Source organism: Streptomyces sp. NPDC059009 (genome assembly GCF_042740175.1).
Classification (GTDB): domain Bacteria; phylum Actinomycetota; class Actinomycetes; order Streptomycetales; family Streptomycetaceae; genus Streptomyces.
The window spans coordinates 194,898-236,083 of record NZ_JBHYJB010000009.1 but is presented as its reverse complement, the minus strand read 5'-3'; the positions used below and the strand labels follow the sequence as shown (position 1 = coordinate 236,083).

Here is a 41,186-nt window from a genome sequence, read left to right as displayed (position 1 = left end):
GGCGTTGATTTTTGGCACGCTGTTGAGTTCTCAAGGAACGGACGCTTCCTTTGTACTCACCCTCTCGGGCTTTCCTCCGGGCGCTTCCCTTCGGTATTTCTCTTGTTCTTGCGTTTCCGACTCTATCAGATCTTTCCGGGCTTCCGGTCCGTTCCGATTTCCTCGGTGCCTTTCAGGTTTTCGATCCGGCCTTTCGGCTTTCTCGTTTCCCTTTCCGGCGGATCCGACTTTATCAGAGATTCTGAGTCGGAATTCCCGCCCCGTCCGGGGTGCTCCAGGCACGTGAAGGTGCCGGGTTCCCGTTCAGGCGGAGCCGTAAACGTACTGGAGCGGGGCGCCCCGATGCAAATCGAGGAGCCCCGCTCCGGTTCCGCGTCTCCGCGTGGGTCGACCGGCAGGTCGAACCCGCAGGTCAGACCTCCACGACGACCGGGAGGATCATCGGGCGGCGGCGGTAGTTGTCCGAGACCCACTTGCCCAGCGTGCGGCGGATGAGCTGCTGCAGCTGGTGGGGTTCGACGACCGCGTCCTGGGCCGACTTCTCCAGGACGTCCTGGATCTTCGGAATGACCGCGCTGAACGCCGAGTCGTCGATGCCCGAGCCTCGGGCCTGGACGTGCGGGCCACCGGTGATCTTGCCCGTGGAGGAGTCCACGACCACGAAGACCGAGATGATGCCCTCGTCCCCGAGGATCTTGCGGTCCTTGAGCGCGGGCTCGCCGACGTCGCCGACGGAGAGCCCGTCCACGTACACGTAACCGGCCTGCACCTTGCCGACGATCTTGGCCTTGCCCTCGACGAGGTCGACGACGACGCCGTCCTCGGCGATCACGATGTGGTCGTGCGGGACGCCGGTGAGGGCGCCGAGCTCGGCGTTGGCGCGCAGGTGGCGCCATTCGCCGTGGACCGGCATCAGGTTCTTGGGCTTGCAGATGTTGTAGAAGTACAGGAGCTCGCCCGCGGACGCGTGGCCCGAGACGTGCACCTTGGCGTTGCCCTTGTGGACGACGTTGGCGCCCCAGCGGGTCAGTCCGTTGATGACCCGGTAGACCGCGTTCTCGTTGCCCGGGATGAGCGACGACGCCAGGATCACCGTGTCGCCCTGGACGATGCGGATCTGGTGGTCGCGGTTGGCCATCCGGGAGAGGGCCGCCATGGGCTCGCCCTGGGAGCCGGTGCAGACCAGGACGATCTCGCTGTCCGGGAGGTCGTCGAGCGTCTTCACGTCGACGATCAGGCCCGCGGGCACCTTCAGATAGCCGAGGTCCCGTGCGATGCCCATGTTGCGGACCATGGAGCGGCCGACGAAGGCGACCCTGCGGCCGTACTCGTGGGCGGCGTCCAGGATCTGCTGGATGCGGTGCACATGGCTGGCGAAGCTCGCGACGATGATGCGCTTCTGGGCGCCGGCGAAGACGCCCCGGATCACGTTCGAGATGTCGCGCTCGGGCGGGACGAAGCCCGGGACCTCGGCGTTCGTCGAGTCCGAGAGGAGGAGGTCGATGCCCTCCTCGCTCAGACGCGCGAAGGCGTGCAGGTCCGTGAGGCGGCCGTCCATCGGCAGCTGGTCCATCTTGAAGTCACCGGTGGCGACGGCCATGCCCGCGGGGGTGCGGATGGCGACGGCCAGGGCGTCCGGGATGGAGTGGTTGACCGCGACGAACTCGCAGTCGAAGGGGCCCAGCTGCTCGCGGTCGCCCTCGGCGACCTCCAGCGTGTACGGGCGGATCCGGTGCTCCTGGAGCTTCGCCTCGATCAGCGCGAGGGTCAGCTTGGAGCCGATGAGCGGGATGTCCGGCTTCTCGCGCAGGAGGTAGGGGACACCGCCGATGTGGTCCTCGTGCCCATGCGTCAGGACGATGCCCTCGACGTCGTCGAGGCGGTCCCTGATGGACGAGAAGTCCGGCAGGATCAGGTCGATTCCGGGCTGCTCCTCCTCGGGGAAGAGCACTCCGCAGTCGACGATCAGCAGACGGCCGTCGTACTCGAAGACGGTCATGTTGCGGCCGATCTCGCCGAGGCCACCCAGCGGGGTGACGCGCAGGCCGCCCTTGGGGAGCTTCGGCGGAGCGCCGAGTTCAGGATGCGGATGACTCAAAAGACTCTCCTCACCACGCGCGCCACGTACCTCCAAGGCACGTGGCGCGTATGACGTTCGTGCAGTAGCAGTTGTCTGGTGTGCAGGAACGCCCCGGTATGGGGTGTCCTGCGATGTGCTGTGTATTCAGTTGTGAAGTCTGTGATTACAGCTGTACCCCGCCCGCGGCGAGATCGATCTTGAGCTGGGCCGTCTCCTCGACGGACAGCTCGACGAGGGGCAGGCGCAGCGGTCCGGCCGAGCGGCCCTGGAGGGCGAGCGCGGCCTTGGTGGTGATCACACCCTGCGTACGGAACATGCCTGTGAAGACCGGGAGCAGCCGCTGGTGGATCTCGGTCGCCTTCTGCACGTCACCGGTGAGGTACGCCTCCAGGAGGGAGCGCAGCTCGGGCGTGACGACATGGCTGACGACGGAGACGAAGCCGACCGCGCCCACGGAGAGCAGCGGCAGGTTGAGCATGTCGTCGCCGGAGTACCAGGCGAGGCCGGAGCGGGAGATGGCCCAGCTGGCGCGGCCGAGGTCGCCCTTGGCGTCCTTGTTGGCGACGATGCGCGGGTGCTCGGCGAGGCGGACGATCGTCTCGGTGTTGATCGGGACGCCGCTGCGGCCGGGGATGTCGTAGAGCATGACCGGGAGTTCGGTCGCGTCGGCGATGGCCGAGAAGTGACGGTACAGGCCCTCCTGCGGGGGCTTGTTGTAGTACGGCGTCACCGTGAGGAGGCCGTGCGCGCCGGCCTGTTCGGCGGCGCGGGCCAGCTCGATGCTGTGGCGGGTGTCGTTCGTGCCGACGCCGGCGACGATGTGGGCGCGGTCGCCGACCGCTTCCAGTACAGCCCGTACGAGCTCCGTTTTCTCCGCGTCGCTGGTGGTCGGGGACTCGCCCGTGGTGCCGTTGAGGATCAGGCCGTCGTTGCCTGCGTCCACCAGGTGGGCGGCGAGCCGCTGCGCGCCGTCGAGGTCAAGTGCGCCGTCCGCCGCGAAGGGCGTGACCATGGCGGTGAGGACCCTCCCGAAGGGGGTCTGCGGAGTGGAGGTCGGAGCCATGGGTAACACGCTACTCGCTGCTCATCGCGTGGTCCCCCCTCGGGTGAGGTGAGGAGACGGGACAAAAGTGGAGCCCGGCACTGCCTGCTCGGGGGTTCAAGCAGTGCCGGGTCCGTTTGATCAGGCTAGATGAACTTCTCGAAATGCCGCAATACGGACACTTCGCTCGACGCATCCGTACATCAGTGCCTCACCGGGCCGCCCGTCGGATCTTGTTGCCGGATCTTGTCGAACGTCGCGTGCGTGAGCGGCGCGGGCTCGGCCCACCCCCGCTCCGCCTCCGTGCGGGCGGCGCCCACATCGGGACTCGGCACCGGCAAACGGTCGTTCAGTGATCCGCTACGACATTCTTCGACGAATTTGGCAAAACTGGGCACCCTTTCGGTCATTCGTGCGTCTGTGTAGTTAGACACGATCCGCCCGAGTCCCGTGAGGAGACACGCACCCCATGTTCCGTCGGCGCGAGCCCGTCCCGTTCGCCTTCATCGCCGAAGCCGACAAGTACCGCAGCAATGTCACTCCCCCGCCCCGCGAACGTGCCACGGCAGGCCAGATCGCGGGCCGCACCTTGATCGGCCTCACCGTCGTGGCCGGTCTCGTGGGCTCCCTGCTCTTCGGGATGCCCGCCATGTCCGCCGACCAGTCGCCGGGCCACACCCAGCAGTCCGAAGCTTCCGACGGACGCTGACGCCCTGACCCCCTTGGGCCCCCTTGGGTGGTAGGCCGGGGCAGGGATCGATAGCCTCACCGGGCATAGCCCATGCGTGGATTGAGTGAGGATCAGTCGTGCCCCTGCCCTTCCTGACGGCGGACCGCGCTTTTGACGAGACGGCAGCCGATGCCGCGCTGCCGTTCGACGACCGCGACCACTGGCGGCGGCCCTACCGCCCAGGCCCCTGGCGGGTGGGCGCCGCCGCGCTGCTTCTGCTGCTCGCCTCGTTCGTCCTGCTCGCCGCCGTGATCATCGCCTTCGCCGGTGCGCCGCCGGCCGCCCTGATCTGCGTCGGGGCGGCCGCGGCCGTCATCGCGAGCGCGCTGCGCATGCTGCGGATGGGCACGTGGGTGAGCGCCCACGGGCTGCGCCGCGTCGGCTTCTTGAGCACGCAGACGGTGCCCTGGGGGCAGGTCGTCGCGGTGCGCACGACGCAACAGCCGGTGCGCTGGCTCGGCCTTCCGCGCACCGTGCAGGGGCAGGCCCTGGTCCTCGTACGACGGGACCGGGCCGGCGATGAGCTGCCGCCGCTGCTCACCGACCGCAACGCCGACTTCCTGGCCCGCTATGAAGCCTTCGACCGGGCGGCCGACTCCATCGAGGTGTGGGCCGACGAGTACCGGCGTACCGCCTGAGCCTCAGGCGTTGACCGGCTTGCCATCGTGCAGGGCGATCGCCCGCTGCATGGCCTTTCGCGCGCGCGGGGTGTCCCGGGCGTCGTGGTAGGCGACGGCGAGGCGGAACCAGGAGCGCCAGTCGTCCGGGGCGTCCTCCGTCTCGGCCTTGCGCTTGGCGAAGACCTCGTCGGCGGAGTCGCGGTCGATGCGGCCGCCGGGGGTGCGCTTCAACTCGTCGACGGGCAGGCCGCCTTCGGCGTCGAGCTCGGCGGCGAGGCGGTTGGCGCTCTTGACGAACTGGGTGTTCTTCCAGAGGAACCAGACGCCGATGACCGGCAGGATCAGCACCGCGACGCCGAAGGTGACGGTGAGCGCGGTGCCGTGCTGTATCAGGAGCACGCCGCGGCTGCCGACCAGGACGAAGTAGACGACCAGGACGGCAGCCGTGACGGCGTAAGTGATCTTCGCGCGCATGCGGGCCGGCCTCAGCCCAGATCCAGGAAGTGTTCCAGGCCGAACGTGAGGCCAGGGGTGGAGACCACACGGCGGGCGCCGAGCAGGATGCCCGGCATGAAGCTGCTGTGGTGCAGCGAGTCGTGCCGGACGGTGAGGGTCTCGCCCTCGCCGCCGAGCAGGACCTCCTGGTGGGCCAGGAGACCGCGCAGGCGCACGGAGTGGACGGGGACGCCGTCGACGTCCGCGCCGCGGGCGCCGTCCAGGGCGGTCGCCGTGGCGTCGGGCTGCGGGGCGCTGCCCGCCTGCGCGCGGGCCGCGGCGATCAGCTGGGCGGTGCGGGTGGCCGTGCCGCTGGGGGCGTCGGCCTTGTTCGGGTGGTGCAGCTCGACGACCTCGACGGACTCGAAGTAGGGCGCCGCGATCTGCGCGAACTTCATGGTCAGGACGGCGCCGATGGAGAAGTTGGGCGCGATGAGCACACCCGTCTCCGGGGACGCCGCCAGCCAGGTGTGCAGCTGCGCGAGGCGGTCCTCGGTCCAGCCGGTGGTGCCGACGACGGCGTGGATGCCGTGGCCCACGCAGTAGTCGAGGTTGGCCATCACCGAGTCCGGAGTGGTCAGTTCGACCGCGACCTGGGCGCCGGTGTCCGCGAGGGTCTCCAGCTTGTCGCCCCGGCCGAGCGCGGCCACCAGCTCCATGTCGTCGGCGGCCTCGACGGCCCGCACCGCCTCGGAGCCGATTCGGCCCTTGGCGCCGATGACCGCCACGCGCAGCTTGCTCATCTACTTGGTTCCTTAAGGGAGTACGGGAGTTACGAGACCGCGTCCTGGAGGCGGGCGGCCTGCTTGTCCTTGATCGGGCCGATCGCCGAGAGCGACGGGCGCTGTCCCAGGATGTCGCGCGCGACCTCGCGCACCTCGTCCGGGGTGACCGCCGCGATCTTCGCCAGCATGTCGTCGACCGACATGTGCTCGCCCCAGCAGAGCTCGCTCTTGCCGATGCGGTTCATCAGGGCGCCGGTGTCCTCCAGGCCGAGGACCGTGGAGCCCGCGAGCTGGCCGATGGCGCGGCCGATCTCGTCGTCCGACAGGCCGTGCTCGGCGACGTGGTCGAGCTCGTCCCGGCAGATCTTCAGGACGTCGTCCACCTGGCTCGGGCGGCAGCCCGCGTACACCCCGAAGAGGCCGCAGTCGGCGAAGCCGGAGGTGTACGAGTACACGCTGTACGCGAGGCCCCGCTTCTCCCGGACCTCCTGGAAGAGCCGGGACGACATGCCGCCGCCCAGGGCGGTGTTGAGGACGCCGAGGGCCCAGCGGCGGTCGTCCGTGCGGGCCAGGCCGGGCATGCCGAGTATCACGTGGGCCTGCTCGGTCTTGCGGTTGACGACCTCGACGCGGCCCGCGGTGCGGATGGCCCGGGAGCCCTGGCGCGGGATGATCGGGGTCGCCGCGCCGCCCCGGAACGCGCCCGCCTTGTCGAAGGCGGCGCGGACCTGGCGTACGACCTTGCTGTGGTCCACGTTGCCCGCGGCCGCGACGACCAGGTGGGTCGGGTCGTAGTGCTTCTTGTAGAAGCGGCGGATCCGGCCGGCGTCCAGGGCGTTGATCGTGTCGACGGTGCCGAGGACCGGGCGGCCGAGCGGGGTGTCGCCGAGCATCGTGTGCGCGAACAGGTCGTGCACGCAGTCGCCCGGGTCGTCCTCCGTCATCGCGATCTCTTCGAGGATGACGCCGCGCTCGGCGTCCACGTCCTCCTGCTCGATGAGCGAGCCGGTCAGCATGTCGCAGACGACGTCGATCGCGAGGGGGAGGTCGGTGTCGAGCACGCGCGCGTAGTAGCACGTGTACTCCTTCGCCGTGAAGGCGTTCATCTCGCCGCCGACCGCGTCGATGGCGGAGGAGATGTCGAGGGCGGTGCGCTTGCGGGTGCCCTTGAAGAGGAGGTGCTCCAGGTAGTGCGTCGCACCGTTCAGGGACGGCGTCTCGTCGCGGGAGCCCACGTGGGCCCAGATGCCGAAGGTCGCCGAGCGGACGGAGGGCAGGGTCTCGGTGACGATGCGCAGACCCCCGGGGAGGGTGGTCCTGCGGACCGTACCGATGCCGTCCTGGCCCTTGATGAGGGTTTGGGTACGGGCGACGGCCCGCGCCTCCGAGGAGGTGCGGGCCGTCGTCGTGGTGCTACGCGACGTCACTTGTCGGTGTCGTCCTTCTTGTCGTCGCCCTCTTCACCCTCGATGACGGGGATGAGGGAGAGCTTGCCGCGGGAGTCGATCTCGGCGATCTCGACCTGGACCTTCTGGCCCACACCGAGGACGTCCTCCACGTTCTCCACGCGCTTGCCGCCGGCGAGCTTGCGGATCTGCGAGATGTGCAGCAGGCCGTCCTTGCCGGGCAGGAGCGAGACGAAGGCACCGAAGGTGGTCGTCTTGACGACCGTGCCCAGGTAGCGCTCGCCGACCTCCGGCATGGTCGGGTTGGCGATGCCGTTGATCGTGGCGCGGGCGGCCTCGGCGGCCGGGCCGTCGGCGGCACCGATGTAGATGGTGCCGTCGTCCTCGATCGTGATGTCGGCGCCGGTGTCCTCCTGGATCTGGTTGATCATCTTGCCCTTGGGGCCGATGACCTCACCGATCTTGTCCACCGGGATCTTGACGGTGATGATCCTCGGGGCGTTCGGGGACATCTCGTCCGGAACGTCGATCGCCTCGTTCATCACGTCGAGGATGTGCAGACGCGCGTCGCGGGCCTGCTTCAGCGCGGCGGCCAGGACCGAGGCGGGGATGCCGTCGAGCTTGGTGTCGAGCTGGAGCGCGGTCACGAACTGCTTCGTACCGGCGACCTTGAAGTCCATGTCACCGAAGGCGTCCTCCGCACCGAGGATGTCGGTGAGGGTGACGTAGTGCGTCTCGCCGTCGATCTCCTGGGAGATCAGACCCATGGCGATACCGGCGACGGCGGCCTTCAGGGGCACACCGGCGTTCAGCAGCGACATGGTGGAGGCGCAGACGGAGCCCATGGACGTCGAGCCGTTCGAGCCGAGGGCCTCGGACACCTGACGGATCGCGTACGGGAACTCCTCACGCGTCGGAAGGACCGGCACGAGCGCGCGCTCGGCGAGGGCGCCGTGGCCGATCTCGCGGCGCTTCGGGGAGCCGACGCGGCCGGTCTCGCCGGTGGAGTACGGCGGGAAGTTGTAGTTGTGCATGTAGCGCTTGCGCGTCACCGGGGAGAGGGTGTCGAGCTGCTGCTCCATGCGCAGCATGTTCAGCGTGGTGACGCCCAGGATCTGGGTCTCGCCACGCTCGAACAGGGCGGAGCCGTGCACGCGCGGGATGGCCTCGACCTCGGCGGCGAGCGTACGGATGTCCGTGACGCCGCGGCCGTCGATGCGCTTCTTCTCCTTGATGACGCGCTCACGGACCAGGGTCTTGGTCAGCGAGCGGTACGCGGCGGAGATCTCCTTCTCGCGGCCCTCGAACTCCGGGAGGAGCTTCTCGCCGGCCAGCGCCTTGACGCGGTCCAGTTCGGTCTCGCGCTCCTGCTTGCCGGCGATGGTGAGCGCCTGGGCGAGCTCGGTCTTGACGGCGGCGGTCAGGGCCGCGAGCACGTCGTCCTCGTAGTCGAGGAAGATCGGGAACTCGCCGGTGGGCTTGGCGGCCTTGGCGGCGAGGTCCGACTGCGCCTTGCACAGGACCTTGATGAAGGGCTTCGCGGCCTCGAGACCGGCGGCCACGACCTCCTCGGTCGGCGCCTCGGCGCCGCCCTTGACGAGCTCGATGGTCTTCTCGGTGGCCTCGGCCTCGACCATCATGATCGCGACATCGCCGTCCTCCAGGACGCGACCGGCGACGACCATGTCGAAGACGGCGTCCTCGAGCTCGGTGTGCGTCGGGAAGGCGACCCACTGGCCCTTGATCAGCGCGACACGGGTGCCGCCGATCGGGCCGGAGAACGGGAGGCCGGCCAGCTGCGTGGAGCAGGAGGCGGCGTTGATCGCGACCACGTCGTACAGGTGGTCGGGGTTGAGAGCCATGATCGTCTCGACGACCTGGATCTCGTTGCGCAGGCCCTTCTTGAAGGAAGGACGCAGCGGGCGGTCGATCAGGCGGCAGGTCAGGATCGCGTCCTCGGAGGGGCGACCCTCACGGCGGAAGAACGAACCGGGGATCTTGCCGGCGGCGTACTGCCGCTCCTCGACGTCCACCGTGAGGGGGAAGAAATCGAGCTGGTCCTTGGGCTTCTTGGACGCGGTGGTGGCCGAGAGGACCATCGTGTCGTCGTCCAGGTAGGCCACGGCGGAGCCGGCGGCCTGACGGGCCAGGCGGCCCGTCTCGAAGCGGATGGTGCGGGTGCCGAAGGTGCCGTTGTCGATGACGGCCTCGGCGTAGTGGGTCTCGTTCTCCACTAGCGTTCTCTCCTCGTCTTCGTCCCGGCGCCCGTGTGGCGCGGGACGGTGGTGGAGGAGCACTGCCTGCTGGTGCGGACCGGTCTTCGATCGAAGCACCCGGGTGCCGGGGCCGCGCTGCGGCTGCCGACTGGCCCGGGGGCCACTACCGAGGACCGGTGGCGTCGAGGCTTGCTCCTCCGCGTTCGGTATGACGTTGTCACGTCGGGGGTGTGGGGGCGATACGGATGTGTCGACGGACGTCGAACCGAGATCGACCCGACATCGACGACATCGACACGTTCCGTACACCCTCACGTGCGTAGCGTCTCCAGACTACAAAGGCCCGGTGACACTGCGCACGTACAGCAAAGGGAGCGGCCCCCTTCGAGTGCTTCGAGTGGGAACCGCTCCCTTCACCGGCGTCTTACTTGGCGCCCGCCGCACCGCGGCGGATGCCCAGGCGGTCGACCAGCGCACGGAAGCGCTGGATGTCCTTCTTCGCCAGGTACTGCAGCAGGCGACGGCGCTGACCGACCAGGATCAGCAGACCACGACGGGAGTGGTGGTCGTGCTTGTGGGTCTTGAGGTGCTCGGTCAGGTCCGAGATGCGGCGGGAAAGCAGCGCGACCTGGACCTCGGGGGAGCCGGTGTCGCCCTCCTTGGTGCCGAACTCGGTCATGATCTGCTTCTTCGTAGCGGCGTCGAGCGACACGCGTACTCCTCGTAGTCTTTGTTCGTAGGCCCTGGGGCTTCTACGTCGCCATCGAGTGCCCCTGGTCTCTGTCTCAGGGGAGCTTCCGTAACTCGGGAGGCGGGGTCCGCTGGGCGCTTCCCTCAGGTCCCTTGCGGGGTGCCGGGGGTGCGTAGACATGCGGCCGTTGTTCAGGGTACCAGCCTGGAAATTTGCGCTGTACCACGTGGTGCGCCCACCACCCTGAAGAGGGTGACCAGATCGTTTCCGGGAGGCCACGCTCCGTCCCGAAGTACTGTGAGCGGACGGTTCGGTTCGTACGTCGGGAAGGGGCGGCCCGCCATGGCCGAGGGACAGGACAAGAGCGTGGGCGAGCGGGACGAGGGCGTCCAGGCGCGCAAGGAGCGGGAGAAGAACGAGCTGTACGCCCTCGACATCTCCGGCGCCGAGTGGCAGAGCGCTCCGGGGACCGAGGAGCACGAAGAGCGGGTCGAGATCGCGTACCTGCCCGCGGGGGCTGTCGCGATGAGGTCGTCCCTCGACCCCGAGACCGTACTGCGGTACACCGAGGCGGAGTGGCGGGCTTTCGTGCTCGGAGCCCGCGACGGTGAGTTCGATCTGGAGCCGACGGTACGCAACGGCGGAGTCGCGGCCGAGTAGCGGCATCGACTCAGGGACGAGTGGGGCGACTGCTGGGGTGCAGCAGCCGCCCCACCGGCATTCTTTCCCTTGGACGGACCGGACGTTTCCGTCGCACCGAAGAAGATCCGCCCGTCCTGGACGACTATGTCGGCCAATCGAGGAGTTGTCAGCGTCCACCCTTCAGGGGGAAGGCCGAAGTAGAGGTATGGGGTCTCCTTGCGGGTCCGCGGGTTCAGGCTCACGACCCCGCTCGGCGTGATGTGGTCGCTGCTCTCACGGAACGCGAGGAGTTGATCTCCGCTCATCCGCAGGGGGTACAGCAGCGAGTTCGGACCCGACTCGAACTTCTTGACGGTCCTGCCCGTCGCCAGGTCGAAGGACACCAGCCAGTTGGAGTTGTTGGTCAGGTCGCCATCGGGATCCTCTCGGCTCATGAGGAAGACCTGGTCATGGCTGACCACGACGGCGGGACAATCATCATGTTCGGCGTCGTCCGACGCTGCGTCGCATTCAGCGACGTACTGGCCACCCTCAAGTCGGATGGTGGCGCGTCGGTCGCCCTTCTCGTCGAAGGAGATCAGGTCGGTCATGCCGATGTCACCGGCCGCGACACCGATGACGGTGGGCTCGGCCGACAGCAGCTTGGCGTCCTTCACGCCGCGAGCCACCTTGTACGTCCATTTCACATGTCCGGTTCGCGGGTCCACCTTCTGCACGCGGTAGACCAACTGATCGAGCCCGGAATCCATACAGTCGGCGCGGAGCAGCAGGCCGCGTCCGCCCACTACCCCCCTGTTCTGGCATTCGGAGGTGCGGACCTTCTTCCAGAGTCGTCTACCGCCGACCATGTCGTATGCCGCCGCATCCCCCGCCGCCGACAGCACCGTGACGGTGCCGCGCGAGATGGCCAGCGGAGGGTAGTCCTCAGGGAAGTCCGTCTTCGACGTCGGGACCGGCTTCTGCCACAACTTCTCACCAGTGTCGAGGTTGATGAGCGCCACCCTGTTGCAGGGTATGTCGGTCTTGTCGGCTCCCTTCTTCGGTTCGGACTCCCGGAAGAGGACCGCCGTACGGCCGTCCACGGTCATCTGGGGCGTCGTTCCGCAGATGGGACCGTCCAGCCTGATCTTCCAACGCTCCTGACCGAGTTTCACGTCCCTGTTCGCCGGAAAGCCCACGAGGGTTCGGTCAATGCCCTTGGCCAGAGTCCTGTCCGTTGCCCACATCCCTGGCAGTTCGTGCTGCTCGCCGGGGGTGAAGTCGTCAGCGGAGAACAGGAAGGTCATCTTTCCCGCGGGGTCGGTGGGACGCCTCTCCACTGTTTCCCTGATGTCGTCCGGGGCTTGCCGAACGGTCGGCGTCCCCCGGGCTGATGAGGACGAGTCGCCGTCGCCCGGCCAGAGAAGCCAGCCTCCGACGCCCAGCGCCCCGATCAGCACAGCCGCCACCGCGCCGATCAGCTTGTTGCGACGCCTGTTACGTGTACTCTCCGCCGCCAGTGTGGACTGGGTGAACGGTGACGGAGGCGGGCCGAAACTATGACTGCCGCCGTCCCCACAGTGGTGCGGCCCTCGCCGCCCGCCTGATCGCACACGAACCCGACCACTATGCATGGGGCGTGATCGCACGTGTACGGCGGGTAGGGCGCTTTGGCTTCAAGTGCCTAGCTCAGCAAAGGAATTCGGCGGACTTCGGATGAATCGCGCGCCGGCCTCCGTCACACCTCACCGCGAGCAGCGGGCTCGGCCCTCTCGCCGACAGGGCCAGTCTTTGGTGCGTCGACAGCGGCCGACGCAGGTGAAGACGCGTGCCCCTGATGCCAGGATCGGATGCGTGAGTCACGCGACTCTGACTCGCTTCCATTTCACGCCAGTTGACACCGCTTGGGCGTTTTGTTCCTTGTGGCTTCGTACGGGTTGATCACTGGCGCATCGCTCGTGTGACGGAGGAGTCGGTGCGCGGGGCAGGCTGCCCTGCCGTGCTGGCGCTTTTGGTGATTAGGCTGGGACGGGGCGCGACGTCAGAAACCCGTGCGCGGGTTGTGTGCGTCCTTCATGGGGAGAGCCGGGCGGATCGGACCGGGAACCGTTGCTCCGACCACGGCACGAGGGTGCTCGACCACACCAGGAGGCATTGTGAACAGCGATCGGGACGAGATCCGCGGGGGCTGGGACTCACCCGTCGATGATCAGTCCGACGCGGAGTCCGCCGCCGAGACGACGGGCGAGTTCACCATCGACTACGCCCCGCCCGCCTGGTACACGCAGAACGCTTCGGGCAGTGCGGGTGAGACGCCTTCGGCCGCGCCCTCGGGGGCGTCGTCGACGTCCGACCCTTCCGACTCGTCGGAGTCCTCGCCGTCCTTCTCTTCGCCTTCTCCGTCCTCACCTTCTTCGTCACCTTCGGCGCCTTCGTCACCTTCGGCGCCTTCGTCGTCCGGTGGTGGGCCTGCCGCTGTGCCGCAGCCTCCGCTGGGACTCGGGGGGCGGCCCGACTGGACCTCGCCCGCCACGGCTGCCGCCGCTGCTGCGGCTGCCGCTGCCTCCGCGCCGCCGGTGCCGTCCGCGCCGCCTGCCGCTCCGCCCGTTCCGCCTGCGCCGTCCACGTCGTCCGCGCCGTCGGCTCCGTCCGCCTCGGGGGGTGCCGCCGACTGGAGTGGTGCCGTTGCGGGGGCTGCTGCTTCGGTGGCGGTCAGTGGGGTTGGCGTGTCGGGTGGGGAGTCTTCGGATGAGGGCTCTGCCGATGAGAGCTCTGCCGATGAGGCTGCTGTGGATGAGGCTGCTGTGGATGAGGCTGCTGTGGATGAGGGCTCTTCGTCTGCCGGCGATGACGAGGTGGTCGAGCCCGTGGCCGAGAGCCTGGGCGGTGGTGATCTGGAGAGCGGCTCCACCATGCGGTTCTCCCCTCGTGCGTTGAGGCGGGAGTTCGAGGAGCGGGCCGCCAAGGAGTCTGCCGCTGAGGAGCAGGGGACCGAGGACGCCGTCGCTGAGAGCTCTTCCTCCGACGACTCCGGTGCTGAGGACGACTCTGTCGGCTCTGTTGGCGAGGGCTCTTCCGTTGACGCTGGCGGCGACGCCTCTGCCTCTACCTCTACCTCTGTCCCTGATGACGAGCGTGTCGACAGCTCCGAGGACGACGAGCCCATCGCCGAGGTCGACGAGGATGACGACGTCGATCACGACGATCAGGACGAAGTGAGCGAAGCGCTCAGCGCGAGCGACGACGCGAACGAGGACGAAGACGAAGACGACCAGGGCCGCCAAGGCACTGACGACGAGCCGTTCGACGCCCTCCCCGCCCCCGTAGCCGACCTCGAGACCGAGGACGACGACGCCGAGGACGAGGACGAGGACGAGGACGAGGACGAGGACGACGCCAAGGGCGATGCCGAGCCGAAGTTCCGCCTCGACACCGAGCGCGACGCCCAGCCCGACTCCGACTCCGACTCCGACTCCGACTCCCAGCTCAACGAGCTCGACGAGCTCGACGAGCTCGACGAGCTCGACGAGCCCAACGAGCCCAACGAGCTCGACGAGCCCGACTCCACCCCCATCAACGACGCCATCCCCCAGGACGCCGTCCCCACCCACGACAGCACCCCCGAAGACGACGTCCAGGACGCCGTCCCGCCCGCCTGGACCCCGCCGCCCGCCCCGCAGGGTGGGCTCCCGCCCCTGCCCCCGGCCTTCCAGCCCGCAGCACCGTCCTCGGCGCCGCAGTGGCCCGCCCCCGTCCCGGCCGAGGCCCCTACCCCGGCCCCCGCCGCCGACCCGGCACCCACCGCCGCAGCACCCGAGCCCCGGCCCGAGCCCGAGCCCACCTCCGAGGCCGAGCCGGAGGCCGAGCGGCCCGCCCCCTTCTCGCAGCCCAACGCCTTGCCGCAACCCAACGCCTCGCCGCAGCCCAACGCCTTCCCGCAGCCCCAGGCACAGGCCCCGGCCCCCGCCCCGGTCCAGCCCCAGGCTCCGGTCCAGCCCCAGGCACCTCAGCCCGCGCCGCCCGCCTGGCCCGCCCCGACGGCCCAGGCCCCGGCACCGCTCCCGGCCCCGGCCCCCGCTCCGGCACCCAACGCGCAGACCCCGCAGGGCAGTTACGGGTTCCCCCAGCCGACGGCCAACGCCCCCCAGGCACAGCCCCCGGCACAGTCCCAGGCGCAGCCCCCGGCACAGCCCCAGGCCCCGGCACCCAACTCACAAGCCCCGCAAGGCGGCTACGGGTTCCCCCAACAGCAGGCCCCCGCCCCCGCCTACGGCTTCCCGCAGCCTCAGGCACCGGCCCAGGCCCAGGCTCCGGCACCCACCACCCCCGCCACCCCCAACCTCCCCGTCCCGCACCAGCAGGCCCAGCCCCCCGCCCCGGCCCAGCAACAGCCGCAGCCGCAGCACCCCCAGCCCGGGCAGCCCGGGCAGCTCGCCCAGCCCTTCCCTCAGCAGCCCCAGCCCCAGCCCCAGGCGCAGACCCCCGCCCAGCAGCAGCCTTACCAGGGACAGCCGCAAGGACAGCCCCAGCAGCAAGGGCAGCCGCAAGGACAGTTGCCGCAGGGACAGTTGCCGCAAGGACAGCCCCAGCAACAAGCGCAGCCGCAGCAGCAACCCCCCGTCGACCCCCGCACCGGCGCCGCCTGGCCGCAGCCCGTGCAGCACGATCAGCGGGAGCGCACCAACCCGGGTGCGCCCCTCGGGTACACCGCCGCCGTCGAGCTCTCCTCCGACCGCCTCCTGCGCAACAACAAGCAGAAGGCGAAGAGCAGTCGCCCGACGTCCGGCGGCTCCCGGTTCAAGTTGGGGGGCAAGAAGGAAGAAGCCGAGCGGCAGCGCAAGCTCGACCTCATCCGCACGCCTGTCCTCTCCTGCTACCGCATCGCCGTGATCAGCCTCAAGGGCGGCGTGGGCAAGACGACCACGACCACCGCGCTCGGCTCGACGCTGGCCTCCGAGCGGCAGGACAAGATCCTCGCGATCGACGCCAACCCGGACGCCGGCACGCTCGGCCGACGCGTGCGGCGCGAGACCGGGGCCACCATCCGCGACCTCGTCCAGGCGATCCCGTACCTCAACTCGTACATGGACATCCGGCGGTTCACCTCGCAGGCGTCCTCCGGGCTCGAGATCATCGCCAACGACGTGGACCCGGCCGTGTCCACCACCTTCAACGACGAGGACTACCGGCGCGCGATCGACGTGCTCGGCAGGCAGTACCCGATCATCCTGACCGACTCGGGTACGGGTCTGCTCTACAGCGCCATGCGTGGAGTGCTGGACCTCGCCGACCAGTTGATCATCATCTCCACGCCGTCCGTGGACGGTGCGAGCAGCGCCTCGACCACGCTCGACTGGCTCTCCGCGCACGGGTACGCGGACCTCGTCTCGCGCTCCATCACCGTCATCTCCGGTGTCCGCGAGACCGGCAAGATGATCAAGGTCGACGACATCGTCAGCCACTTCGAGACGCGCTGCCGCGGCGTCGTCGTCATCCCGTTCGACGAGCACCTCGCGGCGGGCGCCGAGGTCGACCTCGACATGATGCGGCCCAAGGTCCGCGAGGCGTACTTCAACCTCTCCGCGATGGTCGCCGAGGACTTCGTACGGGCGCAGCAGCAGCAAGGACTCTGGACCTCCGACGGGAACCCGCCGCCGCAGCTGGCCCCGCCGCTCCCCGGCCAGGCCCAGGGCCAGCCCCAACCCCAGGGTCAGCCCCAGCCGCCGCAGTACGGAGGCCAGCCCGGCCAGCCCGGCCAGCCCGCCGCACCCGGCCAGCCCTACCCGCAGCCCCAGGGCCAGCCTCAGCCGGGACAGCAGCCGTACCCCCAGCCCGGGGCACCCCAGGGCTGGCAGCAGCCCGCTCCCCCGCAGCCCGGGGCCCAGGGCTGGCAGCACTCCGCGCCCTCCCAGGCGCACTCGGGCCAACCCGGCCCAACTCCCCTGCCGGGACAGCCCGTTCAGCCGGGGCAGCAGGGGCAGCCAGGTCAGCCGATCGCCCCAGGGCAGCCCTTCACACCGGGGCCGGGTCAGCCCGTACCGCCGGGCGGCCTCCAGCCCCCCGTACCCCCGCAGAGGCAGGACCAGGGTCAGGGGCAGGACCACGGCCAGGCTCAGCAGCCACCCCAGCAATAAAGCAGCGCCAACTCCCCGAAGGGCCCGCACCGTTCACCGGTGCGGGCCCTTCGGCCTTCCGCCGGACCCGGCTGAGCCCGCCCGGGCCCACCTGCGCCGATCTCCCGCCCGCTCCCCGCCCCGCGCGCCGCCACGCTACGACCAGCCACCTTTCACAGGTATCTACCAATGCCCGTGAAATCCCGGTCAACTCGTTATTTCCGCAGGCCACATGGGGTTCACGTGCCGTTGACGCGCGCAGACCGCCGCTGGTAGACACACACATCAACCAGCTGGCGTTCCTTGATCAATTGAGCCATGACGCGAGGTCACCGATCCATGGACACACAAGATCAGCACGGCAGAACCCCACCGGCTCCACCGGCCTCACCGGCCTCTCCGGTCCCACCCGTCGGCGGACCCGCTCCTCAGTCGGCGCGTCACCGCAGCCGCCTCCTCATGGCGGGCGGCGCGGCCTTCGCCCTCACCGCCGTCCTCGTGGCCCCGCTCGGCACGGGCTCCGCCGCGGCCAAGGGCAAGGATGACGACGGCGGCAAGAAGACGCTCACCGTCGCCGTCGCGCAGAGCGTCGACTCGCTGAGCCCGTTCATCGCCCAGCGTCTCCTGCCCACCAGCATCCACCGGCTCACGTACGAGTACCTGACGAACTACGACCCCAAGGACAACCACGCAATCCCCGGGTTCGCGACCAAGTGGGAGCCGTCCGCGGACAAGTTGACCTGGACGTACACGATCCGGGACGACTCCAAATGGTCGGACGGGAAGAAGGCGACCGCGGCGGACGCCGCCTGGACCTTCAACAAGATGATGTCGAAGGAGGGGCAGGCCGGGCCGAACGCCAGCTTCGTCACCAACTTCAAGAAGGTGACCGCGCCCAGCCCCACCAAGCTGGTCATCGAGCTGAAGAAGCCGCAGGCCACCATGGCGGCCCTGGACGTGCCGATCGTCCCCGAGCACATCTGGAAGAACGTCGACGACATCCGGAAGTTCAACAACGACAAGGACTTCCCGATCGTCGGCAACGGGCCGTTCGTCCTCACCGACTACAAGGCCGACCAGTACGTGAAGTTGAAGGCCAACAAGAGCTTCTGGCGCAAGCCGCCGAAGTTCGACGAGCTGGTCTTCAAGACGTACAAGGACCAGGACGCCGCCGTCGCCGCCCTCACCAAGGGCGAGGTCTCGTTCGTGGCCGGGCAGCCCTCGCTCACCCCGGCGCAGGCGTCGTACCTGAAGGGTCAGCCGAACATCAAGGTGAACGACGCCCCCGGGCGCCGCTTCTTCGCGCTCGCCACCAACCCGGGCGCGCAGACCAAGGACGGCAAGAAGTTCGGCGACGGCAACAAGGCGCTGCTCGACAAGAAGGTGCGCCAGGCGCTGTTCGTGTCCATCGACCGCAAGGCGCTGGTGGACAAGGTCTTCCAGGGCCACGCCGTGGAGGGCGCGGGCTACATCCCGCCGCGCTTCTCCACGTACGAGTGGAAGCCCTCCCCCGAGCAGGAGTTGAAGTACGACCCGAAGCGGGCCGCCGAGCTGCTCGACGAGGCCGGGTACAAGGAGAAGGGCGGCAAGCGCGTCGGCAAGGACGGCAAGCCGCTGAACCTCCGCATCCTGTGCCACGCCACCGACCCGAACGACAAGGCGGTCGGGAAGTACCTGAAGGAGTGGTGGGGGGACCTGGGCATCGGGCTCAAGGTCGACTGCCTCGACAACGTGTCCGTGCCCTGGTACGCGGGCGAGTACGACCTCGCCTTCGACGGCTGGTCGGTCAACCCCGACCCGGACTTCGTCCTCGGCATCCACACCTGCGCGGCGCTGCCCGAGAAGGCCAAGGAGCTGGCCGCCACCGACAACTTCATCTGCGACAAGAAGTACGACGAGCTCTACGCCAAGCAGCTCGCCGAGTACGACCCGGCCAAGCGGGCCGAGACCGTCAAGCAGATGGAGTCGCGGCTCTACGACTCCGGATACATGAACATCCTCGCGTATCCGAACGCCGTCGAGGCGTATCGCACCGACCAGATCAAGTCCATCCAGACGATGCCGAGCGCCGCGGGCAACATCTACGGGCAGGACGGCTACTGGAGCTGGTGGTCGGCGGTCCCGGCGGATGGGAAGAGTTCCTCCGACGACGGCGGCAGCTCCGCCGGTGTCGTCATCGGCATCGCCGCGGCCGCGGTGGTGCTGGCGGGCGTCGGAGTGTTCTTCGCCCTGCGCCGCCGTTCGACCGCAGAGGACCGCGAGTAGCGCATGACCGCTGACAGCAATCCGGCACTGTTCCGGACAGAGGCCGCCGACGGCGCCTCGCCCGAGGGCCCGGTCGTCAAGACCGGGCTCCCGGGCGAGGTCCACCGGGAACACGGCCCGCGGGCACGGAACACCCGCGCCTATCTCCAGTACGTAGCGGGCAAGATCGGCGGAGCGGTCGTCTCGCTCTTCGCCGTGCTCGTCACCAGCTTCTTCCTCTTCCGGCTCATCCCCGGCGACCCGGTCAAGCAGATGACCGGCGGCCGCCCCGTCTCGGCCGAGCAACTCGCCGCGATGCGGGAGGAGTTCGGCCTCGACGACCCGGTGTGGAAGCAGTTCGTCGATTACGTGGGCAACGTCCTGACCGGGGACTTCGGGACCTCGTACCAGTTCCACGCCCCCGTCATGGACAAGATCACCGACGCCCTGCCCGCGACGCTGCTGCTCACCGGCACGGCGTACATCCTCTACACGATCATCGGCATCTGGCTCGGCACCCGCACGGCCTGGCGCAACGGCGGGCTCGGGGACCGCCTGCACACGGGGCTCGCGCTGACGCTCTACTCGGTGCCGTCGTTCTGGCTCGGGCTGCTGCTCATCATCGGGTTCTCGGTGGGCGTGGGGCCGATTCCGGGGATGTTCCCGACGGGCGGGATGGAGTCCGGCGACAAGGAGGGCTTCGGGTACGTCATCGACGTGGCGCACCACATGATCCTGCCCGTGATCACGCTGGTCGCGGTCGGGTACGCGCAGACGCTGCTCGTGATGCGCTCCTCGCTGCTCGACGAGATGGGCAGCGACTATCTGACGACCGCACGCGCCAAGGGACTCCGGGACGACCTCGTCCGGCGGCGGCACGCCGTGCCGAACGCGATGCTGCCGACGGTCACGCTGATGTTCGTGAACCTCGGGACGGTGGTCGCGGGCGCGATCCTCGTCGAGACCGTGTTCTCCTGGCCGGGTCTCGGCGGCCTCTTCTACCAGGCGCTGAGCGTGCCCGATCTGCCGCTCGTCCAGGGTCTGTTCTTCGTCTTCGCCGCCGCGGTGATCGTGATGAACACCGTGGCCGACGTGATCTATCCGCTGCTCGATCCCAGGGTGGGCCGATGACGACCGAATCCGCACCACCCGAGAAGTCCGCACCACCCGCCACGTCCGGCGCGCCCGCGCAGAGTTCACGGTCGCTGGCCTGGACCCGCCGCAGGCACTCGGCGGCCCGCTTCTGGCGGGAGTACCGCTCGCACCGGGCGGGCGTCGTCGGGCTGGTCGCGCTCGTCCTGATCGGGCTCGCGGCGGTCTTCGCGCCGCAGCTCGCCGGTTCGGACGCGCAGAGCGTGACGAACGCGCCGGGCAAGGCGCTGGAGTCCCCGAGCGGTGAATTCCCGCTCGGCACCGACCAGTTCGGCCGCGACCTGCTGTCGCTCCTGGTGTGGGGCGCCCGGATCTCGCTGACGGTGGGGCTCCTTGCGGCCTTCCTGTCGGTGGCGATCGGGACGGTCGTGGGGATCACGGCCGGGCACTACCGGGGCTGGTACGCCACGGTCATGATGCGCGTCACCGACTGGTTCCTGGTGATGCCCACGCTGGTGCTCGCCGTCGCGCTGGCGGCCGTGATGTCCCGTTCGATCTGGACGATCATCCTGGCGATCGGCGTGACGACGTGGCCGACGACGGCACGCCTGGTGCGCGCCCAGACCCTCGCGGTGGAGTCCCGCCCCTACATCGAGCGGGCCCGAGCGCTGGGCGGCGGGCACACGCACATCATGACCCGCCACGTCCTCCCGAACGTCATGCCGCTGGTGCTGGCTCAGACCACGCTGGTCATCTCCGGCGCCATCCTCACCGAGGCGACGCTCGCCTTCCTCGGCCTCGGCGACCCGACGACCGTCTCCTGGGGCGGGCTGCTCCAGGACGCGCGCGAGGCGGGCGCGGTGAGCGCGGGCGACTGGTGGTACCTGGCCCCGCCCGGACTCGCCATCGCCGTCGTCGCACTGGCCTTCACGCTCTGCGGCCGCGCCGTCGAGTCCGTCCTCAACCCCAGGCTGGGGGTGTCCCGTTGAGCGCGACACATACCGGGAACCTGCTCGACGTCAGAGATCTCGAGGTGACGTACGCGTCCGGGGCCGCCGCCGTGCGCGGCGTGACCCTCTCCGTGGGCGCGGGCCAGAAACTGGGCGTCGCGGGCGAGTCGGGCTGCGGCAAGTCGACGCTCGCGCTCGCGCTGCTCCGCCTGCTGCCCGCGGGCACGAAGGTGTCCGGCGAGATCCTCCTGAACGGCGAGAACGTCCTGACCATGAAGTGGGGCCAGGTCCGCGCGGTGCGCTGGGCCGGCGCCTCCATCGTCTTCCAGGGCGCGATGCACTCGCTCAACGCGGTCCACCGCGTCGGCGACCAGATCGCCGAGCCGATCCTCCTCCACAAGAAGGCGACCCCGGCGGGCGCCCAGAAGAAGGTCGGCGAGCTCCTCGAACACGTGGGGCTCCCCGCTGCCCGCGCCCAGTCCTATCCGCACGAGCTCTCCGGCGGCCAGCGCCAGCGCGTCATGATCGCCATGGCGCTCGCCTGCGACCCGGCCCTGATCATCGCGGACGAGCCGACGACCGCGCTCGACGTGATGATCCAGGCGCAGATCCTCCGACTCATCGAACGGCTCGTCTCCGAACAGGACTTGGGCCTGGTCATGATCAGCCACGACCTCGCCGTCCTCGCCGACACCTGCGACCGGCTCGCGGTGATGTACGCGGGCCGCGTCGTCGAGGAGGGCCCGGCGACCGAGGTCTACGAGAACGCCCGGCACCCCTACGGCAAGGCCCTGTCGGCGGCGTTCCCGCGCATCGGCGACGCGGCGTCCCGCTTCGCGCCCCGCGGCCTGCCCGGCGACCCACCGGACCCGTCGGATCTTCCTTCGGGCTGCACCTTCCACCCCCGCTGCCCCGTCGCCCTCGACTCCTGCACCACCGACGACCAGGACCTGCGGGACGCGGGCCCGGGCCGCAGCGCGGCGTGCGTGCACGCGGGCACGGACCACCCTCTCGACGCCGCAGGCGCCGCCGGGGCCGCCGGGGCCGCCACGGACTCTGAGGCAAGGAGCACCACCGCATGACCGCGACGCCCCCGCAGCCCTCCGCACCGACGGCGGACCACTCGTCGTCGCAGCCGCCCCTGCTCACGGCGGACCAGCTGCACATCACCTTCCCCGGCCGCCGCGGCGCCCCCGAGGCGCGTGCCGTGGACGGCGTCGACCTCGACATCGGGGCGGGCGAGATCGTCGCCCTGGTGGGCGAGTCGGGCTGCGGCAAGACGACGCTGGCCCGCTCCCTGTTGGGCCTGGTCTCCCCCACCGCGGGCAAGGTCACCTTCGCGGGCGCCCCGCTCACGTACACCTCGCGCTCCCTCAAGGCGTACCGCAAGCGCGCCCAGCTCGTCCTCCAGGACCCCAGCGGCTCGCTCAACCCCCGGCACACGGTGTACGACGCCGTCGCCGAGGGCCTGCGCATCCACGGCTACGGCGGCGACGAGCAGGAGGCGGTCGCCCAGGCCCTCTCCCGGGCCGGACTGCGCCCCCCGGAGCGCTTCTTCCTCCGCTACCCGCACGAGCTCTCGGGCGGCCAGCGCCAGCGCGTGGTGATCGCGGGCGCCCTGGTCCTGGAGCCCGAACTCATCGTCGCGGACGAGCCGGTGGCCTCCCTGGACGCCTCCGTACGCGGTGAGATCCTCGCCCTTCTGCTCCGCCTGCGCACCGAACTGGGCCTGTCCGCCCTGGTGGTGACCCACGACCTGGGCCTGGCGTGGAACATCGCGGACCGGGTCGCGGTGATGTACCTGGGCCGGATCGTGGAGACGGGCACGGTCGAGCAGGTCCTCACCTCGCCCCAACACCCGTACACCCAGGCCCTGTTGTCAGTCCTGCCGGAGGCCCCGGGCGACCCGGTGGTCCTCATGGGCGAGCCCCCGGACCCCGCGCGGATCCCCGGGGGCTGCCGCTTCCACGCGCGCTGCCAGGTGCTGGCTTCGGGGGAGGCGGAGCGGGCGGGGGTGGCGGACAGGTGCCGCACGGAGGACCTGCCGGTCCTGTCGGGGGGCGGCGAGACGCAGGTGGCGTGTCACTGGGCGAGCGAGGCAGGGAAAAGCCCGTCCGGCGATTGAGGACGAGGCCGTCCAGGCCGAAGCGGGGGTCCGGGGGCGGCAGCCCCCGCGACGGCGCCCCACCCCTAGCTCGCCGCAGCGATCAACTCCCGCGCCCTCTTCACGTCATCCGCCATCGCGACCAGCAGCGCGTCGATCGAGTCGAACTTCGCCTGCCCCCGCACGAACGCGAGGAAGTCGACGGCGACATGCAGCCCGTACAGCTCGAGGCCGACGCGGTCGATGGCGTATGCCTCCACCGTGCGCTCGGTCCCGTCGAACTGCGGGTTCGTGCCGACGGAGATCGCCGCGGGCATGGCCTCGCCGTCGACGTGCAGCCACCCGGCGTAGACGCCGTCCGCGGGGATCGCGGTGTGCGGCAGGGTCTCCACGTTGGCCGTGGGGTAGCCCAGCTCGCGGCCGCGCTGCGCGCCCCGGACGACGACGCCCTCGACGCGGTGCGGGCGGCCCAGGATCTCCGCGGCGCCCGCCACGTCGCCCTCGGCGACCAGCCGGCGGGTGAGCGTCGACGAGAACGGCTCGCCGCCCCCGGCCGCCCCGCTCACGAACAGGTCGACGACCTCGACGTCGAAGTCGTACGTGGCGCCCTGCTCGGCCAGGAAGTCGACGGTGCCCGCCGCCTTGTAGCCGAAGCGGAAGTTGGGGCCCTCGACGACGGCCTTCGCGTGCAGCTTGTCGACGAGGACCTTGGCGACGAAGTCGGCGGGCGTGAGGCGCGAGAACTCGGTGGTGAAGGGGAGGATGAGCACAGCGTCGACGCCGAGGTCGGCCATCAGCTCGGCGCGCCGGTGGTGCGGGGCGAGCAGCGGCGGGTGGCTGCCGGGGCGGACCACCTCGCTGGGGTGCGGGTCGAAGGTGACGACGACGCAGGGGAGGCCGAGCTCGCGCGCCCGCTCCACGGCACGGCCGACGATGAGCTGGTGCCCGCGGTGCACTCCGTCGTAGGAACCGATGGTGACGACGCTGCGCCCCCAGTCCTGGGGGATGTCCTCCAAGCCACGCCAGCGCTGCACTGTCTTTGCTCCTCGCCGAACCCGTGTACGTCTGTACGTCCCATTGCCGAATGCGCACTGCTAAGACTGCCATGCCACCGCCTCCCCGCTCGCATCGGATGGGGTGGCAGGAGTCACGTGCGCACGGGCTTGCGGGCCCGCCGGAATCCGGGTGGAGCTTACGCCGGGACCCGCTCCCCGGCGAGGCCCTCGATCGTACGGCGGGCGCTGGGCCCGACGAGGGCCGCCCACTCGGCGGGTTCGGCGGCGATCCAGCGGGCCAGCGTGGCGGCGAACTCCGGTGTGCCACGGCCGAGTTCGACCAGGGTCCGGTCGAAGCGGGCGGCCCCTTCGGGGGTGCGCACGAGCAGCAGCCCGGTCCGCCGGACCAGCGCGCACCCGGCGCCCCCTTGCTCCTCTTCGCCGCCGCGGCGCGCGGCGGTCCGCAGCACGCCGGCCAGGACTTCGGGGTCGGACTCCTGGGCCAGAAGGGCGTCGAGCAGCTCGGCGCGCAGCGCGCGCGAGGCGGGGGTGCCGGCCGCCGCGAGGACGGGCGCGAACGCCGCCCGCACCGGCGCCGGCGCGCCCCGCAGCAGCCCCACCACGAGCGGCTGCAGCACGGCCCGGGCGCCGGGCCCCTGCTCCAGGCGCCGGTCGAGATAGGCGGCGGCGTCCCCGGCCCGCTCGGGACAGTGCTCCAGCACGTCCCGTACGAGGGTGGCGACCCGGCGGGCGAGCGCGGGCGTGGTCACCTCGGCGAGACACCGCAACAGGCCCCCGGCGTCGGCGCCGCCCGGGCCCTGCGGCTCGGTGAGCCGGTCGCGGAAGGCGGCGAGGACGGGCTCGGGGTGGGTGGGCAGCGCGGCGGCGAGCGCGGCGGGCAGCTGTGGGTCCCCGGCGGCGAAGCGCCGCAGGGCCCGCGGGAGATAGCCGGACCGGGTCTGCGGGTCGCGCACGAGGAGGGCGAGGGCGGCGCCGTGCAGGGGCTCGGCGGCGGGCCGGGCGAGGAGGGCGAAGGCCGCGTACCGCAGCAGCTCGCGGTCGGCGGTGGTCCGGGTGTGCGGGGCGGCGCGCAGCCCGTAGGAGACGGCGGCCACCTGGCGCGCGGGCCGCTCGTCGTGGGCCCAGCGGTCGACGGCGCGGCAGAGCGCGGAGGTCTCCTCCTCGGCGAGGACGGTGAGGAGCTCGTCGGCGCGAGCCCCGGACGAGGCGTCGCAGTCGACGAGGGCTTCGGTGAGGTCGTCGATGGCGTGGTGGCGGTGGGTGTGGAGCAGGGCCTGCGCGGCGGAGGCGACGGTGGCCTCGGGGGTCGCGGGCAGCGGCCGCTCGTCGCTGAACCAGCGGGCGAGCTGGGGCTGCACGGCGGCCGGGTCGGCGGCGAGCAGCTCGGCGACGGCGTCGAGGCAGCGGTGCGGGGTCCCGGGCGGCCCGTCGCTGAGCACGCCGCGCCGCAGCAGCTCGAACCGCTCGGCCACCGGGAGCCGCACCTCGAGCCAGTACCAGGCCCCGAACGCGGCCCGGTCGGCGAGCCGCCCGAGCACCCCGAGATACGGCCGCGCGTCGGCCACCCGCAGCAGCACCTCCCCCACGAGGTGCACGGCCCACCACCGCGCACCGTCCGCGTCGCCCGCGCCCTCCTCCCCGAACCCCTCCAACGCATCCACCAACTCCTCCAGCCGGAACGCGAGTTGAGCGGCCCCCCGCTGCCGCTCCAGCAACAGCAGCGCCTGGATGACCGGCCCGATGCGGTGCGGCGGAACGGGGAGCGAGAGGTCGTCCCCGTCCCTCCCCGCGTCGCCCTCCCGATAGCGGTGCACCAGCGACCCCAGCGCCGTGTCGAGGTCGAGGTGCATGCCCTGGATCCAGTCGGCCAGCTCCTCGTGCGTGAAGCGGAAGCCGGAGCCCGCCGGGACCAGGAGGCCCTCCGTGAGGACCGCGGAGGCCCAGCCCGTACAGCCGTAGCCGCCGCGCCCCGGCAGCGCGCCCCAGGGGAAGACTTCCTCGAAGGACTCCCGGTCCAGCTCGCCCTGGCCGGGGCCGAGGCAGCGCCGCGCCGCCTCGTGCACCTGCCCCGACACCTTGGCGGCGAGGCGCCGCACGGCTGTCCCCCGCAGCCCGTTCGCCGCCGCGAGCCGCACCGCCACGCGCAGGCAGAGCAGGTCCAGGTAGGCGGCGAAGATCTCCGCGCGGCCCGGCCGCCCGGGCGGCGGCGCCGCGTCCGGCAGCGCGGCCCTGACCTCGGACAGGAGCCGCAGCGCCAGCGGATGGCGGGCGTCGGCGTCGGCGAGCGCCCCGTCCGGGACGCCGTGGCGCGCGCGGGCCCGCCCGGCAAGCTCCGCGGGCAGGTCGCCGAGGCGTACGCAGCCCGGCAGCCGCGCCAGGACGCCACGGCCCGGCTCGTCGCCGTGCAGCAGCTCCGCCGGGAAGTGCGCTCCCGCCCGCTCCCAGTACTCGGCGCGGCACGCCACCACGAGCCGCGCCCCGGTCTCCCGCAGCCAACTCCCCGTGCCCTCGCTCCAGTCGGCGAGCCGGTGAGCGAGCACGGGCGGCATCTCCTCGGGCCCGTCGAGCAGCAGGAGCAGCGGCCGCCCGGCGTCCCGGACGAGCCGGGCGACCCGGCCCGCCGAGATGTCCCCGAGCCCCGGCCCGGCCCTCGTTCCGGCCCTCGTTCCGGCCCCGGCCTCGGCCCCCGCCGCGCCCTCGGCGGCCGCCAGGATCCGCCCGGCCCGCTCCAGGGCCCGCTCCACCGCGTCGGCCACAGAGGTGTCGGTGACCCTCAGGTCGGCGCCGCGCAGCCAGAGCGTGGGCGCGGGTGCGGCGCCCTGGGCCCGGCGGGCGGCGAGGGCGGCGAGCTCGGTGGTGCGGCCGGTGCCGGGGTTCCCGACGAGGCCGAGCACATGCGCGGATCCACCCGCCCCAGCCGGCCCGCTCGGCCCGCTCCCGAAATTCGTGAACTCCCGTGCCGTATCGGCCCGTTCGACCGGCTCATGGCTCAGCCGCGGCCCGTCGGAGCCGAGCGAGGTGGCCGTCAGGTGCAGCGCGCCCGCGAGATTGAGGTCGGCGCCGTACGCGGGGACGGTGGCCGCGTTGCGGGCGAGGAGCTCGGCGAGGGGGCCGTCCGGGTCGGCGGCGGCCGCGCCCAGGAGCGGCACGGCACAGCCCGCGGACCGCGGGGCGGCGGGCCCGCCGTGGGGCTGGGGCAGAAGCGCGGTGCCGAGGACGGCGAGCACGGCGCCCGTCGCCGCGTCGACGACCGGGCCCCCGGCGGCCCCGCCGCCGAGCCGCAGCGCGTCGGCGCCCTCCGTGCCGATCGCCAACTCCATGGCGGAGTCGAGCAGATGGAAGCGGTCCGTCGCCGTGTAGGTGACCGGGGCCGCGCCGAGCACCCGCGCCTCGCGCCAGCCGCACGCGGCGATCCGCACATAGGTCCCGGCCGCCACGACGGGGCGCACCGTGACGGGCAGCGGGCGCAGCCCGAGCCCCTCGGTGCGGACCAGGGCGAGATCGGCCCCGGGCAGGGCGGTCACGGCGTCGGCGGACACCACGCAGGTGCGCTCGCCGGGGGCGTGCAGGACGAGCCGGGCCAGGCCGTCGACCGTCTCATGACTGGTGATCACGGTGCCGTGCTCGTCGGCGGCGAAGCCGCTCCCCCGCGGCCGCCCGGCCAGATCGCATATCCGCACCAGCGTCACTCGAACTCGAACCTCCCCACGGTGCCCCTGAGTTGACCGTAGGTCGGCCGTGATCAGCCGGACAGGACGCGAGCCGAACGCGCCCCCTTCCGCACCCGCGGTTCACTCCGAGCGCCTGCCTGAAGGGGTGAATGGGCGAGGGCCGGTGGATACACCTTGAGATGGGGGGAAGCGTGGGGCGGCGCCCAGGTGTCCGCCGCCCCACGACGCCCGTTCACCGGGCGGCAGGCATCAGCCGAAGACGGCGAGGCTCTTCGCCTTGCCCTTGGACTCCTCGGCGAGGACCAGGAAGCGCCCCTCCGGGTCGAAGACCCCGACGGGCCCGACGCCCGCGTACTCCCCGGGCATCTCGAGACGCACACCGTTCGTCAGCAGCCGCGCCCGCTTCTCGTCCACGTCCCAGCGCGGGAAGGCCGCGACGGCCGCCTCGGCGACCGGCATCACGGTCAGCTCCTCCTGGAGCTGGTCGAGGGTCCTGGCCGCGTCCAGCTTGTACGGCCCGACGCGGGTGCGGCGCAGCGCGGTGAGGTGCCCGCCGACGCCCAGATCGGCGCCCAGGTCGCGGGCGAGCGCCCGGATGTACGTCCCCGAGGAGCAGACGACGGAGACGACCAGGTCGAGCACGGGCGTCCCGTCCTCGGCGACGGCGTCCCGGATGTCGTACACGGTGAACGAGGAGATCGTCACCGGCCGGGCCGGGATCTCGAAGTCCTCGCCCGCGCGGGCGCGCGCGTACGACCGCTTGCCGTCGATCTTGATGGCGCTGACCTTGGACGGCACCTGCATGATGTCGCCGCTCAGCTTGGCGATACCCGCGTCGATCGCGTCCCTGCGGACTCCGGAGGCATCGGCGGACGAGGTGATCTCGCCCTCGGCGTCGTCCGTGATGGTGTTCTGGCCGAGGCGGATGGTGCCCAGGTACTCCTTCTCGGTCAGGGCGAGATGACCGAGGAGCTTGGTCGCGCGCTCGACGCCGAGGACGAGGACACCCGTGGCCATGGGATCGAGGGTGCCCGCGTGCCCGACGCGGCGGGTCCTGGCGATCCCGCGCATCTTGGCGACCACGTCGTGCGAGGTGAAGCCGGCGGGCTTGTCGACGATGACAAGCCCGTCCGGCGTCTTGCCGGTGCTGCTCATTACTGGGCGTCGCCGCCCGTCTCGTCGTCCTCGCCGGGCTTCTTGTACGGGTCGGCCTCGCCCGCGAAGTCGGCGCCCGCGGAGACCTCCCGCACCTTGGCGTCGGAGATCCGGGCCTTGTCGAGGAGGTCCTCGATGGCCCGGGCGTTGTCCGGCAGGGCGTCCGCGACGAACGCCAGGGTCGGGGTGAACTTCACGCCCGCCGCCTGGCCGACCGCGGAGCGGAGCACGCCCTTGGCGCTCTCCAGGCCCGCGGCGGCCGCCGCGCGCTCCTCGTCGTCCCCGTAGACCGTGTAGAAGACGGTCGCCTCCCGCAGGTCACCCGTCACCCGGGTGTCCGTGATGGTCACATGCGAACCGAGCCGGGGGTCCTTGATCCCCCGCTGCAGCTTCTGGGCCACCACCTCTCGGATGAGGTCCGCCAGCCTTTTCGCCCGCGCGTTGTCGGCCACTGCTCCGTCTCCTTCTTTGCCTTGCTGGGTCGTTCAGTCGTCATCGTCGCCGTGGAGCCTGCGCCGTACGGAGAGCAGCTCCACCTCGGGCCGGGCGGCGACGAGCCGCTCGCACCGGTCCAGCACTTCGGTGAGGTGCCCCGTGTCACCGGAGACCATCGCAAGACCTATCTCGGCCCTGCGGTGGAGGTTCTGGTGTCCGGTCTCCGCCGCGCTCACCGCGTACTTGCGCTGGAGCTCGGCGACGATGGGCCGGACGACGGAGCGTTTCTCCTTCAGCGAGTGAACATCGCCGAGGAGCAGATCGAAGGACAGTGTCCCCACATACATGCGTTGCCGGATGTCCCGCCGGTTCGGGGTCTGTGAGCCCTGCCGGTGATTGGCAGGGACACAAGAACCGTACAACGAAGACTCTGCCCGCTCGACGGGGTTTTGTCGGGCCCACCCAGCCCGTCCGGCGATTGAGGACGAGGCCGTTCAGGCCGAAAGCGGGGGTCTGGGGGCGGTAACCCCCGGAACGGCGCGCTGGCCGACGGGAAGCATCTCCCGTCGGCCAGCGCACACCACAAGCGTTAAGCCCGCGGCTTCTCCCGCATCTCGTACGTCGCGATGACGTCGTCGACCTTGATGTCGTTGAAGTTGCCGAGGTTGATACCGCCCTCGAACCCTTCGCGGATCTCGGTGACGTCGTCCTTGAAGCGACGCAGGCCCTCGATGTTGAGGCTCTCCGCGATGACCTTGCCATCGCGCAGGAGCCGGGCCTTGGTGTTCCGCTTGACCTCGCCGGAGCGGATGAGCACACCCGCGATGTTGCCGAGCTTGGACGAGCGGAAGACCTCGCGGATCTCCGCGGTGCCGAGCTCGACCTCCTCGTACTCCGGCTTGAGCATGCCCTTGAGGGCCGCCTCGATCTCCTCGATGGCCTGGTAGATCACCGAGTAGTAGCGGACGTCGACGCCCTCGCGCTCCGCCATCTGCGCGGCACGGCCGGCCGCACGGACGTTGAAGCCGATGACGATCGCGTCGGAGCCCATCGCCAGGTCGATGTCCGACTCGGTGACGGCACCCACACCGCGGTGCAGGACGCGGATGTCGACCTCTTCGCCGACGTCCAGCTGGAGCAGGGAGGACTCCAGGGCCTCGACGGAACCAGAAGCGTCACCCTTGATGATGAGGTTGAGCTGCTGGATCTCGCCGGCCTTGAGCACCTTGTCCAGGTCCTCGAGCGAGACGCGGCGGACGCGCTTGGCGAACGCGGCGTTGCGCTCACGGGCGGCACGCTTCTCGGCGATCTGACGGGCCGTACGGTCCTCGTCGACGACCAGGAAGTTGTCGCCGGCGCCCGGGACGTTGGTGAGACCGAGCACGAGAACGGGGGTCGACGGACCCGCTTCCTCGACGTTCTCGCCCTTGTCGTCGAGCATCGCGCGGACGCGGCCGTAGGCGTCACCGGCGACCATCGTGTCGCCGACGCGGAGGGTACCGCGCTGGACGAGGACGGTCGCGACGGCGCCGCGGCCCTTGTCGAGGTGGGCCTCGATCGCAATACCCTGCGCGTCCTGCTCCGGGTTGGCCCGCAGGTCGAGCGAGGCGTCCGCGGTCAGGACCACGGCCTCGAGCAGGGAGTCGATGTTGAGGCCCTGCTTGGCGGAGATGTCGACGAACATCGTGTCGCCGCCGTACTCCTCGGCCACCAGACCGAACTCGGTGAGCTGACCGCGCACCTTGGTCGGGTCGGCACCCTCGACGTCGATCTTGTTGACCGCGACCACGATCGGCACCTCGGCCGCCTTGGCGTGGTTCAGCGCCTCGATCGTCTGCGGCATCACACCGTCGTTGGCCGCGACCACGAGGATCGCGATGTCGGTGGACTTCGCACCACGGGCACGCATGGCGGTGAACGCCTCGTGACCGGGGGTGTCGATGAAGGTGATCGCGCGGTCCTCGCCGTTGACCTCGGTCGCGACCTGGTAGGCACCGATGTGCTGGGTGATGCCACCGGCCTCGCCCGCGACCACGTTGGTCTTGCGGATCGCGTCGAGGAGTCGGGTCTTACCGTGGTCGACGTGACCCATGACGGTCACGACCGGCGGACGGGACATGAGCGCCTCTTCGCCGCCCTCGTCCTCGCCGAACTCGATGTCGAAGGACTCGAGCAGCTCACGGTCCTCCTCCTCGGGGCTGACGATCTGAACCTGGTAGTTCATCTCGTCGCCGAGGAGCTGCAGCGTCTCGTCGGAGACGGACTGCGTGGCCGTGACCATCTCGCCGAGGTTCATCATGACCGCGACGAGCGACGCCGGGTTGGCGTTGATCTTCTCCGCGAAGTCGGTGAGGGAAGCACCGCGCGACAGGCGAACGGTCTCGCCGTTGCCGCGAGGCAGCATCACGCCGCCGACCGACGGGGCCTGCATGGCCTCGTACTCCTGGCGCCTCTGCCGCTTCGACTTGCGACCACGACGCGCCGGACCGCCGGGACGGCCGAACGCACCCTGCGTGCCACCACGGCCACCGGGACCACCCGGACGACCGCCGAAGCCGGGACGGCCGCCGAAGCCGCCGCCACCACCGGGACGACCGGCACCGCCGCCGCCACCCGGACCACCGGGACGGCCGGCGAACCCGCCGCCACCGCCGCCGGGACGACCCGCGAAGCCGCCACCACCGGGACGACCGCCGCCGCCCGGACGACCGCCGCCGCCGGGACCACGGCCACCGCCGGGGCCACCACCGGGACGCGGGCCCGCAGCGGGACGCTGCGGCATCATGCCCGGGTTCGGACGGTTACCACCGGGGCCGCCGCCGGGACGCGGAGCGCCGCCCTGCGGACGGGGCATGCCGCCCGGGGTCGGACGGGCGCCGCCCTGACCCTGCGGACGGGGAGCGCCACCGGGACCGCCCTGGCCGCCGGGACGCGGGGCACCACCGGGGCCACCCTGGCCACCGGGACGCGGGGCGCCGCCCGGACGGGGCGCCTGCGGGCGCGCCATGCCGGTGGAGCCACCAGAGGTGAACGGGTTGTTGCCCGGACGCGGGCCCGCGGGACGGGCACCGGGACGCGGGGCACCCTGGCCGCCGGGGCGCGGAGCGCGCTCAGGACGGTCGCCACGGCCCTGACCCTGACCACCCTGACCGGGAGCCGGACGGCCACCGGGCTTGGGGGCACCGGGGCCGGGACGGGCGCCGCCGGGGCGCGGGGCCGCCGGGGACGCCGGCTTCTCGGCCGCGGGAGCGGCCGGAGGCGCGGTGAACTCCGGAGCGGCCGGGGCCGCCGGAGCCGGCTTGGGCGCGGGCGGCTTCGGGCCCGGCGTGGGACGCGGACCCGGGGTGGCCGGGGAGGCCGGAGCCGGGGACGCGGGCTTCTCGGCCGCGGCGGGCTTGGGCGCCGGCGGCTTGGGGGCAGCCGGACGCGCGGCCTGCGCCGGCGAGGGCGCGGCCGGGGACGCCGGCTTGGGGGCGGCCGCCTTGCGCGGGGCCGCGGGCTTGGCGGGGGCGGCCTTGCCGTTGCCACCGCCCTGGTTCAATGCGTCAGTCAGTTTGCGTACTACCGGCGCCTCGATCGTCGAGGACGCCGAACGTACGAATTCACCGAGTTCTTGGAGCTTGGCCATGACGACCTTGCTCTCTACGCCGAACTCCTTGGCGAGTTCGTATACCCGGACCTTAGCCACTTCGCTCCTTTTAGGTCCGGGTTACGCCGGACCGTCGCTACTTCATGGGCGTACTCATCGCGTACTCATCGAGTGCTCATCGCAATCTCGACCTACTTCCAACTCGCGAGGTACCTAGGCCGCACGGCGGTTCCGCACGGCGCTTCTTACGGTGTTGCCTGTTCGGCAACGGTCTCGACAGCCCGGCGCACATCCGCGGTGTCGAGCGGTCCCTGGACCTTGAAGGCCCGGGGGAACGCCCGGCGGCGGACCGCCAGATCAAGACAGACCAGGGCGGGGTGTACATAGGCACCCCGGCCGGGCAGCGTACCGCTTGGATCGGGGGCGCATTCGCCCCCGGTCGCCACGATCCGCAGAAGATCGCTCTTGGCCGCTCGCTCCCGGCAACCCACGCAGGTTCGCTCAGGGCAGGCGCGGGCGTGCGTCCGGCCAGACACGCTTAAGTCTACCTCCCCGCACCGACCTCACCCCTTTGGGGCAAAAATCGAACGGCTGTTGTCTTGATCAGTTCCGACGGGCTTGATCGCTTCGGCGGGCAGGCCGGAGCGACCCGGCCCCTACTCGCCTGAACCAGCGGACTCCGGCGTTTGTTCCGTGTCCGGCCGGATGTCGATGCGCCAGCCCGTGAGCCGGGCGGCGAGGCGGGCGTTCTGGCCCTCCTTGCCGATGGCGAGCGACAGCTGGTAGTCGGGCACCGTCACGCGCGCGGAGCGGGCCGCGAGGTCCACGATCTCCACCTTGCTGACCCGCGCCGGGGAGAGCGCGTGGGCGACCATCTCGGCCGGGTCCTCGGACCAGTCCACGATGTCGATCTTCTCGCCGTTCAGCTCGCCCATGACGTTGCGCACACGGCTGCCCATGGGGCCGATGCAGGCGCCCTTGGCGTTGAGCCCCGAACGGGTCGAGCGGACCGCGATCTTGGTGCGGTGGCCGGCCTCACGGGCGATGGCGGAGATCTCCACCGAGCCGTCGGCGATCTCCGGCACCTCGAGCGCGAAGAGCTTCTTCACCAGGTTCGGGTGCGTGCGCGAGAGCGTCACGGACGGGCCGCGCACACCCTTGGCCACCCGGACCACATACGAGCGAAGCCGCATCCCGTGCGGGTACTCCTCGCCGGGGACCTGCTCCTGCACCGGCAGGATGGCCTCCAGCTTGCCGATGTCCACCAGGACGTTCTTCGGGTCGCGGCCCTGCTGGACGACACCGGTGACGATGTCGCCCTCGCGGCCCGCGTACTCGCCGAGCGTCGCGTCGTCCTCCGCGTCCCGCAGGCGCTGCAGGATGACCTGCTTCGCCGTGGTCGCGGCGATGCGTCCGAAGTCCGACGGGGTGTCGTCGAACTCCTTGGGCTCCTGGCCCTCTTCGAGGTCGGCCGGGTCCTCCGTCGCCCACACCGTTACGTGGCCGCTCTCGCGGTCCAGCTTGACGCGCGCGCGGCGGAAGCTGCCGTCGGTGCGGTGGTAGGCGATGAGGAGAGCGGACTCGATCGCCTCGACAAGGAGGTCGAAGGAGATCTCCTTCTCCCGTACCAGACCCCGCAGGGCGCTCATGTCGATGTCCACGGCTACGCCTCCTCTTCCTTCTTGTCCTTGCGGTTGAACTCGACCTGGACACGCGCCTTGTCGATCTCGTCGAAGGCCAGCCTGCGCGCGGTGGGCTTGCGGCCCTTCACGCCGGGCACCTCGAGGTCGAGACCGTCCTCGTCCACCGTCAGGATCCGGGCGACGAGCTCGCCGCCCGCGGTCAGCTGGAACTTCACCAGGCGGTCGACGGCACGCACATAGTGGCGGTGCTGGGTGAGGGCGCGCTCCGCGCCGGGGGAGCCGACCTCCAGGTCGTACTCGCCGTCGCCCATCGCGTCCGTCTCGTCGAGCTTCGCGGAGAGCGCGCGGCTCACATCCGCGATCCGGTCCAGATCCACGCCGTCCTCGGAGTCGACGACGACGCGCAGCACGCGCTTGCGGCCGACCGAAGCCACTTCGATCTCCTCGAGATCGAGGTCCTGGGAGCTGACGAGCGGTTCCAGCAGTTCTCGCAGCCTCTCGCTCTGGGTGGTGCTCATCCGGGTGACTCCTCGGCCGCGTGTGCTGTTGTGGGATCGTCGCGTGTCAGGTCAAAGGGTATCCGGTCGCGAAGGGTGTTGCTGTCCACCGTACGGGCGCGAAGGCGGCGCAGCACGGGAGTGCCGAGCCGCTCGCGGGCGGCGGCCGTGCCCGCAGGTACGGTGATCACCGGGTCCGTCCGGGTCCCCGCTCTTCCCGTCTGCGCCTTCTGGCCTTCCTGCTCCGAGGACGTCTGCCGTGCCGTCGCATCTCACCCCCTCGTGGTCCCGCTCAAGGCCGCGCCGAAGGAGTCTGCTCACCGGGGCGGCCGGGGCCGCCGGGACCGCGCTGCTCGCGGGCTGCTCCGGCGCCTCCGGCCCGGACGCGGACGAGCGCCCCTCCGCCGCCCGCCGCCTGCGCGGCCGCGCCGTCCAGGACAGCACCGAGCTGCTCGCCCGCTACGACGCCGTCCTCGCCGCCCACCCCGGGCTGCGCGCGCGGCTCGCGCCGCTGCGGGCTGAAGTGGCCCGGCACAAGGCGGCGTTCGCGGAGGGACTCCCCGCGGAGACTCCGTCGTCGGGCCCCGCAGGGCCGTCCGCGTCGCCGCCCACCGCCGCCTCCCCCGCGCCGTCCGTGCCGGGCGACGAGAAGGCCGCCGCGCGCGGCCTCGCCGCCGCCGAGCGGGAGCTCTCCGACCGGCGCGGCACGGCCCTCCTGGACGCCCCGCCCGAGCTGGCCCGGCTGCTCGCCTCGGTCGCCGCGGCGGGTGCCGCACACGCGTATCTGCTGACGGAGGGCGCCAAGTGAGCGAGAAGAAGAGCGAGTTGAAGGCCGTGCAGGCCGCGCTCGCCGCCGAGCACGCGGCCGTCTACGGCTACGGCGTGGTCGGCGGCCGCATCGGCGACGGCCGCAGGGCCGAGGCGCGGACGGCGTACGACGCCCATCGCGCCCGCCGCGACGAGCTGCAGCGGGCCGTGCGCGACCTGGGCGCGGAACCCGACGCGGCGTCGGCCGCGTACGCACTGCCGTTCCCGGTGCCGGACTCGGCGGCCGCGGTGCGGCTCGCGGCGGACCTGGAGGACCGGGTCGCGGGCGTCTACTCCGACCTCGTACGGGCCGCGACCGGCTCCCGGCGGGCGGACGCGGCCGCCGCGCTGCGGGAGGCGGCGGTGCGTGCGGCGCGGTGGCGCGGCGGGAGCGTAGCCTTCCCTGGTCTCGCCGAGCGGGCCGCCAAGCCGGGCGCGCCCGCGTCGCCGCAGACTTGATCAGCTTGGAAGGGAACAGCTCACGCATGGCTTTCGAACCGCCTCCGCGCCTGGTGCGCGCCCTCGGCGAGGCACACCGCGAGGCGGCCGACCCCGGCACCGACACCTGGCTGGCCACACTGCCGGAGCTGACCCGACAGGCCGTACAGGAACGGGAGTTGACCGTCGAGCGGGTGCAGGTGCCGGGCGGCCGGAGCAGCCTCGTGCTCCTCGTGCGGCGGCAGGACGGCACCCCCGCGGTCCTGAAGCTGGTGCCGCCGCGCTCCCGCCCCGACAGCGAGCGGGCCGCGCTCGCGCACTGGGGCGGGCTCGGGGCCGCGCGGCTCCTGGACGACGGCGGGCCCTCGGCGGACGGCTCCCTGCTCATCGAGCGGCTGCACAGCGACGTCTCGGTGCGCTCCCTGCCCGAGGCGAAGGCGCTCCTCGAAGCGGCGGGCACCCTGCGCCGCCTGTGGGTCGCTCCCCCGCCGGACCACCGCATCGAGACGGTCGCCGAGCGGACGGGGCGGCAGGCCGAGGCGATGGCCGCGTCGTCGGACGCGGAGGTCGCACCGCTGGTGGAGGCGGCCCTCGCGGCCCGGGACGAGCTGCTCGCCGCCCCGGTGGAGGAGCGGCTGCTGCACGGCACCTTCCGGCAGAGCAAGGTGCTCGCGGGTGACCGCATGCCCTGGCACGCGGTGGGGCCGGACCCGGTGGTGGGAGAGTGCGCGTTCGACCTGGCGCGGCTCGTGCGGGACCGGGTGGAGGACCTGATCGCCTCGCCGTCGGGTCCGTCGATCACGCGGCGGCGGGTGAAGCGGCTCGCGGAGTCGCTGGACGTGGAGCAGGAGCGGTTGCGGGGGTGGACATTGTTCCGGGCCGTGGAGTCGGGGGTGCGGGCCCGACGGGTCGGGAGGGAACAGGACGCGGAGTTGCTGCTGGAGTTCGCCGGGTGGCTGTAGAGGGCTTCTCTCTTTCCCCGGTCCCGCCCCCTAGACCCCCGCTATCGGCCTGAACGGCCTCGTCCTCAAACGCCGGACGGGCTGAAAATGGGGCGCTCCCCCTGAAGGGAGCGCCCCATCATCGTCCGGGCAGCCGTCAGGCGGTGAGGCGGGCGATGGCCTCGTCGACCGGGAGTTCCTCGCGCTCGCCCGTGCGGCGGTCCTTCAGCTCCAGCACGCCCTCGGCCGAACGGCGGCCCGCCACCAGGATCTTGGGGACGCCGATCAGTTCCGCGTCGGTGAACTTCACGCCCGGGGAGACCCCGGCGCGGTCGTCGACCAGGACGCGCACGCCCGCGGCGGACAGCTTCTCGGAGACCTCCAGGGCCAGCTCCGTCTGGAGCGCCTTGCCCGCGGCCACCACGTGGACGTCGGCGGGGGCGATCTCCTTCGGCCAGCACAGGCCCTGGTCGTCGGCGTGCTGCTCGGCGAGGGCGGCGACGGCGCGGGAGACGCCGATGCCGTACGAGCCCATGGTCACGCGGACCGGCTTGCCGTTCTGGCCGAGGACGTCGAGCTGGAGGGCGTCGGCGTACTTGCGGCCCAGCTGGAAGATGTGGCCGATCTCGATGGCGCGGTCCAGCTTGAGGCCGGTGCCGCAGGAGGGGCAGGGGTCGCCCTCCTCGACGACCACGACGTCCACGTAGGCGTCGACCTCGAAGTCGCGGCCCGCGACGACGTTCTTCGCGTGCACGCCGTCCTTGTTGGCGCCCGTGATCCAGGAGGTGCCGGGGGCGATGCGCGGGTCGGCGAGGTACTTCACCTTGCCCAGGCCCTGGGGGCCGACGTAGCCGCGTACGAGATCGGGGCGGTCCGTGAAGTCCTCGGCGGTCACCAGCTCCACCGCGGCCGGGGCGAAGTGCGCCTCGACCTTGTCCATGTCGACCTCGCGGTGGCCGGGGACGCCCACGGCGACGATCTCGCCGTCGACCTTGACCAGGAGGTTCTTGAGGGTCGCGGAGGCCGGGACGCCGAGGTGGGCGGCGAGCGTCTCGATGGTGGGGGTGTCGGGGGTCGGGATCTCCTCGAGGGCGGGGAGGTCCTCGGCGGACACCGGCTTCAGGGCGAAGGTGATCGCCTCGGTGTTGGCGGCGTAGTCGCAGTTCGGGCAGTCGGCGAAGGTGTCCTCGCCGGCGCCGGCCGGGGCGAGGAACTCCTCGGACTTGGAGCCGCCCATGGCGCCCGCGGTGGCCGCGCAGATGCGGTAGTCCAGGCCGAGGCGCTCGAAGATCCGCTGGTACGCGGCGCGGTGCAGCGCGTACGACTCGGCGAGGCCCTCGTCGGCGGTGTCGAAGGAGTACGAGTCCTTCATCTGGAACTCGCGGCCGCGCAGGATGCCCGCGCGCGGACGGGCCTCGTCGCGGTACTTGGTCTGGATCTGGTACAGGATCACCGGCAGGTCCTTGTAGGACGAGCACTGGTCCTTGACGAGCTGGGTGAAGATCTCCTCGTGGGTCGGGCCGAGGAGGTAGTCGCCGCCCTTGCGGTCGTTGAGGCGGAACAGCTCGGGGCCGTACTCCTCCCAGCGGCCGGTGGCCTCATAGGGCTCCTTGGGCAGGAGGGCCGGGAGCAGGACTTCCTGGGCGCCGATGGCGTCCATCTCCTCGCGGACGACCCGCTCGACATTGGCGAGCACCTTCTTGCCGAGCGGCAGCCAGGACCAGACACCGGCGGCGGTGCGGCGCACGAACCCGGCGCGGACGAGGAGCTTGTGGCTCAGGACCTCGGCGTCCGCCGGGTCGTCGCGCAGTGTCTTGACCATCAAACGGGACATGCGCTGGACCTGGGCCATGATCGTTAACTCCTGCTGCGTAAGGACGAGATGTCCAGGAGGTTAGCCGGGGGCCGGGTGCGGGTGGAAATCGGTTCCCGGGTCAGGGGGCCGGGGTGCGGCGGTGCAGGGGCAGGTGGGCGCCCATCACCGCGTACGGCTTGGGGGCGCTCGGGAACAGGACCTGGCGGGCGAGGTCGCCGTAGCCGAGGGCGCGGTACAGGGCGCGGGCGGGGCTCTCCGTGTCGATGGCGGAGAGGATGGAGCGGGGCTGGTCGGCGCCGTCCGTGATGGTGGTGATGAGGGCGCGGCCGACGCCGCGGTTCTGGTAGCCGGGGTGGACGTGCAGCTCGGTGATGACGAAGGCGTCGTCGAGCCAGCCGTCCAGGTTCTGGCCGCGCAGATACGGCTCGACGACGGTGGACCACCAGTGGCCGCGGTCGTTGGGCATGCCGTAGACGAAGCCGACGAGCCGGCCGTCGCGGGTGGTGGCGCCGAGGGCGCGGGCGCCGGGGTAGGTGATGTGGCGCAGCACGATGGTGCGGCGCACGGTGACCTCGTCGTCGCCGAGCCCGAAGGCGAGGGCCTGCACGCGCAGCGCCTCGTCCACACGGGCGGCGAGGTCGAGGGGCCCGATCACCACGTCGTCACTCATGCGCCGAACCCTAGACGAGTAAGTCCGAACCCGCGTCGTCCGCCCGGAGGGCGGGCGCGGGTTCGGACTTGCTCGTCTGAACTCTCCGACCGGGGCGTACGCGCCGCTCGGAACAGGTCGCTCAGAACAGGACGCTCATGAACGCGCCGACCTCTTGGAAGCCCACGCGCCGGTAGGCCGCCCTGGCCGCCGTGTTGAAGTCGTTGACGTAGAGGCTGACGACGGGGGCCACGTCGGCGAGGGCGTAGCGCAGGACGGCCGCCATGCCGGGGGCGGCGAGGCCGCGGCCGCGGTACTCGGGGGCCACCCAGACGCCCTGCACCTGGCACGCCTGCGCGGTGGCGGCGCCGATCTCCGCCTTGAACACCACCCGGCCGTTCTCGTCGAGGCGCGCGAACGACCGCCCCGCGCCCACGAGTTCGGCCACCCGCGCCTGGTAGAGCAGGCCGCCGTCGCCGGCCAGCGGGGAGACGCCGACCTCTTCGGTGAACATCGCGACGCAGGCCGGCATGATCGTGTCCATCTCGTCCTTGCGGACGCGGCGGACGTACGGGTCGGGGGCGACGCCCGCCGGGAGCCGGTCGGTGACCATGAGCGGCTGGTGGGCGCGGACCTCGCGGGCCGGGCCCCAGCTCGGTTCGAGCAGCTGCCAGAGCTGGGCGGTGGTTTCGGCGGGGCCGACGATGGAGGAGCAGCGGCGTCCGGCCCGGCGGGCGCGGTCGGCGAAGCCGCGGACGGCGCGGGGGGTGGCGCAGATCGGGACGAGGTTGGCGCCCGCGTAGCAGAGCGACTCCAGCATGCCGTCCTCGTACCAGCCCCACATCTCGCCGCCGAGGCGCCAGGGGTCGAGGCCGGCGATCTTGACGCGGGCCGTGACGAAGGCGTTGGCGACCGGCTCGCGGTCGAGCACGGCGAGCGCTGCGTCCAGGTCACTCGGTTCGAGGACCCTGGTGGTGGTCTGCGTCAACACGGGGGGGCCTCACCATACGGTCTGCTGATCTCCGCACCCTACCTGGCGGGGGCGCCTTGTGCCCTGGGGGCGCCTGAGCAGTTGTCCGGCCGACCGTTCGTCGTGGTGTTTTCGCCGCTTCGCGGCGGGATTTCCCCACCCGCCCACTCGTTGCTCTGCGACCTTCCGCACTCCAGGGCAGGAACGCGAAGGTCCCGCCGCTGTTCCGCGACGGGACCCATGGGGCGTACGAAAAGAAGGCGTCAGCCCGCGACCGAGACCTGCGGCTCGCCGGAGGCGATTCCGTCCTTCTCCATCTGCTCGGCGATCTTCATCGCCTCGTCGATGAGGGTCTCCACGATCTTCGACTCGGGGACCGTCTTGATGACCTCGCCCTTGACGAAGATCTGGCCCTTGCCGTTGCCGGAGG

The 41,186-nt window shown here is 71.3% G+C and carries 35 protein-coding genes and 2 pseudogenes (1 of these 37 only partly in view); 13 read left to right on the top strand and 24 right to left on the bottom strand.

From position 1 onward, the window contains the following. Positions 1–412 precede the first annotated feature (412 nt). The 3 genes from ACFWYM_RS11895 to ACFWYM_RS11885 form a co-directional block, all read right to left on the bottom strand. On the bottom strand, positions 413–2,098 hold the full coding sequence (locus tag ACFWYM_RS11895) for a ribonuclease J (RefSeq protein WP_384833891.1): 1,686 nt from the start codon (positions 2,096–2,098) through the stop codon (positions 413–415). A gap of 145 nt (positions 2,099–2,243) precedes the next feature. Continuing rightward, positions 2,244–3,143: a 4-hydroxy-tetrahydrodipicolinate synthase gene (gene dapA, locus ACFWYM_RS11890; RefSeq protein ID WP_384833888.1), complete on the bottom strand. Its 900-nt coding sequence runs from the start codon at positions 3,141–3,143 to the stop codon at positions 2,244–2,246. A 182-nt stretch (positions 3,144–3,325) separates the two neighbouring features. Further along, positions 3,326–3,457, bottom strand: a complete 132-nt coding sequence (locus ACFWYM_RS11885; protein ID WP_384833885.1) for a hypothetical protein — start codon at positions 3,455–3,457, stop codon at positions 3,326–3,328. Between the two features lie 134 nt (positions 3,458–3,591). Here ACFWYM_RS11885 and ACFWYM_RS11880 point away from each other — a divergent pair, with 134 nt between their 5' ends. Together ACFWYM_RS11880 and ACFWYM_RS11875 are read left to right on the top strand one after the other, a co-directional pair. After that, positions 3,592–3,831, top strand: a complete 240-nt coding sequence (locus tag ACFWYM_RS11880; RefSeq protein WP_384833882.1) for a hypothetical protein — start codon at positions 3,592–3,594, stop codon at positions 3,829–3,831. A 98-nt stretch (positions 3,832–3,929) separates the two neighbouring features. Then, positions 3,930–4,490, top strand: a complete 561-nt coding sequence (locus ACFWYM_RS11875) for a PH domain-containing protein (RefSeq protein WP_384833879.1) — start codon at positions 3,930–3,932, stop codon at positions 4,488–4,490. A gap of 3 nt (positions 4,491–4,493) precedes the next feature. Here the strand turns inward: ACFWYM_RS11875 and ACFWYM_RS11870 are convergent, their stop codons facing one another. The 5 genes from ACFWYM_RS11870 to rpsO all read right to left on the bottom strand — a co-directional run bounded on the left by ACFWYM_RS11870 (position 4,494) and on the right by rpsO (position 10,026). Further along, entirely contained in the window at positions 4,494–4,946 is a 453-nt protein-coding gene (locus tag ACFWYM_RS11870) for a hypothetical protein (RefSeq protein ID WP_384833875.1), read from the bottom strand. Positions 4,947–4,957: 11 nt separating this feature from the next. Continuing rightward, entirely contained in the window at positions 4,958–5,710 is a 753-nt protein-coding gene (gene dapB / locus ACFWYM_RS11865; RefSeq protein WP_384833872.1) for a 4-hydroxy-tetrahydrodipicolinate reductase, read from the bottom strand. Positions 5,711–5,739: 29 nt separating this feature from the next. Next, complete coding sequence (locus ACFWYM_RS11860) at positions 5,740–7,119, bottom strand: M16 family metallopeptidase (protein WP_384833869.1); 1,380 nt, start codon at positions 7,117–7,119, stop codon at positions 5,740–5,742. Further along, positions 7,116–9,332 (bottom strand): polyribonucleotide nucleotidyltransferase, encoded by a 2,217-nt coding sequence (locus tag ACFWYM_RS11855; RefSeq protein WP_384833866.1) that lies wholly within the window; start codon positions 9,330–9,332, stop codon positions 7,116–7,118. The genes ACFWYM_RS11860 and ACFWYM_RS11855 overlap by 4 nt, the downstream gene beginning before the upstream one ends. A 406-nt stretch (positions 9,333–9,738) precedes the next feature. Further along, entirely contained in the window at positions 9,739–10,026 is a 288-nt protein-coding gene (gene rpsO / locus ACFWYM_RS11850) for a 30S ribosomal protein S15 (protein WP_030753863.1), read from the bottom strand. Between the two features lie 321 nt (positions 10,027–10,347). Here rpsO and ACFWYM_RS11845 point away from each other — a divergent pair, with 321 nt between their 5' ends. Then, positions 10,348–10,665: a DUF397 domain-containing protein gene (locus tag ACFWYM_RS11845; RefSeq protein ID WP_384833932.1), complete on the top strand. Its 318-nt coding sequence runs from the start codon at positions 10,348–10,350 to the stop codon at positions 10,663–10,665. Between the two features lie 317 nt (positions 10,666–10,982). Here ACFWYM_RS11845 and ACFWYM_RS11840 read toward each other — a convergent pair. Further along, positions 10,983–11,735: pseudogene (locus tag ACFWYM_RS11840) on the bottom strand (PQQ-binding-like beta-propeller repeat protein); the annotation flags it as partial. Between the two features lie 966 nt (positions 11,736–12,701). On the opposite strand from ACFWYM_RS11840, the pseudogene ACFWYM_RS11835 reads away from it, so the two are divergent. Then, a pseudogene (locus ACFWYM_RS11835) lies at positions 12,702–12,863 on the top strand (hypothetical protein); the annotation flags it as partial. Between the two features lie 23 nt (positions 12,864–12,886). Here ACFWYM_RS11835 and ACFWYM_RS11830 read toward each other — a convergent pair. Continuing rightward, positions 12,887–13,252 (bottom strand): hypothetical protein, encoded by a 366-nt coding sequence (locus ACFWYM_RS11830; RefSeq protein ID WP_384833938.1) that lies wholly within the window; start codon positions 13,250–13,252, stop codon positions 12,887–12,889. A 241-nt stretch (positions 13,253–13,493) separates the two neighbouring features. On the opposite strand from ACFWYM_RS11830, the gene ACFWYM_RS11825 reads away from it, so the two are divergent. The 6 genes from ACFWYM_RS11825 to ACFWYM_RS11800 all read left to right on the top strand — a co-directional run bounded on the left by ACFWYM_RS11825 (position 13,494) and on the right by ACFWYM_RS11800 (position 23,150). After that, positions 13,494–16,760: a MinD/ParA family protein gene (locus ACFWYM_RS11825; RefSeq protein WP_384833929.1), complete on the top strand. Its 3,267-nt coding sequence runs from the start codon at positions 13,494–13,496 to the stop codon at positions 16,758–16,760. Positions 16,761–17,198: 438 nt separating this feature from the next. Continuing rightward, complete coding sequence (locus ACFWYM_RS11820; protein WP_384833863.1) at positions 17,199–19,004, top strand: ABC transporter substrate-binding protein; 1,806 nt, start codon at positions 17,199–17,201, stop codon at positions 19,002–19,004. Between the two features lie 3 nt (positions 19,005–19,007). After that, positions 19,008–20,114 carry an ABC transporter permease gene (locus ACFWYM_RS11815; RefSeq protein WP_384833860.1) on the top strand — a complete coding sequence of 369 codons (1,107 nt, stop codon included), beginning with the start codon at positions 19,008–19,010 and terminating at the stop codon, positions 20,112–20,114. Further along, positions 20,111–21,064, top strand: coding sequence for an ABC transporter permease (locus ACFWYM_RS11810; protein ID WP_384833857.1), 954 nt, complete (start codon positions 20,111–20,113; stop codon positions 21,062–21,064). Before ACFWYM_RS11815 ends, ACFWYM_RS11810 begins: the two co-directional genes overlap by 4 nt. Further along, positions 21,061–22,107: an ABC transporter ATP-binding protein gene (locus ACFWYM_RS11805; protein WP_384833854.1), complete on the top strand. Its 1,047-nt coding sequence runs from the start codon at positions 21,061–21,063 to the stop codon at positions 22,105–22,107. Before ACFWYM_RS11810 ends, ACFWYM_RS11805 begins: the two co-directional genes overlap by 4 nt. Beyond that, complete coding sequence (locus tag ACFWYM_RS11800; RefSeq protein ID WP_384833851.1) at positions 22,104–23,150, top strand: ABC transporter ATP-binding protein; 1,047 nt, start codon at positions 22,104–22,106, stop codon at positions 23,148–23,150. Before ACFWYM_RS11805 ends, ACFWYM_RS11800 begins: the two co-directional genes overlap by 4 nt. 65 nt (positions 23,151–23,215) lie before the next feature. On the opposite strand, the gene ACFWYM_RS11795 is transcribed toward ACFWYM_RS11800, so the two are convergent. The 10 genes from ACFWYM_RS11795 to ACFWYM_RS11750 all read right to left on the bottom strand — a co-directional run bounded on the left by ACFWYM_RS11795 (position 23,216) and on the right by ACFWYM_RS11750 (position 35,326). Then, the gene (locus ACFWYM_RS11795) at positions 23,216–24,163 is read right to left on the bottom strand and encodes a bifunctional riboflavin kinase/FAD synthetase (protein ID WP_384833848.1); all 948 of its coding nucleotides are present in this window, start codon (positions 24,161–24,163) and stop codon (positions 23,216–23,218) included. 158 nt (positions 24,164–24,321) lie between these two features. Then, the gene (locus ACFWYM_RS11790; protein WP_384833845.1) at positions 24,322–27,825 is read right to left on the bottom strand and encodes a trypsin-like peptidase domain-containing protein; all 3,504 of its coding nucleotides are present in this window, start codon (positions 27,823–27,825) and stop codon (positions 24,322–24,324) included. Between the two features lie 240 nt (positions 27,826–28,065). After that, positions 28,066–28,971, bottom strand: coding sequence for a tRNA pseudouridine(55) synthase TruB (gene truB, locus ACFWYM_RS11785; RefSeq protein ID WP_384833843.1), 906 nt, complete (start codon positions 28,969–28,971; stop codon positions 28,066–28,068). After that, positions 28,971–29,423 carry a 30S ribosome-binding factor RbfA gene (rbfA, locus tag ACFWYM_RS11780; RefSeq protein WP_384833840.1) on the bottom strand — a complete coding sequence of 151 codons (453 nt, stop codon included), beginning with the start codon at positions 29,421–29,423 and terminating at the stop codon, positions 28,971–28,973. Before rbfA ends, truB begins: the two co-directional genes overlap by 1 nt. A gap of 33 nt (positions 29,424–29,456) precedes the next feature. Beyond that, positions 29,457–29,753, bottom strand: a complete 297-nt coding sequence (locus ACFWYM_RS11775) for a DUF503 domain-containing protein (protein ID WP_384833837.1) — start codon at positions 29,751–29,753, stop codon at positions 29,457–29,459. Positions 29,754–29,995: 242 nt separating this feature from the next. Next, positions 29,996–33,094 (bottom strand): translation initiation factor IF-2, encoded by a 3,099-nt coding sequence (gene infB / locus ACFWYM_RS11770; RefSeq protein WP_384833835.1) that lies wholly within the window; start codon positions 33,092–33,094, stop codon positions 29,996–29,998. Between the two features lie 146 nt (positions 33,095–33,240). Then, positions 33,241–33,531, bottom strand: a complete 291-nt coding sequence (locus ACFWYM_RS11765; protein ID WP_384833832.1) for a YlxR family protein — start codon at positions 33,529–33,531, stop codon at positions 33,241–33,243. 120 nt (positions 33,532–33,651) lie between these two features. Beyond that, positions 33,652–34,656, bottom strand: coding sequence for a transcription termination factor NusA (gene nusA / locus ACFWYM_RS11760; RefSeq protein ID WP_384833829.1), 1,005 nt, complete (start codon positions 34,654–34,656; stop codon positions 33,652–33,654). A 2-nt stretch (positions 34,657–34,658) separates the two neighbouring features. After that, a complete protein-coding gene (gene rimP, locus ACFWYM_RS11755; protein WP_384833826.1) occupies positions 34,659–35,156 on the bottom strand; it encodes a ribosome maturation factor RimP in 498 nt (165 codons plus the stop codon). Beyond that, complete coding sequence (locus tag ACFWYM_RS11750; protein WP_384833823.1) at positions 35,153–35,326, bottom strand: hypothetical protein; 174 nt, start codon at positions 35,324–35,326, stop codon at positions 35,153–35,155. Before ACFWYM_RS11750 ends, rimP begins: the two co-directional genes overlap by 4 nt. 68 nt (positions 35,327–35,394) lie before the next feature. On the opposite strand from ACFWYM_RS11750, the gene ACFWYM_RS11745 reads away from it, so the two are divergent. The 3 genes from ACFWYM_RS11745 to ACFWYM_RS11735 are packed head-to-tail and all read left to right on the top strand — an operon-like array spanning position 35,395 to position 37,342. Further along, positions 35,395–35,943 (top strand): hypothetical protein, encoded by a 549-nt coding sequence (locus ACFWYM_RS11745; RefSeq protein WP_384833820.1) that lies wholly within the window; start codon positions 35,395–35,397, stop codon positions 35,941–35,943. Then, entirely contained in the window at positions 35,940–36,401 is a 462-nt protein-coding gene (locus tag ACFWYM_RS11740; RefSeq protein WP_384833817.1) for a ferritin-like domain-containing protein, read from the top strand. The genes ACFWYM_RS11745 and ACFWYM_RS11740 overlap by 4 nt, the downstream gene beginning before the upstream one ends. Positions 36,402–36,427: 26 nt before the next feature. Continuing rightward, positions 36,428–37,342, top strand: coding sequence for an aminoglycoside phosphotransferase family protein (locus tag ACFWYM_RS11735; protein ID WP_384833814.1), 915 nt, complete (start codon positions 36,428–36,430; stop codon positions 37,340–37,342). Positions 37,343–37,478: 136 nt separating this feature from the next. Here the strand turns inward: ACFWYM_RS11735 and ACFWYM_RS11730 are convergent, their stop codons facing one another. The 4 genes from ACFWYM_RS11730 to ispG form a co-directional block, all read right to left on the bottom strand. Then, positions 37,479–39,173, bottom strand: coding sequence for a proline--tRNA ligase (locus ACFWYM_RS11730; protein ID WP_384833811.1), 1,695 nt, complete (start codon positions 39,171–39,173; stop codon positions 37,479–37,481). Between the two features lie 82 nt (positions 39,174–39,255). Continuing rightward, positions 39,256–39,807, bottom strand: coding sequence for a GNAT family N-acetyltransferase (locus tag ACFWYM_RS11725; protein ID WP_384833808.1), 552 nt, complete (start codon positions 39,805–39,807; stop codon positions 39,256–39,258). A 121-nt stretch (positions 39,808–39,928) separates the two neighbouring features. After that, positions 39,929–40,777 carry a GNAT family N-acetyltransferase gene (locus ACFWYM_RS11720; RefSeq protein ID WP_384833805.1) on the bottom strand — a complete coding sequence of 283 codons (849 nt, stop codon included), beginning with the start codon at positions 40,775–40,777 and terminating at the stop codon, positions 39,929–39,931. A 242-nt stretch (positions 40,778–41,019) separates the two neighbouring features. Further along, a protein-coding gene (gene ispG / locus ACFWYM_RS11715; protein ID WP_384833802.1) for a flavodoxin-dependent (E)-4-hydroxy-3-methylbut-2-enyl-diphosphate synthase crosses the window boundary here: on the bottom strand, positions 41,020–41,186 show its 3' end. 991 nt of this gene lie beyond the right edge of the window; the window shows 167 of its 1,158 coding nt (coding positions 992–1,158); its start codon lies off the right edge, out of view; the stop codon is at positions 41,020–41,022.

Coding starts and splice junctions, on each gene's coding strand:
- dapA (WP_384833888.1), bottom strand. CDS start 3,143: ATGGCTCCGACCTCCACTCCGCAGACCCCCTTCGGGAGGGTCCTCACC.
- ACFWYM_RS11880 (WP_384833882.1), top strand. CDS start 3,592: ATGTTCCGTCGGCGCGAGCCCGTCCCGTTCGCCTTCATCGCCGAAGCC.
- ACFWYM_RS11870 (WP_384833875.1), bottom strand. CDS start 4,946: ATGCGCGCGAAGATCACTTACGCCGTCACGGCTGCCGTCCTGGTCGTC.
- dapB (WP_384833872.1), bottom strand. CDS start 5,710: ATGAGCAAGCTGCGCGTGGCGGTCATCGGCGCCAAGGGCCGAATCGGC.
- ACFWYM_RS11845 (WP_384833932.1), top strand. CDS start 10,348: ATGGCCGAGGGACAGGACAAGAGCGTGGGCGAGCGGGACGAGGGCGTC.
- ACFWYM_RS11820 (WP_384833863.1), top strand. CDS start 17,199: ATGGCGGGCGGCGCGGCCTTCGCCCTCACCGCCGTCCTCGTGGCCCCG.
- ACFWYM_RS11815 (WP_384833860.1), top strand. CDS start 19,008: ATGACCGCTGACAGCAATCCGGCACTGTTCCGGACAGAGGCCGCCGAC.
- ACFWYM_RS11810 (WP_384833857.1), top strand. CDS start 20,111: ATGACGACCGAATCCGCACCACCCGAGAAGTCCGCACCACCCGCCACG.
- ACFWYM_RS11800 (WP_384833851.1), top strand. CDS start 22,104: ATGACCGCGACGCCCCCGCAGCCCTCCGCACCGACGGCGGACCACTCG.
- truB (WP_384833843.1), bottom strand. CDS start 28,971: ATGAGCAGCACCGGCAAGACGCCGGACGGGCTTGTCATCGTCGACAAG.
- ACFWYM_RS11775 (WP_384833837.1), bottom strand. CDS start 29,753: ATGTATGTGGGGACACTGTCCTTCGATCTGCTCCTCGGCGATGTTCAC.
- rimP (WP_384833826.1), bottom strand. CDS start 35,156: ATGAGCACCACCCAGAGCGAGAGGCTGCGAGAACTGCTGGAACCGCTC.
- ACFWYM_RS11735 (WP_384833814.1), top strand. CDS start 36,428: ATGGCTTTCGAACCGCCTCCGCGCCTGGTGCGCGCCCTCGGCGAGGCA.
- ACFWYM_RS11730 (WP_384833811.1), bottom strand. CDS start 39,173: ATGGCCCAGGTCCAGCGCATGTCCCGTTTGATGGTCAAGACACTGCGC.
- ACFWYM_RS11725 (WP_384833808.1), bottom strand. CDS start 39,807: ATGAGTGACGACGTGGTGATCGGGCCCCTCGACCTCGCCGCCCGTGTG.